Consider the following 57,671-nt stretch of genomic DNA (forward strand, 5'->3'; position numbering starts at 1 on the left):
TGTCCGGCGGTGTCCTACTCTCCCACAGGGTCCCCCCTGCAGTACCATCGGCGCTGCGAGTCTTAGCTTCCGGGTTCGGAATGTGTCCGGGCGTTTCCCTCGCGCTATGGCCGCCGAAACTCTAGAACCAATCACGCCCCGGTGGGGGTGGTTGGTGGTCTCGGTGACCGCACCGACCAGGCCCCGGTGTGGGGGTGTGGTGGTGCGGGTGTGTTCTCAGTGTTGAGTTTTTGGGTTTCCCGTCTGAAGGGAACCACAGAGTGGACGCGAGCGTATCTTTGGCCACTCACACGGCCTTTTCATGAACATGTTCAAACGTGTGTGAGTGTAGTGATTATCAAGTTATCGGCTTATTAGTACCGGTCAGCTCCGACAGTCGTTAGTCCTGTCTTCCACATCCGGCCTATCAACCCAGTCGTCTGGCTGGGAGCCTCTCACCCCGAAGGGTATGGAAATCTCATCTCGAGGCCGGCTTCCCGCTTAGATGCTTTCAGCGGTTATCCATCCCGAACGTAGCTAACCAGCGGTGCTCCTGGCGGAACAACTGGCACACCAGAGGTTCGTCCAACCCGGTCCTCTCGTACTAGGGTCAGATCCTCTCAAATTTCCTACGCGCGCAGCGGATAGGGACCGAACTGTCTCACGACGTTCTAAACCCAGCTCGCGTACCGCTTTAATGGGCGAACAGCCCAACCCTTGGGACCTACTCCAGCCCCAGGATGCGACGAGCCGACATCGAGGTGCCAAACCATGCCGTCGATATGGACTCTTGGGCAAGATCAGCCTGTTATCCCCGAGGTACCTTTTATCCGTTGAGCGACAGCGCTTCCACAAGCCACTGCCGGATCACTAGTCCCGACTTTCGTCCCTGCTCGACCTGTCAGTCTCACAGTCAAGCTCCCTTGTGCACTTACACTCGCCACCTGATTGCCAACCAGGTTGAGGGAACCTTTGGGCGCCTCCGTTACTTTTTGGGAGGCAACCGCCCCAGTTAAACTACCCACCAGGCACTGTCCCTGAACCGGATCACGGTTCGAAGTTAGATATCCAGAGTGACCAGAGTGGTATTTCAACAATGACTCCACCGACACTAGCGTGCCAGCTTCAAAGTCTCCCACCTATCCTACACAAGCCACACCGAACACCAATACCAAGCTGTAGTAAAGGTCACGGGGTCTTTCCGTCCTGCTGCGCGTAACGAGCATCTTTACTCGTAATGCAATTTCGCCGAGTTCGCGGTTGAGACAGCTGGGAAGTCGTTACGCCATTCGTGCAGGTCGGAACTTACCCGACAAGGAATTTCGCTACCTTAGGATGGTTATAGTTACCACCGCCGTTTACTGGGGCTTAAATTCTCAGCTTCGCCTTGCGGCTAACCGGTCCTCTTAACCTTCCAGCACCGGGCAGGCGTCAGTCCGTATACATCGTCTTGCGACTTAGCACGGACCTGTGTTTTTAGTAAACAGTCGCTTCCCACTGGTCTCTGCGGCCCTGCAGCGCTTCCCCAAGCAAGTTGGTTCACGCCTTAGGCCCCCCTTCTCCCGAAGTTACGGGGGCATTTTGCCGAGTTCCTTAACCACGATTCTCTCGATCTCCTTAGTATTCTCTACCTGACCACCTGAGTCGGTTTGGGGTACGGGCGGCTGGAACCTCGCGTCGATGCTTTTCTTGGCAGCATAGGATCACCCACTTTTTATCCGCATCGCGTCTCAGCCATGATGAGCGACGGATTTGCCTATCGCTCGGCCTACACGCTTGCCCCGGGTCAACCATCGCCCGGGTTGGGCTACCTTCCTGCGTCACACCTGTTAATACGCTCACTCCACCAGATGGGGTCGCATGCCGCCTCACGATCGTCCCCGAAGGGATCCACGCGTCTTGGGATGCTTAGCACTCCTGATTTCATGTGGGCGGTTCTTCGCCGGTACGGGAATATCAACCCGTTGTCCATCGACTACGCCTGTCGGCCTCGCCTTAGGTCCCGACTTACCCAGGGCAGATTAGCTTGACCCTGGAACCCTTGGTCTTCCGGAGGACGGGTTTCTCACCCGTCTTTCGCTACTCATGCCTGCATTCTCACTCGTGTGGCCTCCACGGCTGGTTCACACCGCCGCTTCGCTGGCCACACGACGCTCTCCTACCCATCAACACGGCTGGACCACGAAGGCCTACCATCAATGTCAATGCCACAACTTCGGTGGCGTGCTTGAGCCCCGTTACATTGTCGGCGCGGAATCACTTGACCAGTGAGCTATTACGCACTCTTTCAAGGGTGGCTGCTTCTAAGCCAACCTCCTGGTTGTCTGTGCAACTCCACATCCTTTCCCACTTAGCACGCGCTTAGGGACCTTAGTTGGTGGTCTGGGTTGTTTCCCTCTCGACGATGAAGCTTATCCCCCACCGTCTCACTGCTGCGCTCTCACTTACCGGCATTCGGAGTTTGGCTGACGTCAGTAACCTTTTAGGGCCCATCGGCCATCCAGTAGCTCTACCTCCGGCAAGAAACACGCAACGCTGCACCTAAATGCATTTCGGAGAGAACCAGCTATCACGAAGTTTGATTGGCCTTTCACCCCTATCCACAGCTCATCCCCTCCATTTTCAACTGAAGTGGGTTCGGTCCTCCACGACGTCTTACCGTCGCTTCAACCTGGCCATGGATAGATCACTTCGCTTCGGGTCTAGGACATGCGACTGAATCGCCCTATTCAGACTCGCTTTCGCTACGGCTGCCCCTCACGGGTTAACCTCGCCACATATCACTAACTCGCAGGCTCATTCTTCAAAAGGCACGCTGTCACCCCTACAAGGAGGCTCCAACGGTTTGTAAGCAAACGGTTTCAGGTACTATTTCACTCCCCTCCCGGGGTACTTTTCACCTTTCCCTCACGGTACTTGTCCGCTATCGGTCATCTGGGAGTATTTAGGCTTATCAGGTGGTCCTGACAGATTCACGCGGGATTTCTCGGGCCCCGCGCTACTTGGGATACCTCTCCGGGCCGCCAGGCATTTCGACTACGGGACTCACACCCACTCCGGTCCGGCTTTCAATCCGGTTCGTCTATACCTGACGCGTCACCGTGACTGCACGGCAGTACAGTCCGAAAGGTCCCACAACCCCGACCATGCAACCCCTGCCGGGTATCACACATGGCTCGGTTTAGCCTGTTCCGCGTTCGCTCGCCACTACTTACGGAATCACGGTTGTTTTCTCTTCCTGTGGGTACTGAGATGTTTCACTTCCCCACGTTCCCTCTACCCGCCCTATATATTCAGGCGGGAGTCACCAGGTCACCCAAAGGGCCTGGCGGGGTTTCCCCATTCGGAAATCCTCGGATCACAGCTCGTTTATCAGCTCCCCGAGGCTTATCGCAGATTACGACGTCCTTCTTCGGCTCCAGATGCCAAGGCATCCACCGTTTGCTCTTAAAAACTTGAAAATCACATGAGATCGAATCGTGCAACACCACCCGAGGGCGATGCTGCGAAATTGACCAGTGAATACGCCAAACAACACCCCCGAAGGAATGCTCTTGGCGACTCACCTATTGTGAAACAGGACCGAAGTCCCGTTTCTAAGATGCTCGCGTCCACTATGTAGTTCTCAACAGACGGCCAGAACCCCCACACCCACCGAATCAAAACCATCGGCAATGTGAAGGCCTGCAAGAAACCATCACCCCCACGCCAAAGCGCGGGAAGTTGTCCGGCCCCTCAGGACCCAACAGCGTGCACGTACCCGACCGGCCGGCCCCCACCGTTCCAACCCCTCCCCGAAGGAAGCGGCGTACTAGGTCTGAACCATTCAGACGAGCACCTATGTCAATGTTCCACCCATGAGCTGCCAGCAGACACGTTCGGTCTGATCTGGCATGCCTGGACCACCAAAAGTGGCCAGTGCTCCTTAGAAAGGAGGTGATCCAGCCGCACCTTCCGGTACGGCTACCTTGTTACGACTTAGTCCTAATCACCGATCCCACCTTCGACGGCTCCCTCCACAAGGGTTAGGCCACCGGCTTCGGGTGTTACCGACTTTCATGACTTGACGGGCGGTGTGTACAAGGCCCGGGAACGTATTCACCGCAGCGTTGCTGATCTGCGATTACTAGCGACTCCGACTTCATGAGGTCGAGTTGCAGACCTCAATCCGAACTGAGACCGGCTTTTTGGGATTCGCTCCGCCTTACGACATCGCAGCCCTTTGTACCGGCCATTGTAGCATGCGTGAAGCCCAAGACATAAGGGGCATGATGATTTGACGTCATCCCCACCTTCCTCCGAGTTGACCCCGGCAGTCTCATATGAGTTCCCACCATTACGTGCTGGCAACATACGACGAGGGTTGCGCTCGTTGCGGGACTTAACCCAACATCTCACGACACGAGCTGACGACAACCATGCACCACCTGTATACGAGTGTCCAAAGAGTTCCACATTTCTGCGGCGTTCTCGTATATGTCAAGCCTTGGTAAGGTTCTTCGCGTTGCATCGAATTAATCCGCATGCTCCGCCGCTTGTGCGGGCCCCCGTCAATTCCTTTGAGTTTTAGCCTTGCGGCCGTACTCCCCAGGCGGGGCGCTTAATGCGTTAGCTACGACACGGAAACCGTGGAATGGTCCCCACATCTAGCGCCCAACGTTTACGGCGTGGACTACCAGGGTATCTAATCCTGTTCGCTCCCCACGCTTTCGCTCCTCAGCGTCAGTTACGGCCCAGAGATCTGCCTTCGCCATCGGTGTTCCTCCTGATATCTGCGCATTCCACCGCTACACCAGGAATTCCAATCTCCCCTACCGCACTCCAGTCTGCCCGTACCCACTGCAGGCCCGAGGTTGAGCCTCGGGATTTCACAGCAGACGTGACAAACCGCCTACGAGCTCTTTACGCCCAATAATTCCGGACAACGCTCGGACCCTACGTATTACCGCGGCTGCTGGCACGTAGTTAGCCGGTCCTTTTTCTGCAAGTACCGTCAAGGAGCAAGCTCCCCTTCTTCCTTACTAAAAGAGGTTTACAACCCGAAGGCCGTCATCCCTCACGCGGCGTTGCTGCATCAGGCTTTCGCCCATTGTGCAATATTCCCCACTGCTGCCTCCCGTAGGAGTCTGGGCCGTGTCTCAGTCCCAGTGTGGCCGGTCACCCTCTCAGGCCGGCTACCCGTCGACGCCTTGGTGAGCCATTACCTCACCAACAAGCTGATAGGCCGCGAGTCCATCCCAGACCGAAAAAACTTTCCACCCAAAACCATGCGGTTCCAGGTCCTATCCGGTATTAGCTCCGATTTCTCGGGGTTATCCCAGAGTCCAGGGCAGGTTACTCACGTGTTACTCACCCGTTCGCCACTAATCCCCAGGTGCAAGCACCCGGTTCATCGTTCGACTTGCATGTGTTAAGCACGCCGCCAGCGTTCGTCCTGAGCCAGGATCAAACTCTCCAAAAAAAATGGTTCCAACACCCGAAGGCATTGAGAGTTTCAATCACTGACAGAGAAACAACTGACTACTCAAAATCAAATTGTCCATCAATCAAAGGAATCCATACCCACCCCAAAAAGGGACAAGCTGGGGTTCAATAAAATTGGCATTGAACATAGTGCACGCTGTTGAGTTCTCAAGGAACGGACGCACCCGACCCTCAGGGCAACCTACCTACCGTACCACTTCTTTGCCGGCTTCGATCTCTCGAAGTCACACGGCCGTTGTTGACACAACAAGAACACGACCCGAAGATCATGTTCGTTCTGAAGTGGGGGTTTCATCTTAGGCTTGAAATCACCGAGTCGCAATGCGACTACGAGGCTATTTGGCTAAGAATCTCGCCGACTCGGTCGGAAGCCCTGATCTCTCAGTCGCTTTCCGCACCGCCGTGGCGATGAGTAAGAATTTACGCGGATCCCGACACCCGGGCAAATCCGACGCGCAGTCCGGGCGTGTCGCGCCGGAACGCGCGGATCCGCGCCATCCGTCAGTCGACGTCGTCGGGGTGCGAACCGACCCGGCCCTCGCGTTCGAGGTCGGTGATCGCCTGCATCTCGGCCTCGCCCAGCTCGAAGTCGAGCACGTCGAAGTTCTCGGCCATGCGCTCGCGCCGATTCGACTTCGGGAAGACGATATGGCCGCGCTGCAGATGCCAGCGGATGACGACCTGCGCCGGGCTCTTGCCGTGGGCCTTCGCGGCATCCGCGATCTCGGGCACGTCGAAGAGCGGGTACTTGCCCTGGCCGAGCGGGCCCCACGCCTCGATCGCGATGCCGTGCTCCTCGGCGAATGCGGTCGTGGCCGGCTGCTGATGCGCCGGGTGGAGTTCGATCTGGTCGACCGCCGGCACGACGTCGGTCTCGGCGAGCAGCCGTTCGAGGTGCGGCACCAGGAAGTTCGAGACGCCGATCGAACGCGCCCGCCCGCTCTCGCGGATCTGCTCGAGCGCCTTCCACGCCTCGACGTACCGGTCGCGCTTCGGCGAGGGCCAGTGGATCAGGTAGAGGTCGACGTACTCCAGGCCGAGCCGATCGAGGCTCGCGTCGAAGGCGTCGAACGCCGACTGCGTGCCCTGGTCGTCGTTCCAGAGCTTCGTGGTGATGAAGAGCTCTTCACGTCGGATGCCGGACTCGGCGAGCGCCGTTCCGACTCCCGCCTCGTTGCCGTAGATGCGCGCGGTGTCGATGTGGCGGTAGCCCACCTCGAGGGCGTCGCTCACGATGCGCACCGTCTCGGCGGGATCGACCTTGAAGACGCCGAAGCCGAGCTGCGGGATCGAATGGCCGTCGTTGAGCTGGATGCGGGGAACGGAGGTCATGCTTCATCCCACCATGGGCGCACCACCCCTGGACAGTGGGGTTCGCTGCCCGCGAATCAGGCGGCGTCGACCCCGGCGTCGACGTTCGCGTCGACGTCGGCCAGCGGATGCCGCGTGGCGATGCGCTCCCCCGCCCGAAGCGCGACCGGCCAGCGGTTGCCGAGCGGCGGCAACGGGCAGACGTACTCGTCGGAGAACGCGCACGGCGGCAGGTAGGTGCGGTTGAAGTCGACGGCGACCGTGCCGTCGACGGCGGGCTCGGGCACGCGGAGGAACCGGAAGCGGTAGCTCTCGCCGCCGCTCGTGGCATCGGCGAACACGGCGGAGAGGCCGTCATCGTCGCGCGTCACGGTGAGCACGAGGGGCACGCCGTCGATCTCGAGCACGATCGTGCCGCCGAGCCGGTCGGTCGATTCGTGTCCGTCGACGGAGGTCACGTCGAGCGTCGCCCCATCGCCCGCGGGAACGAATCGGCCGGTCACGACACGTTCTCGCGACGGCGGGTACACCTCGATACCGATGAGCGAGGTGCGGCTCGGGGCATCCGGATCGATGACGCGCAGTGCGAGTGCGCCGTCGCGCTGGAACCCGCGCAACCGCACACCGTCGAGGTCGCGCTCCTCGCCGGGGGCGAGCCGGATCACGTCGCCGTTGGCCAGCACCCCGACGAGCGCCGTCGGCTCCGCGTGCCAACGTCCCGGCGCACCGGCGAACTCGGCCGGCTCGGCCGCGAGCCAGTGGGTGTGACGCAGTGCCGCCGTGCCGTGCGGCGCCGAGACGGCCTGCCAGCGCGACTCGCGCCATTCGCCGAACGCGGCCTCGAACTCGTGCTCACCCATGCCGACACCGTAACCGCCGGAGCCGGTCCGATCCGAATCGGGTTCCTCAGGTGGCGATCGCCGAGTCGGGGAGGAACAGCAGCACGAGCGCCGGTGCGCTCGTCATGAGGTTGACGAGCAGATGGGCGATGAGGATCGGCATCAGGCGGCGCTGGCGATGGACGATGAGTCCCGAGCCGAGGCCCCACACGAAGAACGCTGCGAGGTAGACGAGCACCGCATCGGCGGTCGCCGCGTAGAAGACGTGCTGCAACGCGAAGATCGCGGACGGCACGACGATCGCCCAGAACGCCGGCCACCGCTTCTCGAGTCCCCACTGCGAGTAGCCGCGATAGATGAGTTCCTCGGCTGGCGCGTTCAGCGGGGCGAACGTCACGACCGAGACGACCGCGAGCACCGTGAGCCAGGCGCGGTTCAGCGGCGGCGCGGCATCCGCGTCGTGGAAGACCGTGTCGAAGTGCTCGAGCGCGGCGCCGCCGTGGAGGGCGAACATCACGCCGAAGACTGCGAGGATGAACGGCAGCCAGAGCACCGCGAGCCAGAGCAGGCCCCACAGCACGTCCCGACCGAGCCGTCGCCACGAGAAGTCGATGAGGTCGCGTGCACGCTGACCCGAACGGTGCAGCGCCCGGCGCACGAGCACGATCGACAGCACGTTGACCGGCAGCATCGTGGCCGCCGCGAAGAGCATTCCGGGCGGGAACGGCCCCGGTTCCGACGTCAGCGCGAGCGCGGACCACGTGAGTATGGCGGCGAGTCCGACGAGGGCGACCCTGACGAGCGGCAGCCCGACGAGGGCCATGGTGCCCGGCTCGCGGGACAGCGGAGGGCTCGCGGGTGCCTCGACCTCGGTCGACATGAGGGAGTTCTACCACGGCCCCGCTCGCGCCGCATTCGAGCGAGTTCTCCCACTCTCCCGCTCCGCCGCATACGATGGAGGGCTGTGCTTGCCGCGATCACCTACCCCGCCGAGCTGCCCGTCTCCCGGCAGCGTGAGGAGATCGCGCGCGCCATCCGCGAGAACCAGGTCGTCATCGTCGCCGGGGCGACCGGCTCGGGCAAGACCACGCAGCTGCCGAAGATCTGCCTCGAGCTCGGCCGCGAGTCGATCGGCCACACCCAGCCGCGGCGGCTCGCCGCGCGCACGATCGCCGAGCGCATCGCCGACGAGCTCGGCGAGGAGGTCGGCGGGGTCGTCGGCTACCAGGTGCGCTTCACCGACAAGGCGAGCGCGTCGACCCGCATCAAGCTGATGACCGACGGCATCCTGCTGAACGAGATGCACCACGACCGGATGCTGCGCCGGTACGACACGATCATCATCGACGAGGCGCACGAGCGCAGCCTCAACATCGACTTCCTGCTCGGCTACCTCAAGCAGCTGCTGCCGAAGCGCCCCGACCTGAAGGTCATCGTCACGAGCGCGACGATCGACCCCGAGAGCTTCGCCCGGCACTTCGCCGATGCATCCGGCGAGCCGGCCCCGGTCATCGAGGTGTCGGGTCGTACGTACCCCGTCGAGATCCGGTATCGCCCGCTCGTGGCTGAGGATGCGGCGAGCGACGACCCCGACGAATCGCCGTCGGCGGGCGGGCGCGCCCCCGCCGACGACAAGGACTACCTGCAGGGCATCATCGAGGCCCTCGACGAACTCGATCGGGAGTCGCGCGGCGACGTGCTGGTCTTCCTCTCGGGCGAGAACGAGATCCGCGACGCCGAGGAGGCCGTGCGGGGGCACTACTCGGGGCGCGGGGCATCCGTCACCGAGGTGCTGCCGCTGTACGGGCGCCTCTCGGCGGCCGACCAGCATCGCGTGTTCCAGCCCTCGACGGTCGCCGGCGTTCGCCGCCGGGTCGTGCTCGCGACGAACGTCGCCGAGACGAGCCTCACCGTGCCGGGCATCAAGTACGTGATCGACGCCGGCACCGCGCGCATCAGCCGGTACTCCGTGCGCTCGAAGGTGCAGCGGCTGCCGATCGAGGCGATCTCCCAGGCCTCGGCCAACCAGCGCTCCGGACGATCGGGCCGTACGAGCGACGGCATCGCGATCCGCCTGTACTCCGAAGACGACTTCGGACGGCGTCCGGAGTTCACCGAGCCCGAGGTGCTGCGCACGAACCTCGCCGCGGTCATCCTGCAGATGATCTCGCTCGGCCTCGGCGACATCGAGGCGTTCCCGTTCCTCACCCCGCCCGACGCGCGCGGCGTGAAGGACGGCGTCGAGCTGCTGCGGGAGCTCGGGGCCGTCGAAGACGGCAACCGGCTGACCAAGGTGGGCCGTGCACTCGCGAAACTGCCGATCGAACCACGGTTCGGCCGGATGGTCGTCGAGTCGAAGCAGCACGGCGTGAGCCGCGAGGTGCTCGCGATCGTCGCCGGCCTCACGATCCAGGATCCGCGCGAGCGCCCGCTCGAGCGACGCCAGCAGGCCGACGAGCAGCACGCCCGCTTCGCCGACCCGACGAGCGACTTCATCACCCTGCTGAACCTCTGGAACCACCTCGAGACGCAGCAGCGCGAGCTCGGGTCGAGCGCCTTCCGGCGCATGTGCAAGAACGAGTTCCTGAACTACCTGCGCGTGCGCGAGTGGAACGACGTCTACCGGCAGCTCCGTCAGATGAGCCGGCCGCTCGGACTCGAGATCGACGACAAGACCCCCGGCGGCGGCGCGGCGCCCGACGCCGACCTCATCCACAAGTCGCTGCTCGCGGGCCTCCTCAGCCACATCGGCCTGAAGGACTCCCCCGCGAGCACGACCCAATCGAGCGCGCGCGGGGCCGCGGCATCCGGTGGGCGCAAGCCCAAGGGCGAGTACCTCGGCGCCCGGCAGTCGCGGTTCCTGATCTTCCCGGGGTCCGCGCTCGCGAAGAAGCAGCCCGACGCCATCATGAGCGCCGAGCTCGTCGAGACGAGCCGGCTCTTCGCGCGCATGAACGCTGCGATCGACCCGGCGTGGGCCGAGCCGCTGGCAGGTTCGCTCCTCAAGCGCAGCTACAGCGAGCCGCACTGGGAGAAGCGACAGGGCGCGGCGGTCGCGTACGAGAAGGTCACGCTCTACGGGGTGCCGATCATCGCGCGCCGGCGCATCCAGCTCTCCCGCGTCGACCAGGCCTATGCCCGCGAGCTCTTCCTCCGCCACGCGCTCGTCGACGGCGATTGGCCGAACGACATCCGCCGCGACCGGCTCTTCGACTTCGACCGGCGAAATCGCAAGCTGCGCGCCGAACTCGAGGCCGTCGAAGAGCGCAGCCGTCGCCGCGACATCCTCTTCGACGACGAGGCCGTCTTCGAGTTCTACGACTCGCGGATCCCCGCCGACGTCACGTCGACCCGGCTCTTCGAGACCTGGTGGCGCGGCGCGAAGCAGGAGTCGCCCGAGCTGCTGACGATGACGGCGGAGGCGCTCGCCCCCGAGGATGCCCCGGCGATCGACGAGGGCGCGTTCCCGCCGAGCTGGCATCAAGACGACCAGACGCTCTCGCTGCGGTACCGCTTCGAGCCCGGGGCAGCCGACGACGGCGTCACCGTGCAGGTGCCGCTCGTGCTCCTCGCGCGCCTCCGCCCCGAGGGCTTCGACCGTCAGGTGCCCGGCCTCCGCACCGAGCTCGTCACCGCGATGATCAAGGCGTTGCCGAAGGTGATCCGCCGCAACGTCGTGCCGGCGAACGACTGGGCTGCGAAGATCGTCGCCGAGCTCGGCGAAGCGGATGCCCCGGCGGGCATGTCGTTCGCCGACGAGGTCGCCGGGGTCATCAAGCGCCTCACGCACACGCCCGTCACGGGCGCCGACTTCGCGATGGACCGGATTCCCCCGCACTTGCTGATGTCGTTCCGCGTCGTCGACGGGCGCGGCAAGCAGCTCGCCGTCGGCAAGGACCTGCGGGCACTCCAGGCGCAGCTCGCCGACCGGGCGCGCGACGCCGTCGCCGACACCTTCGCGGCACCCGCTCGCGGCGAGCGCGGCCCCAGAGGACCGCGTCAGGTCGACGGCCCCGTCACCCCCGGATCGATCGCCGCGGCCGCCGAGGCGCCGGGCGCCGGCATCGAGCGCACCGGTCTGACGAGCTGGGACTTCGCCGAGCTCCCCCGCTTCGTCGACACGACCGTCGGCGGCAACCGCGTACGCGCCTACCCCGCGCTCGTCGACGACGGCACGGCCGTGAACATCAGACTGCTCGCGACTCCCGAGGAGCAGGCGCGGGCGATGCCCGGCGGCATCCGGCGCCTGCTCATGCTCGCGACGCCGTCACCCGTCAACTACGTGCAGCAGCACTTGACCGGCAACGAGAAGCTCATCCTCGCGACGAGCCCCTACCCGAGCACGGCGGCGCTCTTCGCCGACTGCCTCGTCGCGTGCGTCAACGACGTGCTCTACCGCGTGAAGGACGACGGCATGCTCTTCACGAAGGTCGAGTTCGACACCGTGCGCGACCGCGTGTCGGGGGTCGTCATGGACACGATGTTCGAGACCGTCGGTCTCGTCGCCCGCACGCTCACCGCGCTCCGCACGGCTGAGAAGACCGTGAAGTCGACGACGAGCATGGCGCTGCTGCCCGCGCTGAGCGACGCCAAGGAGCAGCTCGCCGGTCTCGTCTTCCCCGGGTTCGTCTCGCGGACCGGCCTCGAGCGGCTCCGGCACGTGCCGCGGTACCTCGAGGGGGTCACGATGCGCGTGGGGAAGCTCGCGGACAACCCCGGACGCGACCGGGTGTGGATGAACGAGGTGCAGGCGGCGCTCGCCCGCTTCGCCGACGCGGGCGGCACGATTCCCCTGGCACCGGATGCCCCGGCGAACCTCGTGCGCGCGCGCTGGCTCATCGAGGAGCTGCGCATCAGCCTCTTCGCGCAGGAGCTGCGGGCGGCCGAGAGCGTGTCGCTCCAGCGCATCACGAAGCTGCTGCAGGGCTGAGCCCCGCCGGTCGACGAGCGAAGCGCATCGAGACCACGGCGGATGGCCTCGATACGCTTCGCTTCGCTCGCTACTCGACCTGCGGGATCACAGTACCTTCGACAGGAACGCCTGCGTGCGCGCGTGCTGCGGGTTCGCGAGCACCTCGCGCGGGTCGCCCGTCTCGACGACGACCCCGCCGTCCATGAAGACGAGCGTGTCGGCGACCTCGCGGGCGAAGCCCATCTCGTGCGTGACGACGATCATCGTCATGCCGGTCTTCGCGAGCTCCTTCATGACGTCGAGCACCTCGCCGACGAGCTCGGGGTCGAGCGCCGACGTGGGCTCGTCGAAGAGCATGAGCTTCGGGTCCATCGCGAGCGCCCTGGCGATCGCCACCCGCTGCTGCTGCCCGCCCGAGAGGTGGGCGGGGTAGTAGTCGGCGCGTTCGGCCAGGCCGACGCGCGCGAGCAACTCGTGGGCACGGGCCTTCGCCTTGGCCTTCGAGACGCGCTTGACCTGGGTGGGCGCCTCCATGACGTTCTCGAGGGCCGTCATGTGCGGGAACAGGTTGAACCGCTGGAACACCATGCCGATGTCGCGGCGCTGCTTCGCGGCATCCTTCGGGTGCATCTCGTACAGCTTGTCGCCGACCTCGCGGTAGCCGACGGGCGAGCCGTCGACCGAGAGGCGGCCAGACGAGACCTGCTCGAGGTGGTTGATGCAGCGCAGGAACGTCGACTTGCCGGAACCCGACGGGCCGACGAGGCAGAGCACCTCACCGCGCCTGACCTCGAGCGAGATGTCTCGCAGCACCTCGTTGGAGCCGAAGCTCTTCGAGACGTGCTCGGCGAGCACCATCGGCGTCGAGGACGCCGCGGACTCGTCGAGGCCAGCGGGCGTCGTGGTCTGTTCGCTCATCGAGCGTCTCCTCCGTGCTTGGCGGCGATCGCGGTCTCGGCGATCTCCGCGTCGACGGCGCTCATCGCACCGGTGACCGGGCCGGGACCGGTGTCGGGCCGTGCGCCGACGCCGCGGGCGTAGCGCTTCTCGAGGAAGTACTGGCCGACCATGAGCACCGAGGTGATCGCGAGGTACCAGATCGACGCGACGATGAGGAGCGGAACCGGCGCGAAGATCGCGGCGGAGATGTCGCGCGTGCGCGTGTACAGCTCCAGCGTGAACGGAACCGCCGTGACGAGCGAGGTCGTCTTCAGCATCGAGATGACCTCGTTGCCGGTCGGCGGGATGATCACGCGCATCGCCTGCGGCAGCACGATGCGACGCATCGACTTGCCCCAGCTCATGCCGAGCGCCGTGGCGGCTTCGCTCTGGCCGGGGTCGACCGAGAGGAGTCCGGCGCGCACGATCTCGGCCATGTACGCCGATTCGTTGAGCGCGAGGCCGATGACGGCGAGCCAGAAGGTGTTCAGCAGGGCGGTCGTCGGGTACGAGACCCACGGCTCCATGAACGGCACGCCGAGGTCGATCGAGGTGTAGATCGTCGACAAGAGCCCCCAGAACACGAGCTGCACGTACACCGGGGTGCCGCGGAAGACCCAGAGCCAGACCCAGGCGATCGACTTCAGCACCGGGTTCGGCGACTGCCGCATCACCGCGAGGATGACGCCGAGCACGACGCCGATGATCATCGAGAGCACGGTCAGCAACAGGGTGAAACCCGCTGCCTGCGAGACGCGCTGGTCGAAGACGTACTTGCCGACGGTGGGCCAGTCGAAGGCCTCGCGCTGCGCGGCGTCGAGGATGAAGACGGCGACGACGGCGAGCAGCAGCACGGCGACGACGATGCGCCACGGATGCCGCAACCGCACGACCTTCGTCGGGACCGGGGCGGCACCGGGGCCGCCCGCCGGCGCGGGCATCGTCGCCCGGCCGGAGGACGAGTCGTTCATCAGGTGCCCGCGTTGATCTCGATCGTGTCGACGGCGCCCGACTCGACGCCCCACTCGGCGAGGATGTCGCCGTAGGTGCCGTCGTCGATGAGCGACTGCATGGCTGCCTGGACCGCTGCGGCGAGTTCGGAGCCCTTCGCCACCGGGAAGCCGTACGGCGCGGAGTCGAACACGTCGCCGGCCGCCTCGAGCTTGCCGTCGGTCTGCGCGATCGCGTAGCCGGTGACGGGCGAGTCGGCGCTCATGGCGTCGGCCTGACCGAGCACCACGGCGTTCGCTGCGGCATCCTGGGTGTCGAACGGCGTGATCTCGATCGCGGGCTTGCCGGCGTCGGTGCACGCCTGGCTCTTCGCGGGCAGTTCGTCGGTGTGCTCATAGGTCGTGGCCTGCACGGCGACCTTCAGGCCGCAGGCGTCGTCGGGGTCGACGGTCTTGCCAGCCGGAGCTGCCCACAGGATGCCGGCGCTGTAGTAGTCGACGAAGTCGACCTGCTCCTGGCGCTCGGCGTTGTCGGTGAAGCTCGACATGCCCATGTCCATGGTGCCGCCGGTGATCGACGGGATGATCTTGTCGAAGCTCGCGATCTCGTACTCGACCTCGAGGCCGAGCTTGGCGCCGAGCGCCTCGACGAGGTCGACGTCCCACCCGACCGGGTTGCCATCGTCGTCCTTGTACTCGTTGGGCGGGTAGGCGGCGTCGGTGCCGACGACGAGCTTGCCGGAGTCGGCGATCTCGGCGGGCAGCAGCGCCGCAGCGGCCTCGTCGACCTCGATCGTGGGGGCCGAGGAGTCGGTGGTCGGTTCGTCTCCGCCGGTCGTGTTGTCGACACAGCCGGAGAGGAGGAGGACTGCGGCCGCGGCTGCAGCCACGGTCGGAATGAGAAGGCGTCGGGAGTGCATTGGAGAACCTCTGTCGTTGCGATGGAGATCGACGACGAAGACTCTGGCCCCGGCGCCGTTACAGAGAGAGCATATGTCACCCGCGGCGCGCGGGATCCGGCACCGAGATCACGATCCGGCCGTCGATAGAGTTGAAGGCACCGTGGGAAGCTACACCGAACTGCTCAGAACCTCGGGCGTCGCTCGCATCATCGCCGCCCAGCTGACCGCGCGCTTCCCGTCGGGCATGCTCTCGCTCGCCTTCCTCCTGCACGTCGAACAGCAGACGGGGTCATACGGATCAGCGGGACTCGTGCTCGCCGCGACCTCCATCGGCCAGGCGATCGCCGGCCCGCTCACGAGCCGGCTGATGGGCCGGCTCGGCATGCGGCCGGTGCTCATCGCGACCCTCGCCGTCTGCGTCACCGCCGTCGTCGCGATCGCACTGCTGCCGCTCACGGTGCCGCTCTACATGGCGGTGGGACTCGTCGCCGGGCTCGCGAACCCGCCCGTGCAGCCTGCGGTGCGCACGATCTATCCGAAGATGGTGAACTCCCGACAGCTCACCCCGCTCTTCTCGCTCGACGCCTCGGCGCAGGAGATCATCTGGGTCGTCGGACCGGTCGTCACGACCTTCGTGGCGACCCAGGTCGGCACCGTCTGGGCCATCCTCCTCGCCGCCGTGCTCATGGTGATCGGCGGCGTCTGGTTCATCTCCTCGCCCGAACTCGGCCGGGTGCGGATCCCCCGGTCGAAGCGGCGCTTCGGCACCGTGCTCGGGCGCCCCCCGGTGATGCTCGCGACCATCGTCGGCTTCCTGCTGATCGGCGCGTGCGCGGCGATCGAAGCGGGCGTCGTCGCCGCGTTCGGCCATGACGGCGCCGAGGCGGGCATCGTGCTCGCGATCTTCTCGGTCGGCTCACTCGCCGGCGGCCTCTTCCTCGGCCATGTGCCCATCGGACCGTGGTCGACCGCCCGCCGCATGTTCATCGTGTTCGCGGGCACGGCGCTCGCGGCCGGGCTCATGGACTTCTGGTGGCTCTCGATCACCCTCTTCATCGCGGGCATCGGCATCGCTCCCGCCCTCGCCGTGCTCTTCGCGATCGTCTCGGCGAGCGTGAAGTTCTCGGACACCGCCGAGGCTTACGGCTGGGTCGGCACCGGGCAGCTCATCGGCGCCGCACTCGGCTCCGCGCTCGCGGGATTCCTCATCGACGGCAACGGGGCGCAGGGTGCGTTCTGGGCGGCCACGGGGCTCGCCTTCCTCGGATTCCTCGTTCCGCTGCTCGGCCGACGCTGGCATCCCGACCTGCGCGGTCGCGACGCCAGTCCGATCCCCGACACCGAGCCGGTAGCGACCCAGCCGAGCTGACGCCCCGCCGAGAGGACCGCATGTCACGACCACTCCCCGCAGCGCCCCGCCTGCCGCTCGCCGACGGCGCGAGCATTCCCCAGCTCGGATTCGGCCTCTACAAGGTTCCGGCCGCGGATGCCACGGCGCTCTGCCTCGACGCGATCGACGCGGGGTACCTGCATCTCGACACCGCGGCGTTCTACGACAACGAGCGAGAGGTCGGCGACGCGGTGCGAGCATCGGGCCTCGCCCGCGACGAGCTGTTCGTGACGAGCAAGGTATGGAAGGACGACAACGGCTACGACCGGGCGCTGCGCGCCTTCGACGAGTCGATGCAGCGCTTCGGGCTCGATCGGCTCGACCTCTTCCTGATCCACTGGCCGGTGCCGTCGACGGACCGGTACGTCGAGACGTGGCGAGCGCTCATCCGTCTCCGCGACGAGGGACGGGTGCGCTCGATCGGCGTCTCGAACTTCCACGCCCATCACATCGAACGGCTCGTCGCCGAGACCGGTGAGGCTCCGGTCGTGAACCAGGTCGAGCTGCATCCGTGGCTGCCGCAGACGGAGCTGCGCGAGTACGACGCGAGCCGCGGCATCCGAACCGAGGCCTGGTCGCCGCTCGCCCGCGGTCGCGTGCTGGGCACGCCGCGCCTCGACGAGCTCGCCGTGAAGCACGGGCGGAGCCCTGCGCAGATCGTGCTGCGCTGGCACGTGCAGCTCGGCAACGTCGTGATCCCGAAGGCGTCCTCGCCCGAGCGCATCCGCGAGAACCTCGACGTCTTCGGCTTCGAGCTCGATGCCGACGACCTCGCGGCGATCGCATCGCTCGAGAGCGGCGAGCGCACGGGGCGCGACCCCGACGACGACTGAGACGGGGTCTCGGAGCGACATCCGATCGTGACCCGACTCCCAGCCGGGTTCCAGACATCGCGCTCCGGCCCGGCAATACAGTGAGCGCATGAGACGACGACTCGCACCGACGGCCGCCGTTGCGGCCGCGCTCACCGCCCTCCTCCTCGCCGGATGCACGGCCGGCCAGAGCGCGTCGACGGGCGAGCCCGGCATGGTCGAGGAGGTCGCGCCCGACGCCCCGCAGTCGGTCGAGGGCGGCGACGCCGCGACCGACGCGGACGCCGACCGCAGCGTCATCACGACCGGCTGGATCTCGATCACCGTCGATGACCCGATCGCCGCAGCGCAGAGCGCCGCCGACATCGCCGATGCGTCGGGCGGACGCGTCGACAGTCGAAACGAGACGCCCGGCACCGACACCCAGACGCCGAGTGCACGCCTCACCTTGCGCATCCCGGCCGACGAACTCGACGGTGCGGTCGCCGAGCTCCGCGAGCTCGGCACGGTCAACTCCGTCTCGATGGACGCCACCGACGTGACCTCGCAGCGTCAGGACCTCGACGCGCGCATCGACGCGCTCAGCGCTTCGGTCGACCGCCTGCAGGAACTCCTCGGCACCGCGACGTCGATCGCCGACCTCATCTCGATCGAATCCGAGCTCACGACCCGGCAGGCCGAGCTCGACAGCCTGACCCAGCAGCGCGATGCGCTCGTCGACCAGGTCGACTACTCGACCCTCAGCGTCGAACTCGTGACCGAGGCCCAGGCGCCCGCCGCCGTGCCCGGTGACTTCTGGAGCGGCCTCGCCGCCGGCTGGGGTGCGCTCGTCGTGTTCGGTGCGTGGCTGAGCGTCGCCATCGGCGTGCTGCTGCCCTGGCTCCTTGCGGCGGCCGTCATCGCCGCCATCATCGTCGGCATCGTCCTGCTGTCGACGCGGCGGCGACGGGCGCGTCGCGCGGATGCCGCGGCATCCGTGGCACCGCCGGCCGCGCCGCCCGTGGAAGCTGCACCGCCGGTCGCGCCCCCGCGCGACCGGGCACCCGAGGCGTAGTCTGGCGGCGTGACAACGCCCGAGGCCCTGCTGCACGACGAGCTGCTCGAACGCTTCCGCGAACGCGCCGCCCGGTACGACCGCGACAACGTCTTCTTCGACGAAGACCTCGCCGAGCTCCGTGAGGCCGGCTATCTGACGGCCCTCGTGCCCGTCGAGCTCGGCGGCCTCGGGTGGACGTTCGCCGACGCCGTGCGCGGCCAGATGCGCCTTGCCGGTGCGGCACCGGCGACGGCCCTCGCGGTCAACATGCACCTCGTCTGGACCGGCGTCGCCAAGGTGCTGCGCGATCGCGGCGACGACTCGCTCGAGTTCGTGCTGCGCGAAGCGGGTGGCGGCGAGATCTTCGGATTCGGCATCAGCGAGGCCGGCAACGACCTCATGCTCTTCGGGTCGCGCACGGTCGCCGATCCGCAGACCGGCGGCGGCTACCGCTACACGGGCCGAAAGATCTTCACCTCGCTCGCACCCGCGTGGACGCGGCTCGGCACGATGGGCCTCGACACGGTCTCGGCCGATGCGCCGAAGCTCGTCTACGGGTTCATCGACCGTGAGGACCCCGACGTGCGCATCCTCGACGACTGGGACACCATGGGCATGCGGGCGAGCCAGAGCCGCACGACCGTGCTCGACGGCGCGTTCGCGGCATCCGATCGCATCGTGCGCCGGCTCGACCCCGGGCCGAACGCCGATCCCCTCATCTTCGGCATCTTCGCGAACTTCGAACTGCTGCTCGCCTCGGTCTACGCCGGGATCGGCGACCGCGCCCTCGACCTCGCGGTGGCAGCTGCCCGGCGGCGCACCTCGATGAAGAACGGCGGCGCACCGCTCTCCCAGGACCCCGACATCCGATGGCGCATCGCCGACGCCGCACTCGCGCAGGAGGCCATCGCCCCGCAGCTGCTCGCGATCGCGCGGGACCTCGACGAACTCGTCGACCACGGCGCCTTCTGGTTCGCGAAGCTCGTGGGCGTGAAGGTGCGCGCGACCGAGACCGCCAAGCACGTCGTCGACCAGGCCGTGCGGGTGTCGGGAGGATCGACGTACTTCGCCGGCTCCGAACTCGGTCGCCTCTACCGCGACGTGCTCGCCGGCATCTTCCACCCCTCCGACGACGAGTCGGCGCACTCGACCGTCGCGAACGCGTGGCTCGGTCCGATCGACGTGTGAACCCGCCGGTGAGCGCGCCCGCCCGGTAGACTCGACCGGGCGGTGCGGACCGCCACCGGAACTCTGGAGGTCGCCATGAACGTCGTCACTTTCCTCATCTCCCTGGGACTCTTCGTCTTCGGCATGTGGCTCATGGGCACCGCTCCGGTGATGACCGAATTCCAGGCGCCCGTGTTCTTCGGCGGCATCATCGCCGTGGCGCTCTCGCTCGCGATCCCGTTCCACCTCCTCGGTCGCAGCGACGGCGTCTGAGCCCCGCGTTGCTCCCCTCTCGCGACACGCTCGTCACCTACCCCGACGGCGCCCTCGACGCAGACACGGTGGTGCTGCACGTCGCGCCGGCGGATGACGGTCGCATCGTCGTCGTCACCGAGGCGACGAGCTTCCACCCGGTCGACGCGGCCTGGCCCGACCAGCCGGCCGACACCGGCACGCTGACCGCCGGCGCGGTCGAGCTGCCCGTCGTCGACGCCGTCGTCGCGGCGACCGACGGCACCGAGCTCTTCCTCGGCACCGACATCCCCGTGCGCAAGGGCACCGAAGGCTGGTCGTTCCTCGTCGCCCACCTCGTCGCGGGCGACGCAGCGATCGCCGAGGGCGACGCCGTGCAGGTGCGAGCGGATGCCACGGCGCGGCGCGCCCTCTCGATCGGCCACACCGCCTGCCACGCGGCGGCGCTCGCCCTGAACGCCGCACTCGCCGGCCACTGGTCGAAGGCCGCTCGCGAAGACGCGCTCGGGGCACCCGACTTCGACGGCATCGCGATCGCGTCGAGCCGCATCGTGCCGAACGGCTCGGTCGACGTGTACCGCCTGAACAAGTCGCTGCGCCGCGCCGGGTTCGACACGGCCTCGGTCGCGGCCGACGGGCTCGGCGAGCTCGCGGCATCCGTCACCTCGACGATCGCCGAATGGGCGGCCGCAGGGGCGACCGTGCGCATCGACCGCGACGGCGACGGGCTCACCGATCGCCGGTACTGGGTCGCCGAACTGCCCGTCGGCACCGCGAGCATCGCGTGCGGCGGAACCCACGTCGGTTCGCTCGCCGAGCTCGGCGACGTGCGGGTCGAGTTCGAGGCCGGCGATGATTCGGGCACCCCGGTGCTGACGATGCGCACGCACGCCGCCCCGGCACGCTGAGCGCAAGGGCCGGGACACCCCCGCGCGGGGTTACGATTGCGGACGTGGGTATACGCATCGAGAAGGTCGACCTGCCCGGCATCGGCATTCGACACGACCTCGTCACCGAGAGCGGCCGGCGCATCAGCGTCGTGTCGCACCGTGACGGCGAGCGCGACCTCGGGGTCTTCGACCAGGACGACCCCGACGCCTGCCGCGACTCCATTCCGCTGAACGACGACGAGGCCGCGGCCCTCGCCGACGTGCTCGGCGCCTCCGTCATGCTGAGCCGGCTCACGAGCCTCTCCGACGAGACGGCGGGCCTCTACACCGAGCAGATCGCCCTGCCGACGGACTCGCCCTACCTGAACCGCACGCTCGGCGCCACGAAGGCCCGCACGCGCACGCACGCCTCGATCGTGGCGATCGTCCGCGACGGAGCGATCATCCCCTCGCCCACGCCCGCGGAGACGCTGCGCGCGGGAGACGTCATCGTCGTCGTCGGAACACGTGAAGGACTCGACGGAGTAGCCCGGCTGCTCGCCAACGGCCCCGACTGAGGCCGGGCGAATGCACGAGACCACGCTGCTCCTCATCGAAGTCGGCGCGCTGCTTCTCGGCATGAGTCTGCTCGGGCGCCTCGCGCTCGCGTTCGGCATCTCGCCGATCCCGTTCTACCTCGTGCTCGGCCTGGCATTCGGCGAGGGCGGGTTCATCGCCCTCGATGCGAGCGAGGAGTTCTTCCAGACCGGCGCCGAGATCGGCGTGATCCTGCTGCTCGCACTGCTCGGCCTCGAGTACACCGCTTCTGAGCTCTTCGGCAGCCTCAAGTCCGCGCGCACCGCGGGGCTCATCGATGCCGCGCTCAACGCCCTGCCGGGTGCCGCGCTCGCGCTCCTCCTCGGATGGGGTCCGGTCGCCGCGGTCGCGATGGCGGGCGTCACGTGGGTGTCGTCGTCCGGCGTCATCGCGAAGCTCCTGCGCGACCTCGGCCGGCTCTCGAACCGCGAGACGCCGGCGATCCTCGCGCTGCTCGTCATCGAGGACCTCGCGATGGCGTTCTACCTGCCCGTGCTCTCCGCGCTCGTCGTCGGCATGAGCCTCATGCAGGGCGCCGTCTCCGTCGCGATCGCGGTGAGCGTCGTCGCCGTCATCCTCTACGTGGCCCTGCGGCACGGGCACATCGTCTCGCGGCTCTTCCCTGCCGATCACTACGAGCCCCTGCTCCTCGGCGTGCTCGGCCTCACCATGCTCGTCGCCGGCCTCGCGGCCGAGGTGAGCGTCTCGGCCGCCGTCGGCGCGTTCCTCGTGGGCATCGCGCTCTCGGGCCGGGTCGCAGCGAACGCGAGTCAGGTGCTCACCCCGCTCCGCGACCTCTTCGCCGCCATCTTCTTCGTCTTCTTCGGGCTCACGACCGACTCCTCGGCGCTGCTGTCGATGCTGCCGGCGGCACTCGCCCTCGCTCTCGTGACGATCATCACGAAGCTCATCACGGGCGCCTACGCCGCACGTCGCGCCGGTGTCGGCACGCTCGGCCAGTGGCGCGCCGGTCTCTCGCTCGCGCCTCGCGGCGAGTTCTCGATCGTCATCGCGGGGCTCGCGGTCGGCTCGGGAGTCGTCGCCCCCGAGCTCGCTCCGCTCGCGACGGGCTACGTGCTCATCACGATCGTCGCCGGCACGTTCCTCGCTCGCGTGCCCGACGCGCTCTGGTTCCGGGCTGCGGTGCGCCGGCGCCGGGCGGCTTCCGGGGCGAGCCCGGTGCCGCCGACCGCCTGACGCCGGCGGAACCGGTCAGTCGGTCGGCTGGTCGGCGGATGCCGCGGCATCCGCCCGATCCGCCGCGGCGAGGTCGGAGGCACCGAGGTCGGCGACGGCCGCGAGCTCGGCGTCGGCGGCATCGGCGGCGGCGAGCAGCTGCTTGACCCGCGGCACGACCTCGGTGGCGTAGAGCTCGATGCTGCGCATCATCGCCTCGTGCGGCAACGCACCGTTGGAGTACTTCATGTCGAAGCGGGTGGCCCCGACGGCGCGCATGGCGTCGGCGATCTTCACGGCGACTCTCTCGGGCGACCCGGCGTAGAGGGCGCCGTTCGGCCCTGCCTCGCCTTCGAAGTGATCGCGATCGACCGCGCCCCAGCCGCGCTCGCGCCCGATGCGGTCGATGCTGACCTTGTAGTGCGGCCAGAGCGTGTCGAGCGCCTCGGCGTCGGTCTCGGCGATGAACCCCGGCGAGTGGATCGCGATCGGCTGGAGCGGGTGGCCGAACTGGCCGAGGGCTCGCCGGTAGAGGTCGGCGAGCGGCGCGAATCGGGCGGGGCTGCCGCCGATGATCGCGAGCACGAGCGGCAGGCCGTAGTGCGCGGCGCGCACGACGGACTCGGGGCTGCCGCCGACGCCGACCCACGTCTTCAGCCGGCCGTGCTCGACGGGCGGGTAGACGAGCTGGTCGGTCAGGGAGGAGCGGAGCTGGCCGCTCCACGTGACGGGCTCCTGCGGGAGCAGCGCGGCGAAGAGGTTGAGCTTCTCCTCGAAGAGCTCCTGGTACTGGTTCAGCTCGAAGCCGAACAGCGGGAACGACTCGATGAAGGAGCCACGACCGAGGATGACCTCTGCACGGCCGTTCGAGAGCCCGTCGAGCGTCGCGAAGCGCTCGAACACGCGCACGGGGTCGTCGGAGCTCAGCACCGTGACCGCGGAGCCGAGGTGGATGCGCTCCGTGCGGCCGGCGATCGCGCCGAGCACGACCTCGGGTGCTGAGACCGCGAAGTCCACGCGATGGTGCTCGCCGAGGCCGAAGAAGTCGAGACCGAGCCGGTCGGCGAGCACGGCCTCCTCCACGACATCGCGCAGCACCTGGGCGTGCGGCAGCAGGCTGCCGTCAGCACCGCTCGTCACGTCGCCGAAGGTGTCGATCCCGAATTCGTACCGCTCAGACATCCCGATCCCTCTCCACGTTTCCATGCATCTGCATGCATGGTTCGGAACCACCGTCGACCTGAGACTATTCCCCGCCGTTGCCGAGCGCACCGGCTCGGGAATGCCCGCCGGGTTCACGGCGTTCATTTGCATGAGGACGCATCGATTCCGGTGCGTCGTGGGATGGGAGAATCAAGACGTGACGGATCGGCCGGTCATCGGAATCTACGGCGCGGGCAAGGTGGGCACAGCCCTCGCCCGCCTGCTCGTGGCATCCGGGCACCGAGTGCTCATCGCGGGCTCCCCCCGTCAGACCGCGCTCGACCTGGTCGTCGGCGTCGTCGCCCCGGGCGCAGAGGTCACCTCCCCGGACGAGCTCGCCGAGACCGCCGACGTCATCATCGTGGCCGTGCCGTTCGGCAAGGCCGGTACCGTGCCCTGGCACGCGTTCGACGACCGCATCGTCGTCGATGCGATGAACTACTGGCCACCGGTCGACGGCAACATCGCCGAGATCGACGACGACCCGCGCACGACGAGCGAGGTCAACGCCGCTCGCAACCCGCGCGCCCGCGTCGTGAAGTCGCTGAACCACCTCGGCTACCACGAGATGGAGGACGACAGCATGGCCGCCGGCTCCCCGCTGCGCCGCGCCCTCGCCGTCGTGGGCGACGACGCCGACGCACGGGCAGTCGTCGCGGAGATCATCGACGAGCTGGGCTTCGACCCGGTCGACGGCGGCGAGCTCCGGCACGGCGTCGCACTCGAGCCCGGACACCCCGCCTTCGGTCGAGAACTCTCGGCCGGCGAGCTCGCGGCGCTCCTCACCCCCGCCGTGCACCTGGCCGCCTGACCCGTCGCGCGCCTTCGGTCGCTACGCTGATCCCGACGACGGGAGGCACGTGTGGACGCCGCAGAGCTCATCGCCGCCCTCGAGTCGCTCGCGAGCGACGAGGAGCGCGAGAAGTACACCCGGTACTTCCCGCCCGACCCCGACGCCCCGTTCATCGGCGTGCGCATGGGCGCCGTGTTCGACCTCGCCAAGACGGCGCTCGACCTGCCGGCGGGCGAGCTCGAGACGCTGCTCGAGCAGCCGACGCACGAGGTGCGCGCCCTCGCCTGCAGCATCATGGGCAAATGCGCCGCACGGCCGAAGACCCACGAAGATCGACGTGGTGAGCTGTACGAGCTCTACCTGCGCCGGCACGACCGCATCGACCAGTGGGACCTCGTCGACCTCGCCGCGCGCGACGTCGCCGGCGGCTACCTGCTCGAACGTGATCGCACGCCGCTCGCCGGGCTCGCGGCATCCGCGTTCTGGCCCGAACGCCGCACCGCCCTCGTGGCGACCTTCGCCTTCCTCCGTCGCGGCGAGCTCGACGACGCCTACGACCTCGCCGAGACACTCTCCGAGGACCCCGAGCCGCTCGTGCAGAAGGCGCTCGGCTGGGTGCTCAGGGCCGCGGGCGACCACGATCGCGACCGGCTCACCGCCTTCGTCGAGCGGCATGCCGCGACGATGCCGCGCGTCGCGCTGCGCGCCGCCATCGAGCACTTCGAGAAGCCCGAGCGGGCGAGGATCCTCGCGATCCGCTGAGGGCCGGGAGCCGGGCGGGCTGCGGGTGGCTCAGTCCGCGTCCTCAGCGGGGGCATCGCCGAGCGCACTCCGCCGACGGCCGCGCTCCCCGAGGTCGAGCACGCCGATCCCGAAGGCGACGGCGACGAGCACGGCGACGGCGATCATCCCCATGGCGTACGCGTCGCGATAGACCGACAGGTCGGGCTCGCCGCTGGACTCGCGGTAGATCGTGGAGTAGAAGAGCGAGAGCGTGATCGCCGTGCCGATCGCCGTGCCGATGCGCTGGCCGAGCTGCCCGACCGACCCGGCGAGACCGCCCTGCTTCACCGGGACGTCGGCGAGGGCGAGCGTCTGGTTAGGCGAGATGACGAAGCCGCCGCCTGCGCCGCTGAAGATCATGGCGACGGCGATCGCCCACGGCGTCAGCTCGGGCGAGGTCGCGAACACGGCGAGCACCGAGAGACCGATGCCGACGAGCAGCAGCACGAGACCCCAGACGACGAGCGGACGGCCCACCCGGTTCACCAGGTTGCCGCCGACGTACGAGGTCACCGCGCTCACGAGCGCGAACCCGATCGTGACCATGCCCGCGTAGACCGCCGCGAGGCCGAGGCCGTGCTGCAGGTAGAGCGTCGTGAGCAGGAACATGGGCGGGAGTGCCGCGAAGTACACGCTCGAGAGCGCAGTGCCGTTGCGGTACGAGCTGACGCCGAAGAGCGCGAGCGGCACGAGCGGATGCCGCCCGCTCGCCGCGTAGCGCCGCTCCCACACGAGGAATGCGGTGAACGCGAACACGAAGATCACGAGCACCCACCATCTGGCGGGGTCGTCGTCGGGCGAACCGGTCGTGAAGAGGAACGGCCACATGAGCGACACCACGCTGATGCCGAACAGCGTGATGCCGACGGGGTCGAGCGACAGGGGCTTGCCCGACGGATGCCGCGTCAGCGGGAGCAGCCAGATCGCCAGCACGATGGCCGCGAGCGCGAGCGGCACGTTGATCCAGAAGATGCCGCGCCATCCGTCTTCGGGGCCGCCGATCGCGATCATGAGCCCGCCGAGGGTCGGACCGAACGCGGTCGCGAGGCCGATCGTCGCTCCGAACAGTCCGAACGCCTTGCCGCGCTCCTTGCCGTGGAAGAGCTCCTGGATGAGGCCGAGGACCTGCGGCATCTGGATGCCCGCGGCGACGCCCTGCAGGAGCCGCGCGATGAGGAGCACCGTCGCGTTCGGTGCGAGCGCGGCGATGCAGCTCGTGAGGGTGAAGAGGCTGAGGCCCACGATGAAGAGCGTCTTGCGCGAGCGCTGGTCGCCGATGCGTCCGGCCGGCACGAGCGTCAGGCCGAAGGTGAGCACGTACCCCGCGACGATGAGCTGCAGCTCGGTCGAGCCCGCGTCGAACGCGTCCTCGATGGCGGGAAGCCCGACGTTGACCTTCGAGAGATCCATGATCGTGAGGCCTGCCACGGCCACGCACACCCAGTACGCGCGCCATCGGTGGGCGTCGGAGACGGGGATCGATCGGGTGGCCGGCGCGTCTGACATCCGTTCCACCATACGCCCGGGCGCGCCATGATAATCGCTCGCCGTGGCGAGGTGAACCCCGTGGCGGCCCGCCTCGGGCGGTCGTACCGTCGGAGTCGAGGAGGTGCTCGCATGCCGAAGGTGATGATCTTCGCCCCCTCACCCCTCTTGACGGTGACCATCGAGGGCGGCGCGAGGGGGACCGAACTGCACGTGCACGCCGGAGGCCAGGGCGTCTGGCAGTCGAAGATGCTGCGGACGCTCGGCGCGGAGGTCTCGATCTGCGGGGTCCTGACGGGTGAGTCCGGACGAGTCGTGCAGCACCTGCTCGAAGACGACGGGCTCACCGTGCACGCCGTGCACCGGGACGGTCGCGGCGGCGCCTACGTGCACGATCGCCGGAGCGGCGAGCGGGTCGAGGTCGTCGAGCTCGCAGGCGACCCGCTCTCACGGCATGAACTCGACGAGTTGTACACGACGACGATCCGCGAGGCGATGTCGGCCGACCTCGTGCTGCTGAGCGGTCCCGCCGGAGACGGCGTGCTGCCCGACGACGTGTACCGCCGGCTCGCCTCCGACCTGACCGCGGCGGGGCGAACGGTCGTCGTCGACCTGGCCGGTGGCCGCCTCGCCGCGGCGCTCGAAGGCGGAGTCCGGCTCGCGAAGGTGAGCGAGACCGAGCTCGAAGCGGCGGATGCCTCCAGCAGCGCGTCCATGGCCGGTCTGATCGCCTCGGCCACCCGTCTCCGGGACGCCGGCGCCCGGAGCGTCGTCGTGACCAGGGCCGGCCGACCCGCGGTGCTCATCGACGGCGATGAGGTGTCCACCGTGCATGCCCCGGTCATGGAGGCAGTCGACCCGAGCGGTGCAGGCGACTCGTTCACCGCCGCGCTGGCGGCCTCGCTCGCCGAAGGCGACTCGCTGCACGGGGCCGTCGCCCTCGCCGCGGCAGCCGGTGCGCTCAACGTCACCCGGCATGGCCTCGGCACCGGCGATGCCGAGGCGATCCGCCGCCTGAGCACGCAGGTCGAGATCATCCGCGCCGATCGCGAAGCCCGTGCGCAGCTCTCCCCCGACGAACTCGCCGGCCGGCTCGAGGTGGACGAGCGATGAGCGCCCTCCTCGTCACCAACGACGACGGCATCGACTCGCCGGGCCTGCACGCACTCGCCGCCGTGGCGATCGAGGAGGGCCTCGAGGTCGTCATCGCGGCGCCGTCGACGCAGTCGAGCGGCAGCAGCGCGTCGATCACCGGTGCCGAGGCGGACGGCCGCATCCACATGGAGCCACGCACCATCGCGGGCCTCGAGATCCCCTGCTTCGCCGTGCGCGCGGCGCCGGCACTCATCGCGCTGATCGCGTCGCACGGTGCGTTCGGCTCGGCTCCCGATCTCGTGCTCTCAGGAGTGAATCGCGGCGCCAACATCGGCCGGGCGATCCTGCATTCCGGCACAGTCGGGGCCGCACTCACCGCCGGGGCCAACGGTGCACGCGGACTGGCCGTCTCGCTCGATGTCGGCATGGATCCCGACACCTGTCACTGGACGGCGGCGGCCGAAGCTGCGCGAGTGCTCCTCCGAGGTGTGCTGGACGCACCGCCCGGCACGGTGCTGAACCTCAACGTGCCGAACGCCGCCGATGCGGGCAGCCGACCGCTTCGTGCTGCGACCCTCGCCCCGTTCGGCATCGTGCAGACCACGGCCGCCGAGCACGGCGAAGGCGAGGTGCGGCTGACCGTCGCCGACCTGACCGGCGAACAGGATCCCCGGAGTGACGCGGCCCTGCTCGTCGCAGGCCACCCGACGCTCACCTCGATCACCGGAATCGGCGAGACGGCACCGCCCGCCGGGCTCTCGGCCGAATGAGCGGGGGCTCGTCGACACAGACCCGAAACGTTGACACAGCCCCGAGAACGAGAAATGCCCCGCCTGACGGCGGGGCATTCTCTCGGTGGACCCTAGGAGATTCGAACTCCTGACCTCCTCGATGCGAACGAGGCGCGCTACCAGCTGCGCCAAGGGCCCGAGCGAGAAAAAGCTTATCATCCCGCAGTCGGTGGTTCAGACCATCCGCACCGCTCGGGCCGGTCAACCGGCCTGGCGCCGACGTCGCAGCACGGCGTCGAGGTCGTCGAATCCCGGCTGCGCCTCGTCGATGATGCCCATGCGCGCGTACGGGCTGACGGGCGTGTCGTCGCGCACCGGAGGCGTCGCCGAGGCACGAGCACCGGATGCCGCGGCGTGCGCCGCCGGCGCGATGACGGGCAGCTCGGGTTCGAGCTCCGCAGCACGTCGCGCGATGTCGTCGCCGACCTCTGCGCGCTTGAGTTCCGCAGCGGCATCGATGGACGCCATCGCCATCGCGGCGATCGTGCCCCGCGAGAGGTGCAGCGGCCGGGGAAGCGGCTGGGGCACCCAGCCGTCGACCTGCGATTCGGGCTCGACGAGGTCGATGGGCTCGAACGGTTGCGCCTCGACGACGGCCATGGGAGGGGCGGCGACGCGAACCGCGGGGCGCACACGCGCGAGTCGGACGAGACCGGAGACGGCGAGGGCGATGCCGAGCGCACCGACCACGGGCACGATGAGCGACCCGCCGAGCGCGGCCGCGATGCCGCCGCCGACCACCGTGAGCAGTGCGACGAGCAGCACGAGCGAGCAGAGTGCGCGGCCGCGGCGCAGTCGCTTGCGTGCCAGGGCGCTGCCCGCAGGACGCGCCACGGGGGCGGGCGCCGCCGGCGGCTCGACCGGCGCGATGATGGCGATCGGCTCGGTCGCCGCTGCGGCGGCCGCGAGCACGACGCCCACGCGGAGCCGGGCGGCATCGACGGCGCCTTCGGCAGCCCATCGCTCCGCGAGCGCCTCCCGTTCCTCGGCCTCGGCCGTGAGCCGGGCCGTCGCCTCGCGCTGCTGCAGGATGCGCTGCTGCGCCGCGACCTCGCGAGCCGTCGCCTCGACCCTCACGGCCTCGGGCGTCTCGGCGGTCTCAGCCAGGATGCGGAGGGTCTGCTGGAGCCGTACCGCGTTGCGTTCGGTGGCCAGGTACTGGCGCCGACGGAGCCAGTTCGGCAGGAGGTACGCGATCCACAGCGCGGCCGCCACAGCCACGAGCAGTCCCCCACCGATCACGTCCATGGGACAACGCTAGGTCACTGCATGCCTTCGGACGTACTCGCCGCCCGCGTGTTCACCGATCGGGCAGCCGCAGCGGCTGAGCGGATGCCTCGCGGTCGGCATCGCTCACCCGTGCGAGCCCCTCGGGCACGAGCCCGTCGCGCCACCGGCGGAGCACTCCGCGCGGCACCTCCTCCGCCACGAGGGCGAATGCGAAGTGGTCGCTCCAGATGCCATTGATGTGGATGAATCGACGCCGCAGCCCCTCGTAGCGGAAGCCGAGCTTCTCGACCACGCGCAGCGACGGCCCGTTCTCGGGACGGATGCAGATCTCCATGCGATGCAGCCTCAAGGTGCCGAAGCAGTAGTCGGTGGCGAGGGCGACGGCCGTCGGGGTGATGCCCCGCCCCGCGACATCCTGTGCAACCCAGTAGCCGATCGTCGCAGACGACAGCGAGCCGTACGCGATCGATGAGACGTTCAGCTGCCCGACCAGCTGCCCTTCGACCTCGATGACGAACGGGAGCGCATGCCCGGTGCGGGCGTGCGCCAGCAGGTTGCGGATGCTCCCGCGCGTGTCGATGATCGAGCCGCCGCCCGGGTACGTCGCCTCCCACTGCCGGAGCCACCCGCGATTCGCGATCAGGACGCGCTCGAGCGGCTTGGCGTCGCGGACGCGGATGGGTCGCAGCGTGACGTCACCGTCTCGCAGGGTGGGCACGGCGACTGCGGGCATTCTCAGACTGTATCGAGTCCTGCCGCGTACTCGATGAGCCACGGGCGGAGATCCGGCCCGAGGTCGTCGCGATCGGCGGCGAGCTGGATGACCGCCTTGATGTAGTCGAGCTTGTCGCCCGTGTCGTACCGGCGCCCCCGGAAGACGACGCCGTACACGCCGCCGGTGCCCTCGACGTCGCCCGCCATGGTCATGAGCGCGTCGGTCAGCTGGATCTCCCCGCCCTTGCCGGGGGGCGTCTGCTCGAGGATGCCGAAGACCTCGGGCTTCAGCACGTAGCGGCCGATGACCGCGTAGTTCGACGGCGCGACGTCTTTCGCCGGCTTCTCGACGAGGCCGGTGACGCGCACGACGTCGGGGTCGTCGGTCGCCTCGACCGCTGCGGCGCCGTAGAGGTGGATGGAGTCGGGATCGACCTCGAGGAGCGCGACGATCGAGGCGTCCCGCGCCACCTGCTCGTCGAGCATCCGCGTCAGGAGGGGGTCGCGGGCGTCGATGATGTCGTCGCCGAGGAGCACGGCGAACGGCTGGTCGCCGACGTGCATGTGGGCGCGCAGCACCGCGTGGCCGAGGCCGAGCGGATCACCCTGGCGCACGTAGTGCATGTCGGCGAGGTCGGTCGACTCGGTGACCTTCGCGAGCTTGACCGTGTCGCCCTTGGCCTCGAGGGTCGCCTCGAGTTCGGCGACGCGGTCGAAGTGGTTCTCGAGGGCGTTCTTGTTCCGCCCGGTCACCATCAGCACGTCGGTGAGGCCGGCCTCGACGGCCTCTTCCACGACGTACTGGATGGCCGGCCGGTCGACGACCGGGAGCATCTCCTTCGGCATCGCCTTCGTCGCGGGCAGGAAGCGAGTGCCGAGCCCTGCAGCGGGAATGACGGCCTTCGTGATCCGTTGAGTCATGCGACTCAGCGTACCCGTCGCCCCTCTGAGGCGTTCCGGCCGCATCGTCCTAGGATGTGTGGCATGCCCGACGATCCGGATGTGGACAAGCGGATCCTCCGCGCCGAGTTGCGAGAGCGACGCCGCAACATGCCGGCTCACGAGCGCGAACTCGCGACCGAGGGCTTCACCGCCCGGCTCGAGGAGCTGATCGGCTCGACGCAGGCGGAATCGATCTCCTGCTACCTCTCGATGCCGACCGAGCCGAACACCCGGCCGTTCGTGAACTGGGCCGAGGCCCGCGGCATCCGCGTGCTGTTCCCGGTGACACGCGAAGACGGCCTGCTCGACTGGACGGTCGGCGAAGAGGAGACCGAGACGCTCGGCCTCCACGGCACGCCCGAGGCGGTCGGTGAACTGCTCGGGCCCATGGCGATCAACGACGTCGATCTCATCATCGTCCCGGCCGCCGCCATCGACGCGACGGGCATGCGCCTCGGCTGGGGCAGGGGCTATTTCGACAAGACCCTCGGATCGATGGGAAAATGTCCCCCGGTGTACGCCGTGGTCTTCGACAGCGAGTTCGTCGAGACCGTGCCGCGTGAGGTCCACGACCAGCCCGTGAACGGCATCGTGACACCCACGCGCATCATCGCGTTCTGACCGGCGAACCGGCGACGCAAACCCGAGACCGGAAGAAGCTCCATGCCCACGTACTCCTACCGTTGCACCGAGTGCGACAACGCCTTCGACATCCACCAGGCCTTCACCGACGACACGCTCACGGTCTGCGAGGTGTGCGGCGGCAAGCTGCGCAAGCTCTTCAACACGATCGGCGTGACCTTCAACGGCTCCGGCTTCTACCGCACCGATTCCCGCAACGGCGGCTCGGGCTCCTCGGGTTCCGGTTCCGGGTCGTCATCGGGCTCGTCGAGCTCGTCGAGCTCGTCGAGCTCGTCGAGCTCGAGTTCATCGAGCTCGGGTTCGTCGGGCTCGGGTTCGTCGAGCTCCTCCGGCGGGTCGTCGGGGTCCGGTTCCTCGTCGTCGTCGGGCGGCTCCTCGTCGAAGTGACCGTCGGCTAGCGTGGTGGCCGTCGAAACCACGACACCCGGATCCGAGCACTCGGATCCCCCATCGACGAAGGGCGAGCCGTGATCAAGGGCTTCAAGGAATTCATCATGCGGGGCAACGTCATCGACCTCGCCGTCGCGGTGGTCATCGGTGCCGCATTCACCTCGGTCGTGAACGCGATCGTCGCAGGGCTCATCAATCCCCTGATCAGCCTGCTCTTCAAGGCCGACACCCTCGACGACCTCACCTTCAAGCTCGGCCCCGCGACGTTCGCCTACGGATCGATCATCGGGGCGATCATCTCGTTCCTCGCCGTCGCCGCCGTCGTCTACTTCGTGTTCGTCATGCCGATGAACCACTTCAAGGAGCGGGCGGAGGCCAAGCGAAAGGCGGGTCGGCCCGACCCCGAGGAGCCCGAGACCGAGCTCACCGTGCTCGCGCAGATCCGCGACCTGCTCGCCGAGCGCAGCACCGACGCCGGCACTGGCGCGCATCGCGAGTGATCAGGTCTGCTTCCAGTGCGGCGGCCGGTCGCGGGTCAGGCGTTCGTCGTCGGATGTCCCGGGGCCGGCCTTCCCCGTGCGCGGCTCAGGCGCTTCGAGCCGGTCGACCGGCACTTCGGGTGACGGATCGGAACCGGGCGCAGGCGTGAGCCTCGCGCGGCGCGCCCGCCCGGTGGCGCGTTCGACCCGCTGACGCGGTTCCTCGGTCATCGGCGTTCGGCCGCGACATCCGCCGTTCGCTCGGCGTCCGGCCTCCCGAGCAGTGACGCGACCCGCGACGCGACCGCCTCGGGATTGCCGAAGAGCTCGAAGCTGTGCACGCGCAGGTAGTGCCAGCCGAGGCGGCGCAGCACATCGGGGCGCAGGCGAAGCGACTCGCGAAGGCTGAGGCCGGCGAGCGCGTCATCGGTCTCGACGACGACCGCCTTGCCGGCGTTGGCGGCGGCGAGCGCGAGGCGTCCGCGGTGGCCGACGCTGACCCGCACGCCGCGGCGCTCGAGCCGCGCGGCGAGGTCGTGCAGCATCGAGGGGGCTTCCCCGGTCGCGCTGGGCCCGGCCGCGCGCTCCTCGGTCTGCGTGAGCACGTTGGCGAGGGCGAGCACGCCGTGGCTCTGGCGGTCCTCGTCGATGTCCTCGGGGCGGAACGCCGAGACGACGTCCATCGAGCGCCGTGCGCGGGTCATGCCGACGGCGAGGAGCCGGTCGCCACCGGGCTCGCCGAGCGATCCGAAGTTCGAGAGCAGACGTCCGTGCGGGGTGCGCCCGTAGCCCACCGAGAAGATCACCCGGTCGCGGCTCTGCGCGACGGCCTGCTCGAGGGTGAGCACCGTGAACGGCTCGGCACGGTCCTTCAGGATGAAGTCGGAAAGGTCGGTGCGCTTGGCGAACGCCGCGAGCACCGCCTGGTGCACCCGCGCGGCGTGCTTGGTGCTGGCGGTGATGACCATGAGGGACTCGCGAGGGCGCTTGACCGCGTGCTCCATGACGAGCTCGACGACCTTCGCGACCTCGGAGTCGATCGACTCGACGGTGCCGGTGACGGTGTCGGGCAGGCCGTTGCCCGAGACGTAGTGCAGGCCGAGGCTGCCGTGGCCGAGGAAGCTGCCGGCCCAGGGCAGCGACACGATGCGCCCGGCGTAGAAGCGGTTGTTCACGAGCTCGGCGAGGTCTTCGCCGCCGGCCCGGTAGCTGCGGGTCAGGGTGAGGGTCGGCAGGAGCTCACCGAGCCGGGCCAGCGCCGAGTCGGCGTGCAGGGCGTCGACGCCGTGCTCGGTCGACGACGCACGAGGCTGCTCGACGTCGTCGAGGCCGGTCTCGAAGAGGGTCGGCGTCTGGGTGACCGGGTCGCCGAACGCGACGACCTGCTTCGCCCGGCGGATGGCGCCGAGGTTCTCGGCGATGCTCGTGGCACCGGCATCGACGAGGATCACCGTGTCGAAGCCGATCGAGTCGTCGATCGCGGCGACGTCGTACGGTGACGCGAGCCAGATCGGCGCAAGGGCGCGGAAGAGGTGGGGCGTCTCCGCCTGCAGCGTCGCGGGACGCACCCGGTCGCCGCGGAGCATCCGCTTCAGTCGCCCGGCCTCGTCGGCGTGGTCGACGAGGGCGACCTTCCAGTTCTCGGCGAGCCGCCAGGCGAGGAGTGGGCCGGCGGCAGAGGCGTGGGCCTCGTCGACGAGGCGGAAGTCGCCCTCGAGGCGGTCGAGCACCGAGGTGTTGGCACCGAGCAGCGCCTTCTCGTTCGCGAGCACCGATTCCAGCACCGACTGCCACCAGGCGAGCTCGAGTTCGGCCGCGACCGCGCGCTCGGGCACGTGCCGCTTGGCGAGGTCGAGCAGCAGCGGGTCGAGGCCGAGGTCGCGCAGGCGCCCGAGCACCGCCGTGCGCTCCTGCAGGTTCGTCAGCACCTCGGACTCGGCGGCGAGCCCCTCGAGCGCCGAGGTGAGCTCGCGAATCGGGCGGGAGGCGAGCTGGCGCGAGGTGCCGACGACACCGAGCGGCGCGTCGAGCGCGCCGAGGTCGGCGACGACCTGCTGGTATGCGACGTGCACGTCGTCGATGCCGACGGGAACGCCGGGGATCGCACCGGCATCCGAGTACCGCTGCCAGAGCGTGCGCTGCTGCTGGATGCCGCGGAGCGCCGAGTTGAGGTCGGAGACGTGCACGCCGGGGCGCACGAACTCGAGTGCGTGCCGCCGCAGACGCCGACGGTTCGCACCGGACATGCCGGGCGAGTCGCGCCGTGACGAGGTCGCCGCGATGAGCTCGCCGAGCGGCCGGTCGAAGACCGAGGGCTGGAAGCGGTCGAGCGTCTCGCGCACGTCGAGCAGCAGTCGGAGGAAGACGCCGAGCTCGGCGACCGACTCGAACTCGCGCAGGCGGGTCTGCGCGATGAGCGCTCGGCCACGGTCGAGCAGTCGCGGCAGGTCGCTGCGCGAGAGTCGCTTCGCGAGCTCGTGCGCACCCGTCGCCTCTTCGGAGGAGGTGAACGAGGCGCCGTACCAGGGCGAGTCTCCGGGGCCGTAGCGGAACTCGCCGAGCGCGGCGGCTCGGGCGAGATCGCCGGCGACCTCGTCACGACGGTCGGCGACCGCCACGAGCGCGGCATGGTCGAGGCGCGCCGTCGTCGACGGGGGGCTCGGCACGAGCGCGAGGCTCGCGAGCTCGCCGAGCGCGTCGAGCACTGAGACGTGCAGCTCGGGGTCCTTGCGGGTGAGCGCGGAGCGGTAGTCGAGCAGCACCTTGCGGAGGCGCACGAGCGCGTCGTCGACGTCGGCGACCCTCGGCCGCTCCGCCTTCTCGTTGCGCGAGATCGACTGGATCAGTTCACGACGGAGTCCGGCCGTGGTGACGGCGGCGCCGCCGAGCCCGACCTGCCCGAGGCGGTGCGCGATGCCGTCGAGGCTCGCTCGCCGCGCGCCGACGACCAGCACGCGCTTGTCCTTCGCGACGAGCGCCCCGATCGCGTTGACGATGGTCTGCGTGCCGCCGGTGCCGGGCAACGTCTTCACGACGACCGAGGTGCCCGCCTCGATCTCGGCGACCGCCTGTTCCTGCTCGGGGTCGGCGTCGAGGAGGAGCGTGTCGGTCGAGGGCGGGCGCGCGTCCTGCGAGACCGCGCGCACGCGCTCCCCCGTGGCGGCGACGACCGACGCGCGCGACGCGGGGTTGCCGGCGATCGCGTCGATGACGGGGTGCTCGAGCTTCGCGGCATCCGCTGCCATCTCGGGGCCGACCTCGGCGAACGAGGAGACGACGAGGCGCGGCGCGACGTGGAACCAGGGCAGGTGGCTCGTGAGGCCACGGAGCCGGTCGATGACGGGCTGCGGCTTGAACACGCCGTTCGTGATCGCGAGCGCCACGAACGCGTCGGCGTCGAGCGTGATCTGGAACTGCTCGCGGAGTTCGCGGGCGAGCGCCGGGTTCAGGAACGGCTGCCCCTTGAGCTTCAGCTCGAAGTCGCGGCCGTACCGGCGGATCGCGAGCGGGCGCAGGAGGACCGGGGCCAGGAACTCCTCGCCGGCGTTGCGCCACGAGGCGAGGCCGATCGCGAGGTGCACCGACTCGATGCCGCGCACCGAGCGCAGTTCGATGCCCTTCTGCGTGATCTCGGCTGCGGCGAGCCGCGCGTTCCTGAGGGCCAGCTCGTCGCGGATGAGGCTCGAGAGCAGGGTCGACTTGCCGGTGATGAACTGGGGCAGGCCGCCGGGGTGCGTCGTGGAGAGTTCGATGCGCGTGTGCGGCGTGTCGACGAAGCGGGCGAGCGGCGAGCGTCCGCCGACGGCGGCGAGCTCGGCGTTCCAGCGCCGCCAGGCGGGTTCGGCGACGTTGCCCGCGACCAGGTCGGGGTCGCCGAGGCTCAATCCGTCGGGGCTCGTGATGTCGTGTCGCATGTGTTCCGGGGTGAGGTCGTCGGCGGCAGCATCGATCTCGGGGTCGAGGATGTCCTCCTCGTCGTGATTCCGATCGAGCCGCCGCACACGGACACCATACGTGGAATCACGCGGAATCCTCGGAGCATCGCCGCATCCGGAGCGCTTTCGATACCCCCAGGGTATTGTGCTAGCGTCGCCCGGGTGAGTCCAGCACTGCCCGAGCGCCCTGCCGCCACCGTCGAATCGCCCGCCACTGCCCCGCGCACGACCGTCATCATCGGCGGTGTCGCGGGTGGCATGTCCGCGGCGACGCGCTTGCGCCGACTCGACGAGGAGCGCGAGATCATCGTGCTCGAACGCAGCAGCGAGGTCTCCTTCGCCAACTGCGGACTGCCGTACCACGTGTCGGGCGTGATCGCCGATCGGGAGGCCCTCTCGCTGCAGAGCCCCGAGCGCCTCGCCGCGCGGTTCCGCATCGACGCCCGGGTGCGGCACGAGGCCGTGGCGATCGATCGGGCGGCGAAGACCGTGATGGTGCGCCGCCTCGACGACGACGCGACGGCGGAGATCGGCTACGACGAGCTCGTGCTCTCCCCCGGCGCGGCACCACGTCGGCTCGCGAATGCCGCCGCCGACGCGCCGGTGCGCACGCTCCGCACGCTCGACGACCTCGACCGGATCATGGCCGACCTCGACGACGTGCCGCCCGCCGGCCCCGTCGTGGTCGTCGGCGGCGGCTTCATCGGCATCGAGATGGCCGACAACCTGCACCGGCGGGGACTCGACGTCACCCTCGTGCAGCGCGGCACCCATCTCCTCGCCGAGCTCGACGAGGAGATGGCCTCGCCCATCGCCGACCACCTGCTCGGTCTCGGCGTCGACGTGCGCCTCGGCGGGGTCGTCGCCGCGGTCGGCGTCGACCACGTGCTGCTCGACGATGGCGGCCGGCTGCCCGCGGCACTCGTGATCGCCGCGATCGGCGTCACCCCCGAGGCATCCCTCGCCGCCGATGCCGGACTCGAGCTCGGCGCGAGCGGAGGCATCGCGGTCGACGCCTTCCACCGCACGAGCGACCCGTCGATCTTCGCGATCGGCGACGCAGCGGAGAAGCGGGACGCGATCGACGGCAGCGGAACGCTCGCGACCCTCGCCGGGCTCGCGAACCGCCACGGCCGCGCCGTCGCCGACGCGATCGCCCGAGGCGCCACGCCGGCACGTCCCGCACTCGGCACGTCGATCGTCGATGCCGCCGGCCTCACCGCGGCGAGCGTCGGCTGGTCGGAGCGCGTCGCCCGCCGGCGCGGTCGCGAGGTGCGCGTCATCCACACCCACCCGTTCTCGCACGCGAGCTACTACCCCGGCGCGGTGCCGCTCTCGATGAAGCTCGTGGTCGACGCCCATGACGACCGCATCCTCGGCGCACAGGTGGTCGGCACCGACGGCGTCGACAAGCGCATCGACGTCATCGCCACTGCGATGAGCGTCGGGCTCGCGGCATCCGCCCTCGCCGATCTCGAACTCGCTTACGCGCCGCAGTACGGCTCGGCGAAGGACCCGATCAACATGCTCGGCTACGTCGCGCGCAACCTCGCGAGCGGTGAGGACCGCGTCATCCAGTGGCACGAACTCGACCGGGAGGTCGCGGCGGGAGCGGTGCTCGTCGATGTGCGGGCCGAGGCCCAGCTCGCCGAAGGGCGCATCCCGGGTGCCCACTGGATCCCGGTGGAGTCGCTCCGAGAGCGCCACGCGGAGTTCACCGGCCGGCGGATCGTCGTGCAGTGCCGCGTCGGACAGGGCGCGCACACGGCGGCCCGCCTGCTCTCCGAGCTCGGCCACGACGTCGTGAACCTCGACGGCGGCTACCTCACCTGGCGCGACGGCCGACGCGCGCGCGCCCTCGCCGAACTGCCGCTCGCGGCCTGAACCGTCCAGCCTGCACCCAGCACCCAGCCCGCCACCGAAACAGGAGCCCCAGATGCGATCCACCACCCCGAACGACGTCCACGCGATCGCCGACGCCGTCATCCTCGATGTGCGCGAACCTGGCGAACTCGCCCAGGCCCGCATCGAGGGCACGCTCGACATCCCGCTCGGCGAGCTCGTCGAGCGAGTCGAGGAGGTGCCGAGCGACACGACCGTCTACGTGCTCTGCCACGTCGGCGGTCGGAGCGCACAGGCCGTGCAGTACCTGGAGAGCCGCGGCGTCGACGCGGTGAACATCGACGGCGGCATCGTGGCGTGGCACCGGGCGGGGCTGCCCGTCACGCTCGGCGGCGCGTCATGACGTCGACAGAATCGAAGGCCGATGCGCAGCGCCGCATCGCCAATCGCCTCAAGCGCGCGAGGGGTCAGCTGAACGCCGTCATCGACGCCGTGGAGTCGGGAGCCGACTGCCGCACGGTCGTCACCCAGCTCTCGGCAGTGTCGAGCGCGCTCGACAAGGCCGGCTTCGCGGTCATCTCCACGGCCATGCGCGAGTGCCTCGCCGAGCCCGACGAGCCGCAGACGACGGATGCCTCGGGCCGCCTCAGCGTCGACGAACTCGAGAAGCTCTTCCTCACGCTCTCCTGAGCCGATCGGCCGAACCGCTGCGGCGGGCGCTCGAGGCGCCGCCGCGGCGTGGCCCGATCAGATCGAGGCGAGCTCGAGCCCGTGCGCGGCGGCGACACCCTCGTTCGTGAGCTTGCCGGCGGTCGCGTTCAGGCCCTTGGCGAGCGCGGGGTCCGCGGCGAGCGCGGCCTCCCAGCCGAGGTCGGCGATCTTCAGCGTGTACGGAAGCGTCGCGTTCGTGAGCGCCGGCGTCGACGTCGCGGGCACGGCGCCCGGCATGTTGGCGACGCAGTAGTAGATGGCGTCGTGCACGCGGAAGGTCGGTTCGGCGTGCGTGGTCGGGCGCGAGCCCTCGAAGCATCCGCCTTGGTCGATCGCGATGTCGACGAGCACGGAGCCCGGCTTCATGGCCGCCACCATCGCGTCGCTGACGACCTTCGGCGCGGCGGCGCCCGGCACGAGCACGGCGCCGACGACGAGGTCGGCGTCCTTCAGCTGGCGCGCGATCTCGTACGGCGATGAGGCGAGCGTGTGGATGCGGTGGTCGTAGCGCGCGTCGATCTCGCGCAGCTTCGGCAGCGAGATGTCGAAGACGGTGACGTCGGCGCCGAGGCCCAGCGCGGTCGCCGCGGCCTGCTCGCCCGCGACGCCGCCGCCGATGACGACGACCTTGGCGGGCGAGGTGCCCGGCACGCCCGCGAGCAGCACGCCGCGGCCACCCTTCGAGGCGAGCAGCTCGGCAGCGCCGACCTGGGGGGCGAGACGACCCGCGACCTCGCTCATGGGGGTGAGCAGCGGCAGCGAGCGGTCGGCGAGCTGCACCGTCTCGTAGGCGATCGCGGTGACGCCCGAGTCGAGGATCGCCCGGGTCAGCGGCAGGTCGGCCGCGAGGTGGAGGTAGGTGAAGAGCGTGAGGTCGTCGCGGAGGAAGCCGTACTCGGCCGCGATCGGCTCCTTGACCTTCAGCACGAGTTCGGCCGACCATGCCTCGTCGGCAGTCGCCACGATCGTCGCGCCGGCCTCGGCGTACTCGGCGTCGGCGTAGCCGGCACCGGTGCCTGCACCCGCCTGGATGGCGACCTCGTGGCCGCGGGTCGCGAGCGCGTGCACGCCCGCGGGCGTCATCGCGACGCGGAACTCGTTGTTCTTGATCTCTGCAGGCACGCCGATGCGCATGGGGTTTGCTCCGTTGCTGTGTTTCGAATGTCGTGGTGACAAGTGGCATTATTCTCGCCGCTTATTCGCCACGCCGACAGGTCGACCGCACAGAATTCGATAGAATCGCGACATCCGCTGCACTCATTCGAATCAAGGATGTCTCGATGCCCGATGCACCGCAGATCAGCGCACCCGGCGCTGAGCCCACGCCCGTCGTGCTCGACGCGATCGACCGCCAGATCATCGCCCGACTGCACGAGAACGCGCGCATCCCGAACGTCGACCTCGCCCGTGCCGTCGGCGTCTCGCCCTCGACCTGCCTCGCCCGCGTGCGCTCGCTCCGCGAACGCGGCGTCATCGTGCGCTACACCGCCGAGATCGATCCCGCGGCGCTCGGCTACCACCTCCAGGCGCTCGTGAGCGTGCGCATCCGGCCCGGTGCCCGACACCTCATGGAGCAGATCTCCGACGAGCTCCGCACGCAGCCCGAGGTCTCGCAGCTCTTCTTCCTCGGCGGCTCGGAGGACTTCCTCATCCATGTGCGCGTGCGCGACAGCGAGCACGTGCGCCAGTTCGTGCTGAAGAACCTCTCGGCGAACCCGGCGGTCGCCCTCACCGAGACGAACCTCGTCTTCGAGCACCACACGGCGTTGTCCGCGGGGCTCCGCGCGGTCATCTGAGGCTCGCTTCGGCCGCAGCATCGCGAGCGGATGCCGCGAACCCTCGCCAGCCGGCCCGACCCGCCCTATCGTGGACGGCATGGCGCCCAACGAGATCGTCGCCCCCATGCTCGCGAAGGCCGTGCCCGGCGTGCCCGATCCCCACTCGGTCGAGGGCGGCCTCGCCTACGAGCCGAAGTGGGACGGATTCCGCGGCATCGTGTCGTTCGACGGTCACGACGTCGAGATCGGCAGCCGCGGTGCGAAACCGCTCACCCGCTACTTCCCAGAGCTCGTCGAGGCGTTCGCACGCCTGCTGCCGGCGCCCTGCGTGCTCGACGGCGAGATCGTCATCTCGACGGCCCGCACGGGGCAGGCGCGCCTCGACTGGGAGGCGCTCTCGCAGCGCATCCACCCGGCCGCGAGCCGAGTAGAGCTCCTGGCACGCGAGACACCCGCGATGTTCGTGGCGTTCGACCTCATCGACGCCGACGGCGTCTCCCTGCTCGACCGGCCGTTCTCCGAGCGCCGCGCCGCGCTCGAACGACTCGTCGGCGGCATCGGCGACCCGATCCGGCTGACCCGCATCACGACCGATGTCGCGCTCGCGCGGCGGTGGCTCGAGGAGTTCGAGGGAGCCGGCCTCGACGGGGTCGTGGCCAAGCCGCTCGCCGCGCCGTACTCCCCCGGCAAGCGGGTCATGCTGAAGGCGAAGCACCACCGCAGCGCCGACGTGGTCGCGCTCGGCTACCGCATCCACGCCTCGGGCAACGGCGTCGGCTCGATCCTGCTCGGCCTGTACGACGACGAGGGGCGGCTCCGGAACGTCGGCGGCATGTCGGCGTTCAGCAACGCCCGTCGGCTCGAGCTCATCGACGAGCTCGAACCCTACGTCGTGCGGGATGACGACGGCGCGATGGTCACGGGCGAGACGGACCGCAGCCGGTTCTCGTCGGGCCGCGACGTGTCGTTCGTGCAGTTGCGGCCGGAGCTCGTCGCCGAGGTCCGCTACGACCAGCTCGAGGGCGACCGGTTCCGCCACACCGCGCAGTTCGAGCGATGGCGACCCGATCGCGAGCCGCGCTCGTGCACCTTCGAGCAGATCGAGCGACCGGTGGCGTACGACCTCGACGACGTGCTCGGCTGAGGCGGCGGCATCCTCGTGACCACGGCCACCGGCACCGCTCACCGCTACGAACGCGAGAGCGTCGAGTTCGCGCGCACCTTCGCCTTCCTCGACGCCGTGTATGCGATCGCCCTCACGCTGCTCGTCGTCAACATCGATCCGCCCGAGGCATCCGCGTGGCGGAACCTGTCGACGCTGCTCGCGAGCGGGCTCGGCTGGCAGCTCCTCGGATTCGGCATCAGCTTCGCGGTGATCGCCGTGTTCTGGCGTACGAACCACCGCATCGTCGCGGGCTTCAGCGCGATCACGCCGGCGACCATCACCGCGAACCTCGTCGCGATCGCCTTCGTCGTGCTCATCCCCTTCTCGACGCAGGGGGTCAGCGACGTCGAGCTCGCCGACGAGCCGCTCACCGTGACGGTCTACGCGCTGAACATCAGCGCCGCCGTGCTGGCGCAGGCGGCGGTGTTCTTCGTCGCGCGCCACGACGGCGTGCTCCGCGACCCGTTGCCGCGACGAGCGGACACCGTGAAGCTCATCGACACGCTCACGACGCCGATCGTCTTCCTCGCCTCCATTCCGGTCGCCTACCTCGCGGGCACCGACTGGGCGCGGTACACGTGGGCGCTCCTCATCGTCATCGGACCGCTCAGTGGACGCTGGGCGGCCCGGCGCATCGCCCGCATCCGGGCATCGGCGGCATCGCACCCCGCCGGCCGGGACGTCGACTGACCCGTCCGCCGGCTCACCTCGGCCGTGCACGCGGACGCGCGCGTCAATTCGGACCCCCGCGGGGTGCGACGATTGAAGGATGCCCGTCGACACGTACCCGTTCGTGGAGGAGCTCGCGATCGCGAGGTTCGTCGGTCCGCTGAACCTGAGCCGCGGTCGCACCGCCGAGCGCGCCGGGGCGGTCGTCTCGTTGAACTGGGATCCCGCCCACTTCCGGCTGAGCGCCGACGTGCGCGGCACGGCGCCCGAGCCGTACCGTTCGACCGTGAGGCTCGACCTCGGCATGCCGGGGCGGGCGACGATCCTCGCGGGCTCGTGCACGTGCCCGGTCGGGCGCAACTGCAAGCACGTCGCAGCCACCCTGATCGCCTCGGCTGAGCGCCACAAGCGCGAGCAGGCGGAGGCCGCCGACAGCGAGATCCTCGACGCGGCGAGCGCGGCGGCGAGCGGATGGCGCGGCGAACTCGCCGCGCTCGCCGGCACTGCGCACGGGTCCGACGGGCCGGCGGATGACTCGGCCGTCCGCCAACCGCTCGCGCTCCAGTTCGAACTGCGCGAGCGCGTCTCCCGCAAGGCGAGTGCCCGTCAGACCGCCCGCGACGAACCCGCCTCGTCGGCGGCATCCGTCGACCGCCTCGCGGTTCGCCCGGTGACCCGCGGCACCCGCGGCGGCTGGATCAAGGGCAGCCTCACGTGGCAGAACGTCGGATTCCAGGGCCGAGCGGGCGGCTTCGACCCTGCGCAGGCGCGGTGGTTCGCCGAGTTCTCGCTGCTGAAGGGCACGAGGCACTCCGCGTTCGCCGAGTACGGCTCGGCGTGGATCTCGCTCGACGAGTACGAGAGCCGCACCCTGTGGGCGCTGCTCGACGCGGCACCGCGACTCGGCATCGCCCTCGTCGGCGGCACTGCGCGCACGGTGATCGACATCGCGAAGCCGGCGGTGATCGGGCTCGACGCCCGCCACGCACCGGCCGCGCCCGGCGACGGCCAGGGGTCCGAAGCGGACACGGGCACGGCCGCACCGTCGGACGCCGACGCCGTGCCGACCCTCCAGACCGGCAGCGACCTCGTGCTGACTCCATCGGTCACCGTCGGCGGCCGCAGCTATCCGACCGAACTCGTGCGGCTCATCGGCGACCACGGCGTCTACGCATTCGACTTCGCCGCCGGCACGATCACCCTCGCTCCCCTCGCCGCGCCGCTCACGACGGCCGGCCGCGCCGCGGTGCGCCGACGTTCGCCCATCATCGTTCCCGCCGCCGAGATCCCGACCTTCGTCGAGGAGCAGTACGCACCCCTCGCACGGTCGCTGCGTCTCGCGAGCGGCGACGGCAGCTTCCCGCTGCCGGAGTTGCCGCTCGCGACGCTCGTGGCCACGATGCGCCACGAGCCGAACCACGTCGTGCGCCTCGAGTGGCAGTGGGAGGCCGACGGCGGGCGCCGGTTCGCGCTCGACGCCCCCGATGCCGAGTTCCACGATCCCGAACGGGAGCGGCTCGTCGCGACATCCGCTGCCGCCCTGCTCGCCGACGACCCCGCAGGGCTCCCGGCCGTCACGCCCGGCCCCGAGCCGCGGCTGCGCCCCGAGGCGGAGCTGCGCGGGCTCGCGAGCGCCGAGTTCACCGCGAGGCTCCTGCCGCGACTGCAGGAGCTCGAGCGGCTCCGCGTCGACGTCGTCGGCGACCCGCCCGCGTACCGCGAGCTCGTCGAGGCGCCGACGCTCACCGTCACGACGGTCGAGAGCGACCGCACCGACTGGTTCGACCTCGGCGTCGTCGTCACGGTCGAGGGCAAGAAGGTGCCGTTCGGGCCGCTGTTCAGCGCGCTCGCGAAGGGCCGGGCGAAGCTCCTCCTCGTCGACGGCAGCTACCTCTCGCTCAAGCAGCCGGTGTTCGATCCGCTGCGGGAACTCATCGAGGAGGCCGGTTCGCTCCGCGAGTGGGAGGCCGGCCTCACCATCAGCCGCTACCAGACGAGTCTCTGGGCGGAGTTCGAGGACCTCGCCGACCAGTCGGAGACGGCCGTGGCCTGGCGCGACACCGTCGCCGGGCTGCGTGCGGCCGACGGCGTCGAGGACGTCGCCCCGCCGGCCGGGCTCGCGATGGAGCTCCGTCCCTACCAGCTCGCCGGGTTCCGCTGGCTCGCATTTCTGCACCGGCACGGTCTCGGCGGCATCCTCGCCGACGACATGGGTCTCGGCAAGACCGCGCAGACGCTCGCACTCATCGCTCATGCCCATGAGACCGCAGCCGAGGGCGAGCGGCGCCCGTTCCTCGTCGTGGCGCCCACCTCCGTCGTCTCGAACTGGGCGGCCGAGGCGGCCCGCTTCGTGCCGGGTCTGCGCGTCGAGACTGTGACCGCCACCCGGGCCGCCAGCGGCACCCGACTCTCGGATGTCGCGGCACGCGCCGACATCGTCGTGACGAGCTACGCGATCCTCCGTCTCGACGCCCCGGAGTTCGCCGGCCTCGACTGGGCCGGGCTCGTGCTCGACGAGGCGCAGTTCGTGAAGAACCACTCGTCGAAGGCGAATGCGGCGGCCCGCGACATCCGTGCACCGTTCCGCCTCGCGGTCACCGGCACGCCGGTCGAGAACAACCTCATGGAGCTGTGGGCGCTGCTGAAGATCGTCGCGCCCGGGCTCTTCCCCTCCGCCCGCGGCTTCGCGGAGCGCTTCGCCAGGCCGATCGAGAACGACCACAACGCCGAGCGGCTGGCGACGCTGCGCCGGCGCATCCGCCCGTTCATGCTGCGCCGCACGAAGGACGTCGTCGCCCCTGAACTGCCGCCGAAGCAGGAGCAGGTGCTGACCGTGCAGCTCGACCCCGAGCACCAGCGGGTGTACGACGCGTTCCTGCAGCTCGAGCGGCAGAAGCTGCTCGGCCTCATCGACGACCTCGATCGCAACCGGTTCACCGTGTTCCGCTCACTCACGCTGCTGCGGATGCTGAGCCTGCACGCCGCGCTCATCGACCCCGAGCAGTACGCAGAGGTGCCGTCGGCGAAGCTCGACGCCCTCTTCGACCAGCTCGACGAGGTGGTCGCCGAGGGGCACCGCGCGCTCGTCTTCAGCCAGTTCACGTCGTTCCTGCAGATCGCGGCCGCACGGCTGGAGGCAGCGGGAGTGCCCTACGCCTACCTCGACGGCTCGACCACTCGGCGCGGCGACGTCATCGCGAAGTTCCGCGAGGGCGATGCTCCCGTGTTCCTGATCAGCCTGAAGGCGGGCGGCTTCGGGCTGAACCTCACCGAGGCCGACTACGTGTTCCTCCTCGACCCCTGGTGGAACCCCGCGAGCGAGGCGCAGGCCGTCGACCGCGCGCACCGCATCGGCCAGTCGAAGTCGGTGAACGTCTACCGCATGGTCGCCGAGGGCACGATCGAGGAGAAGGTCATGGCGCTGAAGGCCCGCAAGGCGAAGCTCGTCTCGTCGCTCATGGACGACGGCGAGCTCTTCAGCGAGGCCCTCACCGCCGACGACATCAGAGGGCTGCTCGGCAGCTGACGCGATCTGGTGCCCCTGGAGGGACTCGAACCCCCAACCTGCTCCTTAGGACGGAGTTGCTCTTCCATTGAGCTACAGAGGCTGGCCGCATCAGAGTCTACCCGGAGCGCGGCAGCGTGTTCTGCGGCACCGTCGAGGAGCCGACATGAGGAGATCGACGATTCTGAGGTCCGATCGAGGCTCGATCATCCTCGGGATCGCCGATCTCCTCGGAATTGCGGGAGCTCCGCCGGGATGCGAGTTGGGCGGCATCACGAGCGCCGCGCGGTAGCGTGTTCTGCGGCGCGCGAGCGCCGGCGACAGCGGCGGTGCCGCGGAACGGGGCGGCATGGGCGAGTCGACGAGCACGAGGTTCTGGGTGGGCGCGTCGACGGTCGGTGCGCTCGGCACGGCGGCACGAGGCATCCGCTCGCTCGACCTCGCCGCCGACGGCACCGCGACCCTCGGCGAGCCCGTCGACGTCGGCCCGAACCCCATGTTCCTCGCGGTCTCCCCCGCCACCGGCGTGCTCGGCATCGTCCACGAGCTCGCCGACGGCCTCGTCTCGACGTGGACGTTCGAGGGCGACGCCGTCACGCCCTTCGGACTGGTCGGCTCGACCGGGGCGGCCGACCCCTGCCACCTCGCCTTCGACGAGGCCGGCGGCCTCATCTTCGCGGCGAACTACTCGGGCGCGAGGGTCTCGGTGCATCATGCCGCCCCGGATGCCCCGGCCGACGCCGCCCTGACCGCCGACTTCACCGGAGCCGGCCCGAACCACGAGCGTCAGGAGTCGTCGCACCCGCATCAGGCCGTCGTCGACTCGGCACGCGATCAGCTGCTGGTGCCCGACCTCGGTTCCGACCGGGTGCGCGTGCTCGCGCTCGACGCGCTTCCCGAGGCGTTCGACCACGACGGGTCACGCGACATCGTCGTGCACGCCGGCGCGGGCCCCCGCCACCTCGTGATCGCCGGCGACCTCGCGATCACCGCCAACGAGCTCGATCGCACGGCGAGCATCATCGATCTCGCCGAGCGCCGCGAAATCGCGTGGTTCCCGATCGGCGACGACGTCGAGCCGCGCGGCCTCGGCTGCTCGGCGATCAAGTTGACGCGCGGCGGCATCGTGCTCATCGGGGATCGCGACGCCGACAGCCTGCGTGGCCTGCGCCTCGACATCGAGGCACGCACGCTGGAACTCGTCGCGACGGTCGCGACCGGCGGGCGTCACCCGCGCGATCTCGAGCTGACGCACGACGAGCGGTTCGCACTCGTCGCCGACCAGGGCTCGGACTCCATCGCCGTGATCGCGCTCGACCCGATCGGCATCCCGACGAGCGTCGTCGGCGTCGTCGAGACGCCGGCACCGGCCTGTCTCGCGCGGGTCTGACTCCGCGGTCTCGAGACGCCGCCCTCCGGGCCGGCGGCCGCGCCGCTCGGGCTCAGCCGGGCGGGTAGAGGTACAGCGCGGACCCCGCCGGGATGGTGCGGCGGTGGTACGAGTGGTCGGAGTTCTGGTTGTACTCCTCGATGTTGACACTGCCGTCGGCGTTGATCGACTGCACGTACGCCACGTGGTTGTACGGGAACCAGGCGACCGCGCCGATGACGGGCTCGCTCGAGGTGGGCCACCCCTTGCTCGCCCAGGCATCGGCCCACGCGTAGGCGCTGCCTGAGGCGAGGTTCGACCAGTCCCACTTCCAGGGGGCGCTCGTGACGCCGGCATCGCGGTTCATGCGCCACGCCACGAAGTCGACGCACTCGCGGTAGTAGTACCGCAGCGGCGACAGGCCTCCGCCGAAGTCGTCGGGGGTCTGGTCCCACCAGGGGTAGTCGTCGCCCTCGGCCTTGACCGTGTAGATCGCGTAGCTGCCCGAGCCCCGCGAGGCGAGGTTGGCCGCCCAGGCCGCCTTGTCCTTCGCCTCCTGGTCGAGGCGCGCGGCTTCGATCTCCGCCTTCGTCTCGACGGCGTAGGCCTCGCTCGACAGCGGGGCACCGCTCACGAGCGACGAGACCTCGACATCTTGCGCCTCGGCCTTCGAGAGGCTGAAGGTGCCGGATGCCCCGAACGTCTCGCCGCCCGGCATGAACGCGTACGCGGGCAACGCCACGGTGCCGACGATCGCCGGCACGACGAGCATCGTCGAGAAGACGCGGAACGGGCCGTTGCGGCGTGCGGCGCCGCGAGGCGCCTTGGCGACGACGGCGGCGACATCCGATGCACCGGCCGGGCTGGAGGCGCTCGCCGGGCCCGCCGGTGCGGATGCCTCGGATGCCGCGGCATCCGTACGACCCTTGGCCCGCTTGGAGCGTCGTCGCTCTGCTGGAGCATTGCCTCGTGCGCGACCTCGGTCGGCCGATCGACGCGAGGAGCGCGGGCGCTCCGATGCGTCGTTCGTCTCGTCACCGTTCAACAGTTGGACCTCCGGGCACCGCTCCGAGGCCGCAGTGCAGCCCGGGAACGGAGTGGCTTCTCGGGTGCCGGCGACCTCGAGGGACGCCGGACTCGTTTCACCTTAGGGCACGGCCTGCGTCTTTGTCACGACCAGTCCGTCATCGTGCGCGTCGCCGTCGGCCTGCTCGACCGCACCGGTGTTGCGGAGGAACACGATGACCCAGCTGAACACCAGGACGGCGACGATCAGTTCGACCGCGGTCAGGTTGTAGTACCCGCTGATGAAGAAGGCGGCGAGCACCACGATGATGCCGACGTAGACGTAGCCCAGCACAACGAACACCCTCGGCATCGTGGGAAGCAGCGCGTGGAGGCTCAGGACCATCACCACGTACACGATCGCCATGCCGGTGGCCGCGAGATTGTGCGCGCCGAGGTACTCGTCGACCGGGAAGATGCCGACGCACGCGAGCAGGATCCCGATCACGACGAGGCCGAGGCGCACGAGGTTGCGGCCCCGCCGCTCCGAGACGCTGTCGGCCGGAAGGAACGCGGTCGCGTAGTGCGCGATGGTCGTCACCATCACCCCCGCGATGATGAGCGTGAGGTTGAAGGCGAGTGCCGAGAGGTCGTCGCTCATGCCGAGCGTGCTGAGGTTCTTCTGCCACCAGAGCGGATCGGTCGCGCTCAGCATGCTGGCGAGCGCCCCCACCGCCAGGAACATGGCGAGCACGAGGGAGAGCAGCATGGGCGTGAGGTTCACCGCCGACAGGTACGCCATGTACGCGGAGAGCGCCATCGCGACCCCGCCGAGGACGGCGGCCGGGAACCCGTAGACGAGGGCGCCGACGAAGCTCTGGCTGAGGAGCGATGCCAGCCCGGTCCACGCGAGGAGTGCGATCACGCCGAGCGCGAGCGCCAGCGCCGCGACGTCGAACCAGTGCAGGCGCCGCCGATACCCCGGCGCCGTGCGTGCGCGCGAGCGCCGCACCGCGCAGCCGAACACGAACGCGACGATGGCGGAGACGGCACCGCCGACCGCGGCGAAGATGCCGATCGATCCCCGGCCCGCGATCGGCACGTCCTGGTCCCAGAACACGAACAGGCCGACGAGCGCCCCGACCACGAAGGCGGCCGCGCCCACGAGCAGCGCCGACGACTCCTTGGCCTCAGCGGACCGTGACGGATGCCGCAGCATCCCTGCGAGAGATGGCGAATCGGACATTCGGATCCTCCTGCACTTCCGCAACAGCGGAGCCGAAATGTGCTCCCGTTCGGCAGCGTAGACCCGCGGTGCCCCTGAGGGAAGGATTCGCGGCCAGCGCGCCTCGCGCCCCGGTCAGGCCGCCGTCACGAGGTACTCGTCCCACTGCGGCAGCGGCCGCTCGAACCCGCGCGCCACCCAATTGCGTCCGCTCGGCCGGCCGGGCGTGAACCGGAGCTCCCAGCCCATCTCGGCCGGCGTGCGATCGCTCTTCGTGTTGTTGCAGCGCAGGCAGCAGGCGACGAGGTTCTCCCACGTGTCACGACCGCCTCGCGAGCGTGGAAGCACGTGGTCGATCGTGGCTGCCGGGCGGGCGCAGTACGCGCAGGCATGGTCGTCGCGGCGGAGCACGCCCCGACGGCTCACCGGCGCCTGGTTGACGCGTGGAGCGCGGACGTAGCGGGTGAGCAGGATGACGCTCGGCCGCTGCCACGATCCGCTCGCGGCGCAGACGGGATTGCCCACGTCGTGCTGGATGACGGTGGCCTTGTGATTCATGACGAGGAGCAGCGCCCGCTTGAAGGAGACGACGGCGAGCGGCTCATAGCCCGCATTGAGCACGAGGGTGCGCATGGAGTGCCTTTCGATCGGTGCTGGATGGCTTCCAGCCGCGTGAACGGATCGGCGGTCCGAGAGGACGTCGGGCGGTGGCGGGCAGCGCCGGCGCGCCGTGGCTCGAGGGCCCCTGAAAACAGAGAACGGGCACCGTCGTGATGACAGTGCCCGTCGAGGCCTCGGCCCGGTTCGTGCTCGTTCGACTGCTGCGCCGTTGGTCGAAGAGCGCGCGCGCATCCGTGGAATGGATGCTGCACGACTTCACCATCGGCTTCCCCTGCCCGGTTTCTCGGATCGTCAGGGTCTCAGGTTAGAACACGAATGGCGCGCCGGGAACTTCCGGCGCGCCATCCACGCGTGGTGTCACGCGATGTTCATCGGTCAGATGCCGATGCGCACGATGTAGTAGTCGCTCGTCCAGATGGGCTGCACCCGCACCGATGCGCCTTCGTACGGCGCGTGCAGGATCATGCCGTTGCCGGCGTAGAACCCGTCGTGGCCCGGCATGATGACGAGGTCGCCGGGCTGCGCGTCGGCCTCGGAGATGCGGGTGCCCATGGCGCCCTGACCGGCCGAGGAGTGCGGCATGCCGACGCCGAACTGGGCGTAGACGTACATCACGAAGCCCGAGCAGTCGAAGCCGGCGGGGGTGGCGCCGCCGTAGAAGTAGGGAACGCCGACGTACTGCGAGGCGACGCTGTAGACGCTCCCGAGGTCGAAGTTCGGGTAGGGCGGGTTGGCGAGGAAGTCGCCGACCGACGGACCCGAGTACGACGCCGCGTACGACGTCATGGCCTGCTCAGCGGCGACTCGCGCCGCTTCGGCCTGCGCCGCGGCCTCGGCGGCTGCCTGGATCTCGGCGCCCGAGACGGCGGCGTAGCTGTCGGTCGTGACCGGAGCCGCGATGACGTCGTCGGTCACCTCGACCGACTGCGCCTGCGCCTTGGTGAGCTTCGTCACGTCGGTCTCGGCGAACTGCGGGCCGGTCGAGCCGGGCGCGAAGGCGTACGCGGGGATCGCGAGCGTGCCGACGATGCCGGCCGCGACCGCCATCACGAGCACGTTCGCGAGCGGGCCGCGGCGCAGTCGACGGGTCGACGGCAGCGTCGACGCGACGCGAGCAGCGGCATCAGGCTGGGCAGTGCTGGGGGAAACGGGTGCTTTCGCGGCGATGATCGCCTTCGTCGCAGCTCCGCGGGCAGGGTTCCTGGTGAGCCGCCGCCGTGAGAATCGAGCCAAGATGTGTACCTCCGTCGCCCCACGACATCGGATGTCACCCCACCGGATGCGCACGAGGGCGCCTACGGGTACTTGATCGAGCGGTGGGCTTGGGAGGCGTCTCGACCCTGGTCCTCCGACTGGCTTCTCGCCGGCGGACTCGAAAGAGACTACGCGAGGAGTGCCGGAATGTCACATTCTGATCACGGCGTGGCGCTGATCAGGCTATTTGGCGATGAAGAGGTGGCTCGCGACCTCGGTCGGCAGCTCGAGGCCGCCCTCGACGCCGTCGACGACCACGAGCACGTAGCCGCCTGCACGACTGAACGTCGCGTGGGCGCCGGGCATGACTCCGGCCTGCTTCATCTGGCTGAGGAGCTCGGGATCGAACTGCACGGGTTCGCCCAGGCGGCGCAGGACGCCGTGGACGGGTTCGTCGCTCGCCTCGACGGCATCGACGAGGTTGACGACGCCCTCCATGAAGGCGTCTGCCGGCGGAAGCCCGAGCTCTTCGAGTCCGGGGATCGGGTTGCCGTACGGCGATTCGCGGGGGCCGCCGAGGATCTCGATCAGGCGGCGCTCGACCTGCTCGCTCATCACGTGCTCCCAGCGGCAGGCCTCATCGTGCACGAACTCCCACTCGAGTCCGATGACGTCGGAGAGCAGCCGCTCGGCGAGACGGTGCTTGCGCATGACGTGCACGGCCTTCGAACGGCCGTCGGGGGTGAGCTCGAGGTGCCGGTCGCCGGAGACGACGACGAGCCCGTCGCGCTCCATGCGAGCCACCGTCTGCGAGACGGTCGGCCCGGAGTGACCGAGTCGTTCGGAGATGCGTGCGCGGAGCGGCACGATGTTCTCCTCCTCGAGGTCGAGGATCGTGCGGAGATACATCTCCGTGGTGTCGATCAAGTCGGTCACGCGCCATCCTCCCGTTGTCACAGCCCGTCGTCCAGCCTACCGGGCGGCACCCCCTCGCTAGACTCGACCCATGCCGAGCATCGTGATTCCCAGTGACCTGCTGCCCGCCGACGGACGCTTCGGGTGCGGCCCCTCCAAGGTGCGGCCCGAGCAGCTCGCGCACCTCGCCGCGGTGGGCCCGTCGATCCTCGGCACCTCGCACCGGCAGGCGCCGGTCAAGCAGCTCGTCGGGCGCGTCCGCAGCGGCCTCTCCGACCTCTTCACGCTTCCCGACGGCTACGAGGTCGTGCTCGGCAACGGCGGGTCGACCGCGTTCTGGGATGCCGCGGCGTTCGGCCTGATCGAGGAGCGCGCGCAGCTCGCCTCCTTCGGCGAGTTCGGTGCGAAGTTCGCGGCAGCTGCGGCGGCGCCGTGGCTGCAGGCCCCCGACGTGCGCAAGGCCGAGCCGGGATCCCGCGCCGAGCCGTCCGCTCTCGAGGGCGTCGACGTCTACGCCTGGCCGCAGAACGAGACCTCCACGGGCGTGATGGCACCGGTCACCAGGGTGGCCGGCGACGAGGGCGCGCTCACCGTCATCGACGCCACGAGCGCGGCGGGCGGCATCCAGGTCGACGCGTCGCAGTTCGACGTCTACTACTTCGCGCCCCAGAAGAACTTCGCCTCCGACGGCGGCATCTGGTTCGCGCTCCTCTCCCCCGCCGCGATCGAGCGCGTCGAGCGCGTCGCGGCGAGCGGACGGTACATCCCCGAGTTCCTGTCGCTGAAGAACGCGGTCGACAACTCGCGACTGAACCAGACGCTGAACACGCCGGCGCTGGCGACGCTGCTGCTGCTCGAGAACCAGATCGAGTGGATGAATGCCTCGGGCGGCCTCGCCTGGGCCGACGCCCGCACCCGCGAGTCCTCGTCGGTGCTCTACGACTGGGCCGAGCGCACCTCGATCGCGACCCCGTTCGTCGCCGACCCCGCCCACCGCTCCCAGGTGGTCGTCACGATCGACTTCGACGAGTCGACGGATGCCGCGGCGCTCGCCTCGGTGCTCCGCGCGAACGGCATCGTCGACACCGAGCCGTACCGCAAGCTCGGACGCAACCAGTTGCGCGTCGCGACCTTCACCGCGATCGAACCCGACGACGTGCGGGCGCTCACCGCCTCGATCGACTACGTGCTGTCGCAGATCGGCTGATCCCGATGCGGCTCTGGCTGAGCGACGACGAGCGTCGCCCCGACCCGGCGCCCGCGAGGGCCGACGGCCGCAAGGCCGTGCTCGCGGGCACGCTCGGCTGGGGCGTCGCGCTCGTCGCGTGCCTCGTGTTCCGCGAGCCACTCGAATCGGCGGGGCTCGGATGGTTCACGGCAGCCGCCGTCACCGGCATCGTGCTCGGCCTCATCGGCCTCGCGGTCGTGCAGGTGATCCGGCGGCGGGCCGGTCAGTCCGCGGAGCGCTCCGCGGACTGACCGTCGGACTCGTCATCGTCGGAATCGTCGTCGTCCGACTCGTCATCTGATTCGTCGTCGTCCGACTCGTCTTCGTCGGACTCGTCGTCGTCGCCATCGTCTGACTCGTCGTCGTCATCGGACTCGTCGCCGACCGCGCCGAGTGCATCGATGTCGATGCCGTCGAACTCGTCGTCGACGTCGTGCTCGTCGTCGTCGTGATCGTCCTCGTCGACCTCGTCACCGTCGACGGCACCGCCGTCGTCGTCGTCGGCCTCATCGTCGTCGGCCTCGTCATCGGCGCTTGCCGCGGCGATCGCCTCTTGAGCCGCGCGGTAGTCGGCGAGCCGCTCCGACCACGGCACCCAGTCGGGTGCGAGCAGGGCGCTCTCTCCGGGCATGAGCTCGGTCTCGAGCACGGTCGGCTCGGCGGTGTCGTCGAACCGCGACAGCGTGACGCTCCAGTGCCAGCCCGGGTAGCCGCTGAGGTCGGAGGCGAAGAGCAGCGTCAGCACGTGCTCGCCCTCGACGAGGTGTCCGACGACGGACCCCACGGTCTCGGGAGCGGTGACCTCGAGCAGTGCGCGGCGGGCGAGGTCCACCGACGACAGGAGCACCTCGTCGGCGACGATGACGACGGCCTCGGGGGACTCTGCAGCTTCAGCCGCCTCAGCGGCCTCGGTCGTCGCAGCCTCGGCCGTCTCGGCCTCCGGCTGCTCTGGCTCGGTCGACTCAGGCATCGAGATCGTCTGCCACCTTGCGCAGCACCGCGGCGACGGTGCGCGCCTTGGACTTCTCGGGGTAGCGGCCACGGCGGAGGTCGGATCCGATGCCGTCGAGCACCTTCACGACGTCTTCGACGATGATCGCCATGTCGTCGGCCGGCTTGCGGTTGATCTTGGTGAGGCTCACCGGGGTGTCGAGCACCCGCACCGACAGCGCCTGCGCGCCGCGCTTGCCCTCGGCGACACCGAACTCGAGTCGGCTGCCCGCCTTGACGGTCGCGCCGGCGGGAAGGGCGGAAGCGTGGAGGAAGACCTCCTGGCCGTCATCGGAGCTGATGAAGCCGAATCCCTTTTCCTCGTCGTAGAACTTGACCTTGCCGGTGGGCATCGTGTGAACCTCGCTCATGTCTGCAGGCGCGCTGAAACCACAGCGCCGTCCATCGCCCAGTCTATTGCCGGGACACCCGAGAGCGGGCCGTCTGGCCTATTCTGGGAGGGTGAGCGATTCCGGCCCCATCACCGACAATCGCGCCGAACGCGTCCTCGCGTACATGTTCGCCGCCATCGTCGGTCTCTCCATCATCTGTTTCTTCGCCGTGATGATCGGCACGCTGTCCGGCGTCGCCGTCGACGAGATGAGCTCCGGCATCTGGGCGGTCGTCACGATGCTGCCCTGGTTCGGGCTGCCGATCGCCTTCGTCCTGCTCATCGTGCTCCTCATCGTCAACGGCGTTCGGCGGGGCCGAGCGGCGCGATCCGGATCGAGCTGATCGGAGACGATGCTCGAGCTCGCCGCACGACTCCGCGGGCTGTCGCGAGACTCCCTCGCAGCAGCACTGCACTCGCGCGAGTTCGAGCCGTCGGGAGTCCGTGACCTCTTCGACCTCGCCGAGGCGGTGCTCACGCCCGACTCGGTCGACCACGCGGTCGGCCGACTCGACCGGCGCCACCTCGCCGTGCTCGCCGCGGCCGTCGAGCTCGTCGCCGACGGCGACACCACGGCCGAGGCGGTGCGCGACGAGCTGGTGCGGCATGCGGCATCCGCTGAGCTCTCAGACGCCGCCGGCGAACTGCTCGACGAGCTGAGCAGCCTCATGCTGCTGGTGCGCATCGGCGACCGCGTGCACGTGCCGGCAGCCGTCATCGCGAGGGTCGCCCCCCGCCTCGGCGCCGAGCTGCCCACCGTGGCGGAACTCGCGACGCCCGCGCCGCCGGTCCTCGTCTCGGGCGACGACGTCGACCGCACGCTCATCGACCGCCGCGCCGCGGAGACCGCCTACGCGACGGTCGCCGCCACGGCGGAGGTACTCGCGGCGCTCGGCACCCAGCCTGCCCGCGAACTCGCGAAGGGCGGCCTCGCCCTGCCCGATTCCAAGCGGCTCGCCGAGGCGAGCGGCATCCCGCTCGACGCGCTGCCCCGGCTCTTCCACCGAGCCGACGAGGCCGGACTCGTCGTGCGCGAAGGCGCGTACTGGCTCGAGTCGGAGCGCGGGGCGGAGTGGTCGCTCGAGTCGACCAGCGGCCGGTGGCGCCGCCTCGCCGAGTGCTGGCGCGACCGCATCCCCGAGGCGCTCCGCGAGCTCGTCGCCCGGCGCAGCGAGTCGCTCACCGCGAGCACCCTCGGCGACGACGTGCGCTGGTTCTATCCGGCCGGCGGACGATGGATCGACGAGGGCCTCGAACGCCTCATCGGCGAGGCGGAGGCGCTCGGACTCGCGGTCGCTGGCGAGCCGGCGCCCACGGCGCTCCTCGTGCTCGCCGGCGACCTCGACCAGGCCGCGGCCCGGTTGGCGGCGTACTTCCCCGCCCAGGTCCAGCAGGTCTACCTGCAGCACGACCTCTCGATCGTCTCCCCCGGCCCGCTCGAGCCGACGCTCGATGCGCGTCTCCGCGGCTTCGCCGACGTCGAGGGGCGCGACCTCGCCTCGACGTATCGCGTCAGCGCGGCATCCGTCAATCGCGGACTCGCCGCCGGCGAGACCGCTCAGTCGATCCTCGAGTTCCTCGGCGGACTCTCGCTCACCGGCATCCCGCAGCCGCTCGCCTACCTCGTCGGCGAGGCCGCGGCGCGGTTCGGCTCGCTCAGGGTCTCGCTGGCCGACCCCGCGGATGCCCCGGCGCGGGCGTGCGTGCGTTCCGACGACGAGCAGCTCGTGCGCACCCTCGCCGTCGACCAGTCGCTCGTCTCGATCGGCCTGCGTCAGGCGGGGCCTCATCGGCTCCTCTCGCGGTTCGCGCCCGAGGTCGTGTTCTGGGCGCTCTCCGACGCCCGGTACCCCGTGGCCGCAGAAGACGCCTCCGGGGAGATCATCCGGCTGAGCCGCCATCACCTGGCCTCGGTTCCCGAGCCGGCGCCGAAGGCCGACCCCATCGAGACGCTCCTCGACGTCGT

At 69.4% G+C, this 57,671-nt stretch carries 49 protein-coding genes, 2 tRNA genes, 3 rRNA genes and 1 pseudogene (1 of these 55 running past the window's edge); 28 read left to right on the plus strand and 27 right to left on the minus strand.

The features are described from left to right. Nucleotide 1 precedes the first annotated feature (1 nt). From rrf to ASD23_RS00030, 6 genes are all read right to left on the minus strand, one after another. A 5S ribosomal RNA gene (rrf, locus tag ASD23_RS00005) occupies nt 2-118 on the minus strand. Between the two features lie 215 nt (nt 119-333). Next, nucleotides 334-3,440 (minus strand): 23S ribosomal RNA (locus ASD23_RS00010). Between the two features lie 468 nt (nt 3,441-3,908). Continuing rightward, nucleotides 3,909-5,440 (minus strand): 16S ribosomal RNA (locus tag ASD23_RS00015). The 16S, 23S and 5S rRNA genes sit together here, the layout of an rRNA operon. Nucleotides 5,441-5,964: 524 nt before the next feature. Then, nucleotides 5,965-6,795, minus strand: coding sequence for an aldo/keto reductase (locus ASD23_RS00020; protein ID WP_056004758.1), 831 nt, complete (start codon nt 6,793-6,795; stop codon nt 5,965-5,967). A gap of 56 nt (nt 6,796-6,851) precedes the next feature. Further along, on the minus strand, nt 6,852-7,634 hold the full coding sequence (locus ASD23_RS00025; protein ID WP_056004760.1) for a DUF1684 domain-containing protein: 783 nt from the start codon (nt 7,632-7,634) through the stop codon (nt 6,852-6,854). 46 nt (nt 7,635-7,680) lie between these two features. Next, nucleotides 7,681-8,493, minus strand: coding sequence for a CPBP family intramembrane glutamic endopeptidase (locus ASD23_RS00030; RefSeq protein ID WP_056004762.1), 813 nt, complete (start codon nt 8,491-8,493; stop codon nt 7,681-7,683). Between the two features lie 84 nt (nt 8,494-8,577). Between ASD23_RS00030 and hrpA the strand changes: the two genes are divergently transcribed. Next, entirely contained in the window at nt 8,578-12,543 is a 3,966-nt protein-coding gene (hrpA, locus tag ASD23_RS00035) for an ATP-dependent RNA helicase HrpA (protein ID WP_056004764.1), read from the plus strand. A gap of 87 nt (nt 12,544-12,630) precedes the next feature. Here the strand turns inward: hrpA and ASD23_RS00040 are convergent, their stop codons facing one another. Genes ASD23_RS00040 through ASD23_RS00050 form a run of 3 tightly spaced genes read right to left on the minus strand, consistent with a single transcriptional unit; the run spans nt 12,631 to nt 15,304 of the window. Next, nucleotides 12,631-13,383 carry an amino acid ABC transporter ATP-binding protein gene (locus tag ASD23_RS00040; RefSeq protein WP_147305700.1) on the minus strand — a complete coding sequence of 251 codons (753 nt, stop codon included), beginning with the start codon at nt 13,381-13,383 and terminating at the stop codon, nt 12,631-12,633. Nucleotides 13,384-13,439: 56 nt separating this feature from the next. Next, nucleotides 13,440-14,435 (minus strand): amino acid ABC transporter permease, encoded by a 996-nt coding sequence (locus tag ASD23_RS00045; RefSeq protein ID WP_056004768.1) that lies wholly within the window; start codon nt 14,433-14,435, stop codon nt 13,440-13,442. Then, nucleotides 14,435-15,304 (minus strand): ABC transporter substrate-binding protein, encoded by an 870-nt coding sequence (locus tag ASD23_RS00050; RefSeq protein ID WP_235507583.1) that lies wholly within the window; start codon nt 15,302-15,304, stop codon nt 14,435-14,437. The genes ASD23_RS00045 and ASD23_RS00050 overlap by 1 nt, the downstream gene beginning before the upstream one ends. Before the next feature lie 172 nt (nt 15,305-15,476). Here ASD23_RS00050 and ASD23_RS00055 point away from each other — a divergent pair, with 172 nt between their 5' ends. The 8 genes from ASD23_RS00055 to ASD23_RS00085 all read left to right on the plus strand — a co-directional run bounded on the left by ASD23_RS00055 (nt 15,477) and on the right by ASD23_RS00085 (nt 22,636). Beyond that, complete coding sequence (locus ASD23_RS00055; RefSeq protein ID WP_056004772.1) at nt 15,477-16,685, plus strand: MFS transporter; 1,209 nt, start codon at nt 15,477-15,479, stop codon at nt 16,683-16,685. A 20-nt stretch (nt 16,686-16,705) separates the two neighbouring features. Next, on the plus strand, nt 16,706-17,539 hold the full coding sequence (locus tag ASD23_RS00060) for an aldo/keto reductase (RefSeq protein ID WP_056004774.1): 834 nt from the start codon (nt 16,706-16,708) through the stop codon (nt 17,537-17,539). An 88-nt stretch (nt 17,540-17,627) separates the two neighbouring features. Beyond that, the gene (locus tag ASD23_RS00065; RefSeq protein WP_056004776.1) at nt 17,628-18,572 is read left to right on the plus strand and encodes a DUF4349 domain-containing protein; all 945 of its coding nucleotides are present in this window, start codon (nt 17,628-17,630) and stop codon (nt 18,570-18,572) included. A 9-nt stretch (nt 18,573-18,581) separates the two neighbouring features. Then, a complete protein-coding gene (locus tag ASD23_RS00070; protein ID WP_056004778.1) occupies nt 18,582-19,742 on the plus strand; it encodes an acyl-CoA dehydrogenase family protein in 1,161 nt (386 codons plus the stop codon). Between the two features lie 75 nt (nt 19,743-19,817). Beyond that, nucleotides 19,818-19,994, plus strand: coding sequence for a hypothetical protein (locus ASD23_RS18710; RefSeq protein ID WP_157376953.1), 177 nt, complete (start codon nt 19,818-19,820; stop codon nt 19,992-19,994). An 8-nt stretch (nt 19,995-20,002) separates the two neighbouring features. Continuing rightward, nucleotides 20,003-20,881: a hypothetical protein gene (locus ASD23_RS00075; RefSeq protein ID WP_056004780.1), complete on the plus strand. Its 879-nt coding sequence runs from the start codon at nt 20,003-20,005 to the stop codon at nt 20,879-20,881. A 44-nt stretch (nt 20,882-20,925) separates the two neighbouring features. Next, entirely contained in the window at nt 20,926-21,420 is a 495-nt protein-coding gene (locus ASD23_RS00080; protein WP_056004782.1) for a cation:proton antiporter regulatory subunit, read from the plus strand. 10 nt (nt 21,421-21,430) lie between these two features. Further along, complete coding sequence (locus tag ASD23_RS00085; RefSeq protein WP_056004784.1) at nt 21,431-22,636, plus strand: cation:proton antiporter; 1,206 nt, start codon at nt 21,431-21,433, stop codon at nt 22,634-22,636. 15 nt (nt 22,637-22,651) lie between these two features. On the opposite strand, the gene ASD23_RS00090 is transcribed toward ASD23_RS00085, so the two are convergent. Next, nucleotides 22,652-23,797 carry an LLM class flavin-dependent oxidoreductase gene (locus tag ASD23_RS00090; protein WP_082571057.1) on the minus strand — a complete coding sequence of 382 codons (1,146 nt, stop codon included), beginning with the start codon at nt 23,795-23,797 and terminating at the stop codon, nt 22,652-22,654. 178 nt (nt 23,798-23,975) lie between these two features. Between ASD23_RS00090 and ASD23_RS00095 the strand changes: the two genes are divergently transcribed. Together ASD23_RS00095 and ASD23_RS00100 are read left to right on the plus strand one after the other, a co-directional pair. Next, nucleotides 23,976-24,629 carry an NADPH-dependent F420 reductase gene (locus ASD23_RS00095; RefSeq protein WP_056004786.1) on the plus strand — a complete coding sequence of 218 codons (654 nt, stop codon included), beginning with the start codon at nt 23,976-23,978 and terminating at the stop codon, nt 24,627-24,629. 51 nt (nt 24,630-24,680) lie between these two features. Continuing rightward, on the plus strand, nt 24,681-25,373 hold the full coding sequence (locus ASD23_RS00100) for a DNA alkylation repair protein (protein ID WP_056004788.1): 693 nt from the start codon (nt 24,681-24,683) through the stop codon (nt 25,371-25,373). Nucleotides 25,374-25,403: 30 nt separating this feature from the next. On the opposite strand, the gene ASD23_RS00105 is transcribed toward ASD23_RS00100, so the two are convergent. Next, nucleotides 25,404-26,900, minus strand: coding sequence for an MFS transporter (locus ASD23_RS00105; RefSeq protein WP_165877387.1), 1,497 nt, complete (start codon nt 26,898-26,900; stop codon nt 25,404-25,406). 111 nt (nt 26,901-27,011) lie between these two features. On the opposite strand from ASD23_RS00105, the gene ASD23_RS00110 reads away from it, so the two are divergent. Both ASD23_RS00110 and surE read left to right on the plus strand, forming a co-directional pair. Continuing rightward, on the plus strand, nt 27,012-27,992 hold the full coding sequence (locus tag ASD23_RS00110; RefSeq protein ID WP_056004789.1) for a 1-phosphofructokinase family hexose kinase: 981 nt from the start codon (nt 27,012-27,014) through the stop codon (nt 27,990-27,992). Next, complete coding sequence (gene surE / locus ASD23_RS00115; RefSeq protein WP_056004791.1) at nt 27,989-28,744, plus strand: 5'/3'-nucleotidase SurE; 756 nt, start codon at nt 27,989-27,991, stop codon at nt 28,742-28,744. Before ASD23_RS00110 ends, surE begins: the two co-directional genes overlap by 4 nt. Nucleotides 28,745-28,830: 86 nt before the next feature. Here the strand turns inward: surE and ASD23_RS00120 are convergent. From ASD23_RS00120 to ASD23_RS00135, 4 genes are all read right to left on the minus strand, one after another. Continuing rightward, nucleotides 28,831-28,903: transfer RNA gene (locus tag ASD23_RS00120), tRNA-Ala, on the minus strand. Between the two features lie 63 nt (nt 28,904-28,966). After that, nucleotides 28,967-30,013 carry a hypothetical protein gene (locus ASD23_RS00125; protein WP_056004793.1) on the minus strand — a complete coding sequence of 349 codons (1,047 nt, stop codon included), beginning with the start codon at nt 30,011-30,013 and terminating at the stop codon, nt 28,967-28,969. A 52-nt stretch (nt 30,014-30,065) separates the two neighbouring features. After that, entirely contained in the window at nt 30,066-30,728 is a 663-nt protein-coding gene (locus ASD23_RS00130; protein ID WP_056004795.1) for a GNAT family N-acetyltransferase, read from the minus strand. Between the two features lie 2 nt (nt 30,729-30,730). Continuing rightward, entirely contained in the window at nt 30,731-31,630 is a 900-nt protein-coding gene (locus ASD23_RS00135; RefSeq protein WP_056004797.1) for a UTP--glucose-1-phosphate uridylyltransferase, read from the minus strand. Nucleotides 31,631-31,693: 63 nt separating this feature from the next. Between ASD23_RS00135 and ASD23_RS00140 the strand changes: the two genes are divergently transcribed. Beyond that, nucleotides 31,694-32,272 (plus strand): 5-formyltetrahydrofolate cyclo-ligase, encoded by a 579-nt coding sequence (locus ASD23_RS00140; RefSeq protein WP_056004799.1) that lies wholly within the window; start codon nt 31,694-31,696, stop codon nt 32,270-32,272. Between the two features lie 42 nt (nt 32,273-32,314). Then, nucleotides 32,315-32,455: pseudogene (locus ASD23_RS19145) on the plus strand (FmdB family zinc ribbon protein); the annotation flags it as partial. A 14-nt stretch (nt 32,456-32,469) separates the two neighbouring features. Here the strand turns inward: ASD23_RS19145 and ASD23_RS19150 are convergent. Next, entirely contained in the window at nt 32,470-32,712 is a 243-nt protein-coding gene (locus ASD23_RS19150; protein ID WP_056004801.1) for a hypothetical protein, read from the minus strand. Nucleotides 32,713-32,760: 48 nt separating this feature from the next. Between ASD23_RS19150 and mscL the strand changes: the two genes are divergently transcribed. Continuing rightward, nucleotides 32,761-33,183, plus strand: a complete 423-nt coding sequence (gene mscL / locus ASD23_RS00150) for a large conductance mechanosensitive channel protein MscL (RefSeq protein ID WP_056004803.1) — start codon at nt 32,761-32,763, stop codon at nt 33,181-33,183. On the opposite strand, the gene ASD23_RS00155 is transcribed toward mscL, so the two are convergent. Further along, entirely contained in the window at nt 33,184-33,393 is a 210-nt protein-coding gene (locus ASD23_RS00155) for a hypothetical protein (RefSeq protein WP_056004805.1), read from the minus strand. Beyond that, nucleotides 33,390-37,163: an ATP-binding protein gene (locus tag ASD23_RS00160; RefSeq protein ID WP_056004810.1), complete on the minus strand. Its 3,774-nt coding sequence runs from the start codon at nt 37,161-37,163 to the stop codon at nt 33,390-33,392. Before ASD23_RS00160 ends, ASD23_RS00155 begins: the two co-directional genes overlap by 4 nt. Before the next feature lie 96 nt (nt 37,164-37,259). Between ASD23_RS00160 and ASD23_RS00165 the strand changes: the two genes are divergently transcribed. The 3 genes from ASD23_RS00165 to ASD23_RS00175 are packed head-to-tail and all read left to right on the plus strand — an operon-like array spanning nt 37,260 to nt 39,629. Then, nucleotides 37,260-38,981 (plus strand): FAD-dependent oxidoreductase, encoded by a 1,722-nt coding sequence (locus ASD23_RS00165; protein WP_082571059.1) that lies wholly within the window; start codon nt 37,260-37,262, stop codon nt 38,979-38,981. A 52-nt stretch (nt 38,982-39,033) separates the two neighbouring features. Then, the gene (locus ASD23_RS00170; RefSeq protein WP_056004812.1) at nt 39,034-39,342 is read left to right on the plus strand and encodes a rhodanese-like domain-containing protein; all 309 of its coding nucleotides are present in this window, start codon (nt 39,034-39,036) and stop codon (nt 39,340-39,342) included. Next, nucleotides 39,339-39,629, plus strand: coding sequence for a metal-sensitive transcriptional regulator (locus ASD23_RS00175; RefSeq protein ID WP_056004814.1), 291 nt, complete (start codon nt 39,339-39,341; stop codon nt 39,627-39,629). Before ASD23_RS00170 ends, ASD23_RS00175 begins: the two co-directional genes overlap by 4 nt. Nucleotides 39,630-39,686: 57 nt before the next feature. Here ASD23_RS00175 and ald read toward each other — a convergent pair whose 3' ends face one another. Then, nucleotides 39,687-40,784 (minus strand): alanine dehydrogenase, encoded by a 1,098-nt coding sequence (gene ald / locus ASD23_RS00180; protein WP_056004816.1) that lies wholly within the window; start codon nt 40,782-40,784, stop codon nt 39,687-39,689. A gap of 146 nt (nt 40,785-40,930) precedes the next feature. Between ald and ASD23_RS00185 the strand changes: the two genes are divergently transcribed. The 4 genes from ASD23_RS00185 (at nt 40,931) to ASD23_RS00200 (ending at nt 46,788) form a co-directional block, all read left to right on the plus strand. Further along, nucleotides 40,931-41,446, plus strand: a complete 516-nt coding sequence (locus ASD23_RS00185) for an Lrp/AsnC family transcriptional regulator (RefSeq protein ID WP_056004818.1) — start codon at nt 40,931-40,933, stop codon at nt 41,444-41,446. A gap of 79 nt (nt 41,447-41,525) precedes the next feature. Then, nucleotides 41,526-42,572, plus strand: a complete 1,047-nt coding sequence (locus ASD23_RS00190; RefSeq protein WP_056004820.1) for an ATP-dependent DNA ligase — start codon at nt 41,526-41,528, stop codon at nt 42,570-42,572. A 15-nt stretch (nt 42,573-42,587) separates the two neighbouring features. Then, nucleotides 42,588-43,283: a TMEM175 family protein gene (locus tag ASD23_RS00195; RefSeq protein WP_056004825.1), complete on the plus strand. Its 696-nt coding sequence runs from the start codon at nt 42,588-42,590 to the stop codon at nt 43,281-43,283. A gap of 79 nt (nt 43,284-43,362) precedes the next feature. After that, complete coding sequence (locus ASD23_RS00200; protein ID WP_056004827.1) at nt 43,363-46,788, plus strand: DEAD/DEAH box helicase; 3,426 nt, start codon at nt 43,363-43,365, stop codon at nt 46,786-46,788. Nucleotides 46,789-46,795: 7 nt separating this feature from the next. On the opposite strand, the gene ASD23_RS00205 is transcribed toward ASD23_RS00200, so the two are convergent. Continuing rightward, nucleotides 46,796-46,870 (minus strand) — tRNA-Arg (locus tag ASD23_RS00205). A 246-nt stretch (nt 46,871-47,116) separates the two neighbouring features. On the opposite strand from ASD23_RS00205, the gene ASD23_RS00210 reads away from it, so the two are divergent. Beyond that, entirely contained in the window at nt 47,117-48,157 is a 1,041-nt protein-coding gene (locus ASD23_RS00210) for a lactonase family protein (RefSeq protein ID WP_056004831.1), read from the plus strand. Between the two features lie 52 nt (nt 48,158-48,209). On the opposite strand, the gene ASD23_RS00215 is transcribed toward ASD23_RS00210, so the two are convergent. The 5 genes from ASD23_RS00215 to ASD23_RS00235 form a co-directional block, all read right to left on the minus strand. Beyond that, on the minus strand, nt 48,210-49,181 hold the full coding sequence (locus ASD23_RS00215; protein WP_056004833.1) for a CHAP domain-containing protein: 972 nt from the start codon (nt 49,179-49,181) through the stop codon (nt 48,210-48,212). A 102-nt stretch (nt 49,182-49,283) separates the two neighbouring features. Beyond that, nucleotides 49,284-50,387: a DUF998 domain-containing protein gene (locus ASD23_RS00220; RefSeq protein WP_056004835.1), complete on the minus strand. Its 1,104-nt coding sequence runs from the start codon at nt 50,385-50,387 to the stop codon at nt 49,284-49,286. Between the two features lie 114 nt (nt 50,388-50,501). Beyond that, nucleotides 50,502-50,999 carry an HNH endonuclease gene (locus ASD23_RS00225; protein WP_056004837.1) on the minus strand — a complete coding sequence of 166 codons (498 nt, stop codon included), beginning with the start codon at nt 50,997-50,999 and terminating at the stop codon, nt 50,502-50,504. A 363-nt stretch (nt 51,000-51,362) separates the two neighbouring features. Beyond that, complete coding sequence (locus tag ASD23_RS19410) at nt 51,363-52,220, minus strand: C40 family peptidase (RefSeq protein WP_157376956.1); 858 nt, start codon at nt 52,218-52,220, stop codon at nt 51,363-51,365. Nucleotides 52,221-52,424: 204 nt separating this feature from the next. Beyond that, nucleotides 52,425-53,117, minus strand: a complete 693-nt coding sequence (locus ASD23_RS00235) for a metal-dependent transcriptional regulator (RefSeq protein WP_056004841.1) — start codon at nt 53,115-53,117, stop codon at nt 52,425-52,427. A gap of 70 nt (nt 53,118-53,187) precedes the next feature. Between ASD23_RS00235 and serC the strand changes: the two genes are divergently transcribed. Together serC and ASD23_RS00245 are read left to right on the plus strand one after the other, a co-directional pair. Then, nucleotides 53,188-54,303, plus strand: coding sequence for a phosphoserine transaminase (serC, locus tag ASD23_RS00240; protein ID WP_056004843.1), 1,116 nt, complete (start codon nt 53,188-53,190; stop codon nt 54,301-54,303). A 5-nt stretch (nt 54,304-54,308) separates the two neighbouring features. Beyond that, nucleotides 54,309-54,575 (plus strand): DUF2530 domain-containing protein, encoded by a 267-nt coding sequence (locus tag ASD23_RS00245; RefSeq protein ID WP_056004845.1) that lies wholly within the window; start codon nt 54,309-54,311, stop codon nt 54,573-54,575. On the opposite strand, the gene ASD23_RS00250 is transcribed toward ASD23_RS00245, so the two are convergent. Further along, a complete protein-coding gene (locus ASD23_RS00250; protein ID WP_082571060.1) occupies nt 54,548-55,294 on the minus strand; it encodes a DUF3027 domain-containing protein in 747 nt (248 codons plus the stop codon). The genes ASD23_RS00245 and ASD23_RS00250 overlap by 28 nt on opposite strands. Then, a complete protein-coding gene (locus tag ASD23_RS00255; protein ID WP_056007446.1) occupies nt 55,287-55,667 on the minus strand; it encodes a cold-shock protein in 381 nt (126 codons plus the stop codon). Before ASD23_RS00255 ends, ASD23_RS00250 begins: the two co-directional genes overlap by 8 nt. A 109-nt stretch (nt 55,668-55,776) precedes the next feature. Here ASD23_RS00255 and ASD23_RS00260 point away from each other — a divergent pair, with 109 nt between their 5' ends. Together ASD23_RS00260 and ASD23_RS00265 are read left to right on the plus strand one after the other, a co-directional pair. Further along, nucleotides 55,777-56,049 (plus strand): hypothetical protein, encoded by a 273-nt coding sequence (locus ASD23_RS00260; protein WP_056004847.1) that lies wholly within the window; start codon nt 55,777-55,779, stop codon nt 56,047-56,049. Nucleotides 56,050-56,058: 9 nt separating this feature from the next. After that, a protein-coding gene (locus ASD23_RS00265) for a helicase-associated domain-containing protein (protein WP_056004849.1) crosses the window boundary here: on the plus strand, nt 56,059-57,671 show its 5' portion. Its footprint extends 250 nt past the window's final position; only the first 1,613 of its 1,863 coding nucleotides appear in the window; the start codon lies at nt 56,059-56,061; its stop codon lies beyond the right edge, outside the window.

This window comes from Agromyces sp. Root1464 (assembly GCF_001427265.1).
GTDB lineage: Bacteria > Actinomycetota > Actinomycetes > Actinomycetales > Microbacteriaceae > Agromyces > Agromyces fucosus.

Bases quoted from the DNA above. Each gene is read 5' to 3' on its own strand.
- ASD23_RS00020 (WP_056004758.1), bottom strand. From the start codon at position 6,795: ATGACCTCCGTTCCCCGCATCCAGCTCAACGACGGCCATTCGATCCCG.
- ASD23_RS00025 (WP_056004760.1), bottom strand. From the start codon at position 7,634: ATGGGTGAGCACGAGTTCGAGGCCGCGTTCGGCGAATGGCGCGAGTCG.
- ASD23_RS00030 (WP_056004762.1), bottom strand. From the start codon at position 8,493: ATGTCGACCGAGGTCGAGGCACCCGCGAGCCCTCCGCTGTCCCGCGAG.
- ASD23_RS00040 (WP_147305700.1), bottom strand. From the start codon at position 13,383: ATGGTGCTCGCCGAGCACGTCTCGAAGAGCTTCGGCTCCAACGAGGTG.
- ASD23_RS00045 (WP_056004768.1), bottom strand. From the start codon at position 14,435: ATGAACGACTCGTCCTCCGGCCGGGCGACGATGCCCGCGCCGGCGGGC.
- ASD23_RS00060 (WP_056004774.1), top strand. From the start codon at position 16,706: ATGTCACGACCACTCCCCGCAGCGCCCCGCCTGCCGCTCGCCGACGGC.
- ASD23_RS00065 (WP_056004776.1), top strand. From the start codon at position 17,628: ATGAGACGACGACTCGCACCGACGGCCGCCGTTGCGGCCGCGCTCACC.
- ASD23_RS18710 (WP_157376953.1), top strand. From the start codon at position 19,818: ATGAACGTCGTCACTTTCCTCATCTCCCTGGGACTCTTCGTCTTCGGC.
- ASD23_RS00085 (WP_056004784.1), top strand. From the start codon at position 21,431: ATGCACGAGACCACGCTGCTCCTCATCGAAGTCGGCGCGCTGCTTCTC.
- ASD23_RS00090 (WP_082571057.1), bottom strand. From the start codon at position 23,797: ATGTCTGAGCGGTACGAATTCGGGATCGACACCTTCGGCGACGTGACG.
- ASD23_RS00105 (WP_165877387.1), bottom strand. From the start codon at position 26,900: ATGTCAGACGCGCCGGCCACCCGATCGATCCCCGTCTCCGACGCCCAC.
- ASD23_RS00110 (WP_056004789.1), top strand. From the start codon at position 27,012: ATGCCGAAGGTGATGATCTTCGCCCCCTCACCCCTCTTGACGGTGACC.
- surE (WP_056004791.1), top strand. From the start codon at position 27,989: ATGAGCGCCCTCCTCGTCACCAACGACGACGGCATCGACTCGCCGGGC.
- ASD23_RS00125 (WP_056004793.1), bottom strand. From the start codon at position 30,013: ATGGACGTGATCGGTGGGGGACTGCTCGTGGCTGTGGCGGCCGCGCTG.
- ASD23_RS00130 (WP_056004795.1), bottom strand. From the start codon at position 30,728: ATGCCCGCAGTCGCCGTGCCCACCCTGCGAGACGGTGACGTCACGCTG.
- ASD23_RS00135 (WP_056004797.1), bottom strand. From the start codon at position 31,630: ATGACTCAACGGATCACGAAGGCCGTCATTCCCGCTGCAGGGCTCGGC.
- ASD23_RS00140 (WP_056004799.1), top strand. From the start codon at position 31,694: ATGCCCGACGATCCGGATGTGGACAAGCGGATCCTCCGCGCCGAGTTG.
- ASD23_RS00155 (WP_056004805.1), bottom strand. From the start codon at position 33,393: ATGACCGAGGAACCGCGTCAGCGGGTCGAACGCGCCACCGGGCGGGCG.
- ASD23_RS00170 (WP_056004812.1), top strand. From the start codon at position 39,034: ATGCGATCCACCACCCCGAACGACGTCCACGCGATCGCCGACGCCGTC.
- ASD23_RS00175 (WP_056004814.1), top strand. From the start codon at position 39,339: ATGACGTCGACAGAATCGAAGGCCGATGCGCAGCGCCGCATCGCCAAT.
- ald (WP_056004816.1), bottom strand. From the start codon at position 40,784: ATGCGCATCGGCGTGCCTGCAGAGATCAAGAACAACGAGTTCCGCGTC.
- ASD23_RS00185 (WP_056004818.1), top strand. From the start codon at position 40,931: ATGCCCGATGCACCGCAGATCAGCGCACCCGGCGCTGAGCCCACGCCC.
- ASD23_RS00190 (WP_056004820.1), top strand. From the start codon at position 41,526: ATGGCGCCCAACGAGATCGTCGCCCCCATGCTCGCGAAGGCCGTGCCC.
- ASD23_RS00200 (WP_056004827.1), top strand. From the start codon at position 43,363: ATGCCCGTCGACACGTACCCGTTCGTGGAGGAGCTCGCGATCGCGAGG.
- ASD23_RS00210 (WP_056004831.1), top strand. From the start codon at position 47,117: ATGGGCGAGTCGACGAGCACGAGGTTCTGGGTGGGCGCGTCGACGGTC.
- ASD23_RS00220 (WP_056004835.1), bottom strand. From the start codon at position 50,387: ATGTCCGATTCGCCATCTCTCGCAGGGATGCTGCGGCATCCGTCACGG.
- ASD23_RS00225 (WP_056004837.1), bottom strand. From the start codon at position 50,999: ATGCGCACCCTCGTGCTCAATGCGGGCTATGAGCCGCTCGCCGTCGTC.
- serC (WP_056004843.1), top strand. From the start codon at position 53,188: ATGCCGAGCATCGTGATTCCCAGTGACCTGCTGCCCGCCGACGGACGC.
- ASD23_RS00245 (WP_056004845.1), top strand. From the start codon at position 54,309: ATGCGGCTCTGGCTGAGCGACGACGAGCGTCGCCCCGACCCGGCGCCC.
- ASD23_RS00250 (WP_082571060.1), bottom strand. From the start codon at position 55,294: ATGCCTGAGTCGACCGAGCCAGAGCAGCCGGAGGCCGAGACGGCCGAG.
- ASD23_RS00255 (WP_056007446.1), bottom strand. From the start codon at position 55,667: ATGCCCACCGGCAAGGTCAAGTTCTACGACGAGGAAAAGGGATTCGGC.